Origin of the sequence: Halorubrum salsamenti (genome assembly GCF_007671685.1) — an archaeon.
GTDB lineage: Archaea > Halobacteriota > Halobacteria > Halobacteriales > Haloferacaceae > Halorubrum > Halorubrum salsamenti.
Window position 1 is genome coordinate 56,520 of the sequence record NZ_VCNL01000004.1, and the last position, 54,476, is coordinate 110,995.

Annotated in this window: 59 protein-coding genes and 2 pseudogenes (1 of these 61 only partly in view); 42 read left to right on the forward strand and 19 right to left on the reverse strand. The window is 60.5% G+C overall.

Annotated elements, in window-relative coordinates; all coding sequences use genetic code 11:
* The first annotated feature begins 297 nt into the window (after positions 1-297).
* From FGL94_RS11570 to FGL94_RS11580, 3 genes are read left to right on the forward strand one after another with little or no spacing between them, the layout of a single operon-like run.
* Positions 298-1,239, forward strand: a complete 942-nt coding sequence (locus FGL94_RS11570) for a hypothetical protein (protein WP_144925182.1) — start codon at positions 298-300, stop codon at positions 1,237-1,239.
* Complete coding sequence (locus FGL94_RS11575) at positions 1,236-1,892, forward strand: 3'-5' exonuclease family protein (protein WP_144925185.1); 657 nt, start codon at positions 1,236-1,238, stop codon at positions 1,890-1,892. The genes FGL94_RS11570 and FGL94_RS11575 overlap by 4 nt, the downstream gene beginning before the upstream one ends.
* Before the next feature lie 37 nt (positions 1,893-1,929).
* Complete coding sequence (locus FGL94_RS11580; RefSeq protein ID WP_144925188.1) at positions 1,930-2,649, forward strand: hypothetical protein; 720 nt, start codon at positions 1,930-1,932, stop codon at positions 2,647-2,649.
* 616 nt (positions 2,650-3,265) lie between these two features.
* Here FGL94_RS11580 and FGL94_RS11590 read toward each other — a convergent pair.
* Complete coding sequence (locus FGL94_RS11590; RefSeq protein WP_144925193.1) at positions 3,266-3,610, reverse strand: hypothetical protein; 345 nt, start codon at positions 3,608-3,610, stop codon at positions 3,266-3,268.
* 531 nt (positions 3,611-4,141) lie between these two features.
* Between FGL94_RS11590 and FGL94_RS11595 the strand changes: the two genes are divergently transcribed.
* Together FGL94_RS11595 and FGL94_RS11600 are read left to right on the forward strand one after the other, a co-directional pair.
* Positions 4,142-5,449, forward strand: coding sequence for a hypothetical protein (locus tag FGL94_RS11595; protein ID WP_144925196.1), 1,308 nt, complete (start codon positions 4,142-4,144; stop codon positions 5,447-5,449).
* 295 nt (positions 5,450-5,744) lie between these two features.
* Complete coding sequence (locus FGL94_RS11600; protein WP_144925199.1) at positions 5,745-6,218, forward strand: hypothetical protein; 474 nt, start codon at positions 5,745-5,747, stop codon at positions 6,216-6,218.
* Positions 6,219-6,294: 76 nt separating this feature from the next.
* On the opposite strand, the gene FGL94_RS11605 is transcribed toward FGL94_RS11600, so the two are convergent.
* Entirely contained in the window at positions 6,295-6,657 is a 363-nt protein-coding gene (locus FGL94_RS11605) for a hypothetical protein (RefSeq protein WP_241659166.1), read from the reverse strand.
* A 447-nt stretch (positions 6,658-7,104) separates the two neighbouring features.
* On the opposite strand from FGL94_RS11605, the gene FGL94_RS11610 reads away from it, so the two are divergent.
* Positions 7,105-8,238, forward strand: coding sequence for a serine hydrolase domain-containing protein (locus FGL94_RS11610; protein WP_144925202.1), 1,134 nt, complete (start codon positions 7,105-7,107; stop codon positions 8,236-8,238).
* Positions 8,239-8,604: 366 nt separating this feature from the next.
* Positions 8,605-9,078, forward strand: a complete 474-nt coding sequence (locus tag FGL94_RS11615) for a hypothetical protein (RefSeq protein ID WP_144925205.1) — start codon at positions 8,605-8,607, stop codon at positions 9,076-9,078.
* 660 nt (positions 9,079-9,738) lie between these two features.
* Here FGL94_RS11615 and FGL94_RS18350 read toward each other — a convergent pair.
* From FGL94_RS18350 to FGL94_RS11630, 3 genes are all read right to left on the reverse strand, one after another.
* Complete coding sequence (locus FGL94_RS18350) at positions 9,739-10,011, reverse strand: hypothetical protein (protein WP_186313400.1); 273 nt, start codon at positions 10,009-10,011, stop codon at positions 9,739-9,741.
* Positions 10,012-10,231: 220 nt separating this feature from the next.
* Complete coding sequence (locus tag FGL94_RS11625; protein ID WP_206664921.1) at positions 10,232-10,885, reverse strand: CPBP family intramembrane glutamic endopeptidase; 654 nt, start codon at positions 10,883-10,885, stop codon at positions 10,232-10,234.
* A 194-nt stretch (positions 10,886-11,079) separates the two neighbouring features.
* Positions 11,080-12,498, reverse strand: coding sequence for an MATE family efflux transporter (locus FGL94_RS11630; RefSeq protein ID WP_144925211.1), 1,419 nt, complete (start codon positions 12,496-12,498; stop codon positions 11,080-11,082).
* An 886-nt stretch (positions 12,499-13,384) separates the two neighbouring features.
* Here FGL94_RS11630 and FGL94_RS11635 point away from each other — a divergent pair.
* The 6 genes from FGL94_RS11635 to FGL94_RS11660 all read left to right on the forward strand — a co-directional run bounded on the left by FGL94_RS11635 (position 13,385) and on the right by FGL94_RS11660 (position 18,467).
* Positions 13,385-14,275 carry a DUF7351 domain-containing protein gene (locus FGL94_RS11635; protein ID WP_144925214.1) on the forward strand — a complete coding sequence of 297 codons (891 nt, stop codon included), beginning with the start codon at positions 13,385-13,387 and terminating at the stop codon, positions 14,273-14,275.
* A gap of 153 nt (positions 14,276-14,428) precedes the next feature.
* Complete coding sequence (locus FGL94_RS11640; protein WP_144925217.1) at positions 14,429-15,274, forward strand: DsbA family oxidoreductase; 846 nt, start codon at positions 14,429-14,431, stop codon at positions 15,272-15,274.
* Positions 15,274-16,251 (forward strand): glutathione S-transferase family protein, encoded by a 978-nt coding sequence (locus FGL94_RS11645; RefSeq protein ID WP_144925220.1) that lies wholly within the window; start codon positions 15,274-15,276, stop codon positions 16,249-16,251. Before FGL94_RS11640 ends, FGL94_RS11645 begins: the two co-directional genes overlap by 1 nt.
* Entirely contained in the window at positions 16,248-17,378 is a 1,131-nt protein-coding gene (locus FGL94_RS11650; RefSeq protein ID WP_144925223.1) for a citrate synthase/methylcitrate synthase, read from the forward strand. Before FGL94_RS11645 ends, FGL94_RS11650 begins: the two co-directional genes overlap by 4 nt.
* A 17-nt stretch (positions 17,379-17,395) precedes the next feature.
* Positions 17,396-18,157 (forward strand): AzlC family ABC transporter permease, encoded by a 762-nt coding sequence (locus FGL94_RS11655; protein ID WP_144925226.1) that lies wholly within the window; start codon positions 17,396-17,398, stop codon positions 18,155-18,157.
* Complete coding sequence (locus FGL94_RS11660; RefSeq protein ID WP_144925229.1) at positions 18,147-18,467, forward strand: AzlD family protein; 321 nt, start codon at positions 18,147-18,149, stop codon at positions 18,465-18,467. The genes FGL94_RS11655 and FGL94_RS11660 overlap by 11 nt, the downstream gene beginning before the upstream one ends.
* Before the next feature lie 6 nt (positions 18,468-18,473).
* On the opposite strand, the gene ribH is transcribed toward FGL94_RS11660, so the two are convergent.
* Positions 18,474-18,881 (reverse strand): 6,7-dimethyl-8-ribityllumazine synthase, encoded by a 408-nt coding sequence (gene ribH / locus FGL94_RS11665; protein ID WP_144925232.1) that lies wholly within the window; start codon positions 18,879-18,881, stop codon positions 18,474-18,476.
* 383 nt (positions 18,882-19,264) lie between these two features.
* On the opposite strand from ribH, the gene FGL94_RS11670 reads away from it, so the two are divergent.
* Positions 19,265-19,681, forward strand: coding sequence for a DoxX family protein (locus FGL94_RS11670; protein ID WP_144925235.1), 417 nt, complete (start codon positions 19,265-19,267; stop codon positions 19,679-19,681).
* 20 nt (positions 19,682-19,701) lie between these two features.
* The gene (locus FGL94_RS11675; protein ID WP_144925239.1) at positions 19,702-20,538 is read left to right on the forward strand and encodes an MFS transporter; all 837 of its coding nucleotides are present in this window, start codon (positions 19,702-19,704) and stop codon (positions 20,536-20,538) included.
* 11 nt (positions 20,539-20,549) lie between these two features.
* On the opposite strand, the gene FGL94_RS11680 is transcribed toward FGL94_RS11675, so the two are convergent.
* Positions 20,550-21,380: an IS5 family transposase gene (locus FGL94_RS11680; RefSeq protein WP_144925242.1), complete on the reverse strand. Its 831-nt coding sequence runs from the start codon at positions 21,378-21,380 to the stop codon at positions 20,550-20,552.
* A 58-nt stretch (positions 21,381-21,438) separates the two neighbouring features.
* On the opposite strand from FGL94_RS11680, the gene FGL94_RS11685 reads away from it, so the two are divergent.
* The 12 genes from FGL94_RS11685 (at position 21,439) to FGL94_RS11740 (ending at position 30,409) form a co-directional block, all read left to right on the forward strand.
* Positions 21,439-21,837: an MFS transporter gene (locus FGL94_RS11685; protein ID WP_144925245.1), complete on the forward strand. Its 399-nt coding sequence runs from the start codon at positions 21,439-21,441 to the stop codon at positions 21,835-21,837.
* A 42-nt stretch (positions 21,838-21,879) separates the two neighbouring features.
* Entirely contained in the window at positions 21,880-22,806 is a 927-nt protein-coding gene (locus FGL94_RS11690) for a winged helix-turn-helix domain-containing protein (protein ID WP_144925248.1), read from the forward strand.
* A 75-nt stretch (positions 22,807-22,881) separates the two neighbouring features.
* Positions 22,882-23,832, forward strand: coding sequence for an ATP-grasp domain-containing protein (locus tag FGL94_RS11695; protein WP_144925251.1), 951 nt, complete (start codon positions 22,882-22,884; stop codon positions 23,830-23,832).
* 39 nt (positions 23,833-23,871) lie between these two features.
* Positions 23,872-24,672, forward strand: a complete 801-nt coding sequence (locus tag FGL94_RS11700) for an aldo/keto reductase (RefSeq protein ID WP_144925254.1) — start codon at positions 23,872-23,874, stop codon at positions 24,670-24,672.
* 153 nt (positions 24,673-24,825) lie between these two features.
* Positions 24,826-25,410 (forward strand): NAD(P)H-dependent oxidoreductase, encoded by a 585-nt coding sequence (locus FGL94_RS11705; RefSeq protein WP_144925258.1) that lies wholly within the window; start codon positions 24,826-24,828, stop codon positions 25,408-25,410.
* A gap of 2 nt (positions 25,411-25,412) precedes the next feature.
* Entirely contained in the window at positions 25,413-25,796 is a 384-nt protein-coding gene (locus tag FGL94_RS11710; protein ID WP_144925261.1) for a winged helix-turn-helix transcriptional regulator, read from the forward strand.
* A 206-nt stretch (positions 25,797-26,002) separates the two neighbouring features.
* Positions 26,003-26,698, forward strand: a complete 696-nt coding sequence (locus FGL94_RS11715) for a cupin domain-containing protein (protein ID WP_144925263.1) — start codon at positions 26,003-26,005, stop codon at positions 26,696-26,698.
* A gap of 88 nt (positions 26,699-26,786) precedes the next feature.
* Entirely contained in the window at positions 26,787-27,953 is a 1,167-nt protein-coding gene (locus FGL94_RS11720; protein WP_144925266.1) for an acyl-CoA dehydrogenase family protein, read from the forward strand.
* Positions 27,937-29,112 carry a trans-sulfuration enzyme family protein gene (locus FGL94_RS11725; RefSeq protein WP_144925269.1) on the forward strand — a complete coding sequence of 392 codons (1,176 nt, stop codon included), beginning with the start codon at positions 27,937-27,939 and terminating at the stop codon, positions 29,110-29,112. Before FGL94_RS11720 ends, FGL94_RS11725 begins: the two co-directional genes overlap by 17 nt.
* A 69-nt stretch (positions 29,113-29,181) precedes the next feature.
* Positions 29,182-29,439, forward strand: a complete 258-nt coding sequence (locus FGL94_RS11730; RefSeq protein WP_144925271.1) for an AbrB/MazE/SpoVT family DNA-binding domain-containing protein — start codon at positions 29,182-29,184, stop codon at positions 29,437-29,439.
* Entirely contained in the window at positions 29,436-29,837 is a 402-nt protein-coding gene (locus FGL94_RS11735) for a PIN domain-containing protein (protein ID WP_144925274.1), read from the forward strand. Before FGL94_RS11730 ends, FGL94_RS11735 begins: the two co-directional genes overlap by 4 nt.
* Before the next feature lie 242 nt (positions 29,838-30,079).
* Positions 30,080-30,409, forward strand: coding sequence for a hypothetical protein (locus FGL94_RS11740; RefSeq protein ID WP_144925277.1), 330 nt, complete (start codon positions 30,080-30,082; stop codon positions 30,407-30,409).
* A gap of 67 nt (positions 30,410-30,476) precedes the next feature.
* Here the strand turns inward: FGL94_RS11740 and FGL94_RS11745 are convergent, their stop codons facing one another.
* Positions 30,477-31,334 carry a CBS domain-containing protein gene (locus FGL94_RS11745; RefSeq protein ID WP_144925279.1) on the reverse strand — a complete coding sequence of 286 codons (858 nt, stop codon included), beginning with the start codon at positions 31,332-31,334 and terminating at the stop codon, positions 30,477-30,479.
* Positions 31,335-31,453: 119 nt separating this feature from the next.
* Here FGL94_RS11745 and FGL94_RS11750 point away from each other — a divergent pair, with 119 nt between their 5' ends.
* The 6 genes and pseudogenes from FGL94_RS11750 to FGL94_RS19030 form a co-directional block, all read left to right on the forward strand.
* Positions 31,454-31,798: a hypothetical protein gene (locus FGL94_RS11750; protein ID WP_144925282.1), complete on the forward strand. Its 345-nt coding sequence runs from the start codon at positions 31,454-31,456 to the stop codon at positions 31,796-31,798.
* Positions 31,799-31,809: 11 nt separating this feature from the next.
* Positions 31,810-32,079: a hypothetical protein gene (locus tag FGL94_RS11755; RefSeq protein ID WP_144925285.1), complete on the forward strand. Its 270-nt coding sequence runs from the start codon at positions 31,810-31,812 to the stop codon at positions 32,077-32,079.
* 42 nt (positions 32,080-32,121) lie between these two features.
* Positions 32,122-33,030 (forward strand): ADP-ribosylglycohydrolase family protein, encoded by a 909-nt coding sequence (locus FGL94_RS11760; protein WP_144925288.1) that lies wholly within the window; start codon positions 32,122-32,124, stop codon positions 33,028-33,030.
* Between the two features lie 72 nt (positions 33,031-33,102).
* Positions 33,103-33,951, forward strand: a complete 849-nt coding sequence (locus tag FGL94_RS11765; RefSeq protein ID WP_144925291.1) for a hypothetical protein — start codon at positions 33,103-33,105, stop codon at positions 33,949-33,951.
* Positions 33,952-34,378: 427 nt separating this feature from the next.
* Positions 34,379-35,212 (forward strand): annotated as a pseudogene (locus FGL94_RS18915) (type IV toxin-antitoxin system AbiEi family antitoxin domain-containing protein).
* A pseudogene (locus FGL94_RS19030) lies at positions 35,209-35,331 on the forward strand (nucleotidyl transferase AbiEii/AbiGii toxin family protein); the annotation flags it as partial. The pseudogenes FGL94_RS18915 and FGL94_RS19030, both read left to right, overlap by 4 nt.
* Here the strand turns inward: FGL94_RS19030 and FGL94_RS18355 are convergent.
* Positions 35,312-35,569, reverse strand: a complete 258-nt coding sequence (locus FGL94_RS18355) for a hypothetical protein (protein WP_186313402.1) — start codon at positions 35,567-35,569, stop codon at positions 35,312-35,314. The pseudogene FGL94_RS19030 and the gene FGL94_RS18355 sit on opposite strands and share 20 nt — an antisense overlap.
* An 831-nt stretch (positions 35,570-36,400) precedes the next feature.
* Between FGL94_RS18355 and FGL94_RS11775 the strand changes: the two genes are divergently transcribed.
* The 3 genes from FGL94_RS11775 to FGL94_RS11785 all read left to right on the forward strand — a co-directional run bounded on the left by FGL94_RS11775 (position 36,401) and on the right by FGL94_RS11785 (position 38,812).
* Entirely contained in the window at positions 36,401-37,921 is a 1,521-nt protein-coding gene (locus FGL94_RS11775; protein WP_241659169.1) for a tyrosine-type recombinase/integrase, read from the forward strand.
* 61 nt (positions 37,922-37,982) lie between these two features.
* Positions 37,983-38,309 (forward strand): UPF0175 family protein, encoded by a 327-nt coding sequence (locus FGL94_RS11780; RefSeq protein WP_144926144.1) that lies wholly within the window; start codon positions 37,983-37,985, stop codon positions 38,307-38,309.
* Positions 38,306-38,812 carry a twitching motility protein PilT gene (locus FGL94_RS11785; protein ID WP_144925294.1) on the forward strand — a complete coding sequence of 169 codons (507 nt, stop codon included), beginning with the start codon at positions 38,306-38,308 and terminating at the stop codon, positions 38,810-38,812. Before FGL94_RS11780 ends, FGL94_RS11785 begins: the two co-directional genes overlap by 4 nt.
* Before the next feature lie 252 nt (positions 38,813-39,064).
* Here the strand turns inward: FGL94_RS11785 and FGL94_RS11790 are convergent, their stop codons facing one another.
* The 7 genes from FGL94_RS11790 to FGL94_RS11820 all read right to left on the reverse strand — a co-directional run bounded on the left by FGL94_RS11790 (position 39,065) and on the right by FGL94_RS11820 (position 44,132).
* Positions 39,065-39,697, reverse strand: a complete 633-nt coding sequence (locus tag FGL94_RS11790; RefSeq protein WP_144925297.1) for an HhH-GPD family protein — start codon at positions 39,695-39,697, stop codon at positions 39,065-39,067.
* A gap of 63 nt (positions 39,698-39,760) precedes the next feature.
* Positions 39,761-40,756 carry a tyrosine-type recombinase/integrase gene (locus tag FGL94_RS11795; protein ID WP_144925300.1) on the reverse strand — a complete coding sequence of 332 codons (996 nt, stop codon included), beginning with the start codon at positions 40,754-40,756 and terminating at the stop codon, positions 39,761-39,763.
* A 242-nt stretch (positions 40,757-40,998) separates the two neighbouring features.
* On the reverse strand, positions 40,999-41,847 hold the full coding sequence (locus FGL94_RS11800; RefSeq protein ID WP_144925303.1) for an SDR family oxidoreductase: 849 nt from the start codon (positions 41,845-41,847) through the stop codon (positions 40,999-41,001).
* 177 nt (positions 41,848-42,024) lie between these two features.
* Positions 42,025-42,303, reverse strand: a complete 279-nt coding sequence (locus tag FGL94_RS11805) for a DUF7123 family protein (RefSeq protein WP_144925306.1) — start codon at positions 42,301-42,303, stop codon at positions 42,025-42,027.
* Positions 42,300-42,572, reverse strand: a complete 273-nt coding sequence (locus FGL94_RS11810) for a hypothetical protein (RefSeq protein ID WP_144925309.1) — start codon at positions 42,570-42,572, stop codon at positions 42,300-42,302. Before FGL94_RS11810 ends, FGL94_RS11805 begins: the two co-directional genes overlap by 4 nt.
* Positions 42,573-42,859: 287 nt before the next feature.
* On the reverse strand, positions 42,860-43,375 hold the full coding sequence (locus tag FGL94_RS11815; RefSeq protein ID WP_144925312.1) for a macro domain-containing protein: 516 nt from the start codon (positions 43,373-43,375) through the stop codon (positions 42,860-42,862).
* 64 nt (positions 43,376-43,439) lie between these two features.
* Positions 43,440-44,132, reverse strand: a complete 693-nt coding sequence (locus tag FGL94_RS11820; RefSeq protein ID WP_144925315.1) for a hypothetical protein — start codon at positions 44,130-44,132, stop codon at positions 43,440-43,442.
* Between the two features lie 207 nt (positions 44,133-44,339).
* Here FGL94_RS11820 and FGL94_RS11825 point away from each other — a divergent pair, with 207 nt between their 5' ends.
* The 3 genes from FGL94_RS11825 (at position 44,340) to FGL94_RS11835 (ending at position 47,855) form a co-directional block, all read left to right on the forward strand.
* Positions 44,340-45,467, forward strand: a complete 1,128-nt coding sequence (locus tag FGL94_RS11825; RefSeq protein WP_144925318.1) for a tRNA (guanine(26)-N(2))-dimethyltransferase — start codon at positions 44,340-44,342, stop codon at positions 45,465-45,467.
* Positions 45,468-45,548: 81 nt separating this feature from the next.
* Positions 45,549-46,832, forward strand: coding sequence for a YihY/virulence factor BrkB family protein (locus FGL94_RS11830; protein ID WP_144925321.1), 1,284 nt, complete (start codon positions 45,549-45,551; stop codon positions 46,830-46,832).
* Positions 46,833-46,847: 15 nt separating this feature from the next.
* Entirely contained in the window at positions 46,848-47,855 is a 1,008-nt protein-coding gene (locus FGL94_RS11835; protein ID WP_144925324.1) for a phosphatase PAP2 family protein, read from the forward strand.
* Positions 47,856-48,258: 403 nt separating this feature from the next.
* Here FGL94_RS11835 and FGL94_RS11840 read toward each other — a convergent pair whose 3' ends face one another.
* Entirely contained in the window at positions 48,259-50,124 is a 1,866-nt protein-coding gene (locus FGL94_RS11840; protein WP_144925328.1) for an acetyl-CoA carboxylase biotin carboxylase subunit, read from the reverse strand.
* A 140-nt stretch (positions 50,125-50,264) separates the two neighbouring features.
* Here FGL94_RS11840 and FGL94_RS11845 point away from each other — a divergent pair, with 140 nt between their 5' ends.
* Positions 50,265-50,507, forward strand: coding sequence for a hypothetical protein (locus tag FGL94_RS11845; RefSeq protein ID WP_144925331.1), 243 nt, complete (start codon positions 50,265-50,267; stop codon positions 50,505-50,507).
* 159 nt (positions 50,508-50,666) lie between these two features.
* On the opposite strand, the gene FGL94_RS11850 is transcribed toward FGL94_RS11845, so the two are convergent.
* On the reverse strand, positions 50,667-51,005 hold the full coding sequence (locus FGL94_RS11850) for a hypothetical protein (protein WP_144925334.1): 339 nt from the start codon (positions 51,003-51,005) through the stop codon (positions 50,667-50,669).
* Positions 51,005-52,549 (reverse strand): acyl-CoA carboxylase subunit beta, encoded by a 1,545-nt coding sequence (locus FGL94_RS11855; protein WP_144925337.1) that lies wholly within the window; start codon positions 52,547-52,549, stop codon positions 51,005-51,007. The genes FGL94_RS11850 and FGL94_RS11855 overlap by 1 nt, the downstream gene beginning before the upstream one ends.
* Positions 52,550-52,826: 277 nt before the next feature.
* On the opposite strand from FGL94_RS11855, the gene FGL94_RS11860 reads away from it, so the two are divergent.
* Both FGL94_RS11860 and FGL94_RS11865 read left to right on the forward strand, forming a co-directional pair.
* Positions 52,827-53,465 carry a 50S ribosomal protein L1 gene (locus FGL94_RS11860; protein ID WP_144925340.1) on the forward strand — a complete coding sequence of 213 codons (639 nt, stop codon included), beginning with the start codon at positions 52,827-52,829 and terminating at the stop codon, positions 53,463-53,465.
* Positions 53,462-54,476, forward strand: partial view of a 50S ribosomal protein L10 gene (locus FGL94_RS11865; RefSeq protein WP_144925343.1) — the 5' portion only. 23 nt of this gene lie beyond the right edge of the window; 1,015 of the gene's 1,038 nt are visible here — the first part of the coding sequence; it begins with the start codon at positions 53,462-53,464; its stop codon lies beyond the right edge, outside the window. The genes FGL94_RS11860 and FGL94_RS11865 overlap by 4 nt, the downstream gene beginning before the upstream one ends.

A 54,476-nucleotide genomic window follows, 5' to 3' on the forward strand; every position in this document is an offset into this window, starting at 1 on the left:
GCTTGGTGCCGGGTTGTTCGTGGTGGGACGACGCGGGACCGGTTCGCGCCTCGGAAATCGGTGGTGCGGGTCGCAGCTGGGAGTGCCGTTTCGACCCTGCCACCGAGACGTGGGAACACTGGAGGCGAGGTGTGCGGATCGCGTGACGGGTCGGCGAAGAACACTGGAAACAGGGTGTGTGGATCACGGGGAGAGTACGTCGTGGAGAACACTGGAAACGGGGTGTGCGGTACGGGGTGCTGATAGTGTGGCGTGTGAACGTGTGATGGCCACCAGTGGAAGCGCGGGGGTGGGAGCGTGACGCGCATCCAGCAGGTGTTGTTCGAGTTGGAAGCGCCGTACACGGGGCACCCGTACTTCGTAAGCGGTAACGCGTTGTTCAACGCGGTCGCGCCGCACGTCGATGACGAGACGCGGCGGGAGTTGCGAGTGAGTCACGGGGTGTTCGTGCCGGAAGAGTACGGTGAGTACCCAGCCGCGCATTCGATGCCCGGGTACGCGGGGAAGCTCGGCGGGTCGCTCCCCGACGTGGACGCGTACGAGGATCTGTTCCTGTACCGTGACGCGGCGCAGCGATGGTTGCTGGACTCCAGGCCACGAGACGCGCATAACACGCACGACGTCCAGACGCACGGTGGGCGCGTCGCGTACGCTGACACGTCCTGGTTCGGGCGGCCCGAGACGATGCGGAACACCCGGCGGGCCGTGTCGTGGTACCTCCACTGCTACGTGTCCGTGGACGGCGTCGACGACACGATCCCGCTATCAGAGGACGTCCTCGACGGGATCCAAGTCGGTGCCGCGCGGAACTACGGGTTCGGTGAAGTGTCGGTCGCTGATACGCGAGTCGTGGAGGTAGCGGAACTCGATTACTCTCGCCTCGAAGCAGCCAAGCAGGACGGGGAGCCATGCCAGGTTGAGTTACTGACGCCGTTCGTCACGGCTTCGGAGTACCCGGGCGCGGATGACCAGGACGTTCCGTGGTGGTGGGGCGTTACAGATGCCGAGGTGCGGCGGCGAGAAACCCGTGTCGTGGACGACGGTCACGTGTACGTGGTGAACACGATCGACCACGGGCAGGTCGTCCCGTACACCAGCTCGGACCCGGTGCGAACGGCGATGAACGGTGTGCTCAGGGTTGGGACGCATTCGAAGTACGGGTTCGGTGAGTTCCGCGTCAGACCGGCTGGTGAGGGGCGCGTCCCGGGGCGGGCAGAAACGCGGGGTGGTGAGGCGTGACGTTGCGGCAAGTAGCGTTCGACATCGAGACGACCGGGTTCAACGCGGATGACGTCGTCACAGTAGTCGGGTTCGCGGTGCCGCTCGGAGTCCGCGTGTTCGTGAACACAGGCGGCCGCGCTGCTCCTGACATCGGTGAAGTCGGCGGGGACGTGGTCGTGAAGGTGACGACGCACTCCTCGGAACCCGGGTTGCTGACGGCCGTCGCCGGGTTCGTTGAGGAGCGGTTCCGGGACGCGGACGTGTTGCTCGTGGCGTACAACGGGGAGCGGTGGCGCGGCGGGTTCGACCTTCCGTTCCTCCGCACGCGGTTCGCGCGCCTCGACATCGCGTGGCCGTTCACCGACGTGCCGTACGCGGACGTCATGCCGCTCGTCACGAAGCGGTTCAACACGACCGTTGACGGTGACGAGCACGGCGACCTCGACACCGCGTACGACGTGCTGTGCGACGGGACGTACGGTGAGCTCGACCCGTTCACGGAGAGTGCGGAAGCAGTGACAGCGTTCGAGAACGAGGAGTTCGCGGCGCTCGCCGCGCACAACGTCGCGGACGTGCTGCGAACACGTGAGCTCGGGCGGCTCGCGGAACAGTACTGCTCGAAATCAGAGTTCAACGTGAAATCGCTAACACCGACACGGAGCACCCAATGACACGACAATCGACGCGACGCTCGGCAGGTGATGGACAGTGAGTACTGACGACTTCCCCGATGACGTTGATGGGTTCCGAACGGCGGGGAAAGAGTCGTGGGAGCACTTGTGGCCGAAATTAGAGTTGGAGCGGCGTCGCCGCACACAAACCGAGCCGTTCTTCCACGGTGAGTATCGGTTCGAGAGGAAGGTCGCTGACCGCGTCCCGGACTGTGCGGTCATCGGAGGTGACGTGAACCGGTGGATTGAGTTTGTCGCCGGGTCCGACCAACCGTACCGGAAGAAGACACGGGAAGCGCTGCGCTTGGGGTTCGTCATCCACTGGGTGTTTCACACTGACCACGCCGAGCAGAAAGGGACGGCGCGTGACGCGTTAACCCCGGAGCTCCACGGCCCGTTCTCATTCGGAGAGTACAACCCGGACACAGGCACGTTGGATGTCGGTGACCCGGTGACGTTCAAGAATTTCAGGTTCCCGGTTGAATCAATGGAAGAGTTCGAACCGCGGGAACTCCTCGGGTATCGACGCGGCATGGCCCGGATCGACCGGGTTGACTACGGGTACGATCTCGGCATGTTCGCCGTTGCCGGCGTCCAGCGTCGCATATTGGCGAACGCGTACGGGACGGAGTTCTGCGCAGTGGCACCAGGTCAATCAATTGCCGATGCGACGTGGGGGTTTCCGACGCGAGACGGGCTTGAACGACTCATCGAAACGAACAACCTCACACGACTCGGACCGGTACGGCGAGACTGAGCAGGCAATCGGGGAGCCGGTTCGACAACAAGGGTTTGAGAGCCTATCGAGAGTCCAGGAAATCACAGCAAAAGCTCGAAGTCCCAGTCAGCGATTACTGCCTGACCCGATAGTCCGGCTCTGTTGAAATCCGTAGTCGGTGAGATGTTCTTGCTGTCATGCTGAATACGAGGCGCGAGTTGGTCAGTTCGAATTCGCGCTCAGCAGCAGCGCGACTCCTGTAACTGATACTGACACTCCGAGGAGGATGAGACCGAGGTACCCCACAGCTATCGACCCGATATCCTGAATTGCTGAATGGTACTTGTTAGTCGTGTGTAGCAGCAGCAGCAGGGTGCCTACGATGCTGATGAGGAGTCCTACCGCGTTTGCCCACAGTCCTAACTTCGCCATGTAATCACCTCATGTAGGTGAATTTAAAATACGTGTGTGCTAGATGTATTAGTTATCTTTTGTTCTACAACGTATCAGCCCCTGGTCTAGGCGACAGAGATTGTGGGGGAATCCGCTCTGCTGTAGGTACGCTCTGAGTCGGCCACAACGTTTCTGTCGGATCCAGCGGAGCTCTCGATGATATTGCTAGATACAGAGCCCGGTTCTCGGACGGAGGTCCATCTCAGTATCCGTTATAATCCGATCCGAGATCAAATCGGCTAATATCAACAGTGGTCGGTGGGTCAGTAGGAGGGTCGGTTTCTATCGGGCGGACATACCTGACACGGAGATCATCAGTGGCCTCTACCCAAAACTTCTCAACAGACACGTGTCCGGCAAGCGGGAGTTCATTGAAAACAGCTCTCCGGGCCTGGGCGTGTAAGTGGTCGTCAGCATCGTTCACCGGCCCCATTTTGATTTTGTAATTTACTCCCCCAAACTCATTCATCAACGTGTCATGTAAGTCGGCCGATATTGCGACCGAAGCGCCGTCAACGGTTCCATCAACGTACTCTGGATCAAACATCCCGAAGACCTCGTCTCGGTCGCGGTCAAATTGTACCCGGAGGAGATCGGCTAAGACGGATGAATCTGGCCGGGTGAGTTTGACCTGTACTTTCTTTTGCCATACTAACCCGTCTGTAGACTGAGTGTTCCCTGACGTCGGCGTACTCTCTGTATCGTTCGGCCAAACCGGACTTGAACAGCCAGTGAATGAGGCAATACTGCCTGTCCCACAGAGCGACAGGAACCGTCGGCGTGAGAGAGGAGGGCACATACCGACACGGAATGTTTTGTATCGTGTATAGTTTGCCATACACAATGCTTATAGAGGCAATTGTTCGCTACGTCAGTGCCGGTTTCGAACTGTTTCCCGCCAGTAATCGACAGTACAATAGAGGACATAGAGGAGGGCGTTAAGAAAATCCACTATTGCCAGTAGTTCACCGAGTCGCGTAGAATGATCGCTCAGTACACAGCGTGTATTGGCCGTGTCAAAGATTAATCAACACTCAGTTATAAGGCACAGCAATCAGGGATTTAGGAGGATAAACCAGTGAACAGGCCAACGAACAGGGTTATTCTCGTAACATTGGTCGTGGTTTTTGCGACGGTGTTGGCCGGCTGTGGCGCGCTTGGCGGAGGTTCCGCGCCGGCCGCAGAGCCGGAAACGACATCGTCACCGTCACCAGGAACATCTACGGGCGTTCATACCCCCGAGAGTCGTGTACCAGTCTACGGGAACCTGTCGGTGAATGCGACGCAGGTTTGGGAGCGCGTTGAGTCGCTGCTCGGCGGAAAGTACGACGCACCCGAAGTAACCGTATTGAATCGGACTGGGGGAACGTCCCAGACCGGTCAGTTCGCGGTTCGTCTCGGTCTCGACGAGGGGGCGGCGACGTTTCAGGACGGTGGCGTCGACGGGAGTTATTCCCATCGAACTGGACGCGTACAGATCAGCCCGCGGAACGGGTCGCCCGCGCAGGTAGCCCGGCTCCTCGCTCACGAGTACGTTCACGCCGTCCAGTTCCGGGCGGATAACGGGAATCAGACAAGGTTCATCGACCGGCTCTCGGCACGTGAAGGGATCTGGGTCCAGCGCGCGATAATTGAGGGCAGCGCCGTCTACGTAGAGGACGTCTACACGAAGCGATTCCTCGGCTTTTCCGCCCTTGACCAGCGGTGTGCCGAGTACGTCGAAGGGACACCGTACGAGCGCTACCAAGCCCAGCCGTACTGTTTCGGCGGCCGGTACTTTGCGGCGCAGGTGGACTCGCCAAGCGATCTCTTCTCACCGACTACCGCGCTCCCGAACACGACCGAGCAAGTGCTCCATCCTGGGACGGCTGAGCCACCGGCGAATCTCACTGTCATCGACGAAACGAGTACGGACTGGTCCACGCCAGCGTCATTCCGGCGTCAAGGCGAATTGTACGTCCGGACCGTCCTCGGCGTCGAACTCTCCGAAGAGCAAGCCATCGAAGCGGCGGCTGGTTGGGGCAACGACAAACTGGTTCACGTCACTAACACCACTGGTGATACGAAGGGTTTCGTCTGGGTCTTGCGTTGGGACACCGAGAGCGATGCGGGAGAGTTCGAGTCCGCGTTCGAGCAGTACCTCGATGCCAGAGGTACACGGACCCCTGACGACTGGCACGTCGGTGACGACCGGTTCCGGGTTTCAATGGTCGATAATCGAACGGTTGCAGTCATCACTGGGAATGAGACGTTCGTGAATGCCGTCACGGTCACTGTACAGAATCGCAATGTAACTGTGTTGACTGATGAAAATCAATCGGCAAGTGTACAATTCCGGGATGAATTTGGCTCAGTGCTATATTCGCAGACACATTCTATCGGGTGATTCAGAACCGGTTTGGAGAAGATAATATACTCTCCGTGCTGACTACAACCGCTGTATCGGACACGCTCTCACCGGTAGGAATTGAATAGTTGGGCAAGACGCTGCCGTATACAGGGCGTTCACTCAGTACCGGACCACAGCTAGACTGAAGGTGAACCATCGGTTGGGCAGGGTCAACTGGCAGAAAACATTTACTTCAGTATAGACGACAGCTTACGCGTTGTGGATGTACACGCGAAAGGTGTGTAGTGTAGAAGTATGATACGTTCACAGAGAGGCAGGAGGGGTGTGCCTCGTGACAGGTGACGAGAGTACGATACTGAGTCGTCGAGGCATTGGTGTTGGAGTAGTCGCAGTGGCATCGACTGGGTGTCTCGGTTCTCTCCGGAGTGAACAGGAGTCGGAGTTCGAAGTAGTCTCAGTTTCCGACGAAGGACCGGTTGCTTCTGCGAGTGTCTACGTTGATCCAGGCATCCTTCCGGGATTAGGGTCACTGGTGTTTGCGATACAACTCAGGCAACACGAGTCCGAATGGCAGGGGTCTAGAATTACGCTAACGCCGCCAGAAGGAAATGATAACTCCAAGACAGGAAGTGGTGAGTCTAAAGAGTACACACCGGATATGAGGGAGGTATCACTAGAAAACGAATTACAAGTACCGGGGAGGTATACGGTCGGCATTGTAACACCGAATCCGATAGAGGGTGGAACTGTATATACACAGTCAGAAATCGTTGTGAACCGAAAGACAAGTGACGCGGACGCATGAACTGAATTTGTAGTCGATCTCGTGCTGAACACACCCTCTGTGTTCAGTAAGGCGATTTCATCAAGTCCTGAGTACCTCACTGAGTCCTGGTTCCTGCGGTGTTACTGTACCGCGGGTGGATCCACACCAGCCCGCTGCCATGCGCCTCAACCCATGCTGTTGGGTCGTCGAGCCCGCGTTGTAGTAGTTCTCGCTCGCCGGCGTACACGCCGTGTTTGTCGAATTGAACAGCGACGAGCGACCGGGACGCGGTTTCGTAGTAGATTGCTCGCTGAGCCTCGTCATCAATACCGACGAGGTCCCGGCCCTCTTCGTATCTGAATAGGTTCTCTGCCATTTTCGCACTGTGAACTCCTGAGCGTTGGATTTGTAGCTCCTCAGCTAAATTCACAAATACGTCGTGGCGTCGAATCTGCTCTTCGGAATCTGTCGTCGCCATACCGAATCGAATAGTGACTAGGGTAAAGGGAGTGAGCCAAGAGGACAGGGTGAAACTGGAAGTATACCAGTTGATGAAGGTTCTGCTGAAATCCCCCCGTCGCTGATAGCTTGGAAATGTTATGTTGAATTAGGATGCGTATTCCTTACACGTTCGATTAGTCCGTTAGTTCATCCGATCTATTGGGTCTCACCAGCTGATTTATGATAGGAATAGATGCCGCTGACTACTGGGCAACCGCTCGTCCAGGCAGTGAATCCGTCGTTTATCCGGGATTGGGTTATCAGCCTCGGTGAGTACGTCAAAGAATCTGAGTTAAGTAACGCATTTCACACAGAGATGCCGTCGACGAACGGGAACAGCGAGTCCTCAGTCATCACGCTTGACGGGAGTGATCAGTGCTATGTATTACCGAATTTTTATTGACAGTAGTTTGTGAGTAGTGGTATGGTAGCACTCACCGATAGTGATCGACAGCAGCTTCGAGCTGAGTTTGACCGGCACCTCGATGTTGGTCTACATCATGGCGCGCAACTCGCGGTCTACGTTGACGGGGATCTCGTCGTGGATTTCGCCGGCGGGACGACTGGCCCGGATGGCGATGAAACCACCGTAGAAACGCGTCATCTCGTCTTTTCATGTACGAAACCGTATGCGGGCGTCGGCCTCCATCAACTCATTGAGCAGGGCGAAGCCGCGTACGACGACCCGGTGGTCGATCATTGGCCCGGGTTCGCCGACAACGGGACACAGAAAGCCGAGATCACCATTCGACAGGTGCTGAGCCACACTGCCGGGATTCCGTACGGTGACTTCGACGACCAACCCGAAAAATGGGGAGACTGGGACGCAGTCGTCCAAGCGATGGAAGACATCGATCCGGTATTCGACCCGGGCGAGCAACCCGCGTATCACACGTTCAACTACGGCTGGGTCGTCGGTGAACTCATTCACCGGTTGTCCGGGCAGCACGTCGATGAGTACGTCGCCGAACACGTGTTTGACCCGTTAGGAATGGATCGGTCGTCAATCGGGCTTGACTCGGATGACGACGACGACGTTGCTACGTTATCCGGCTTCGAGATGTACGACCGCTGCCGCGACCCCGGAGAAGGGTTAGGGATCCCGGCGTCCGAATCCGCGGACGCGTTTAACAACGAAGCTGTTCGGCGTGCTGTTATCCCGGCGGCAAACGGGATTAGCACTGCGCGAGACATGGCCCAGTTTTACGCGTGTATGGCCAATGGCGGCGAACTTGATGGCACGCGCCTGCTCGACGAGGAGACCGTTGCCGAGGCAACCCAGACCCACGCTGAAACAGACGCTGACGGAACGCTCTCCCGACCGGCCCGGTACGCGCTCGGGTTTTGGACTGGCGGATTAGCAAATGACATGTTCGGATCGTTCAGCCGCGAGCGGATGTTCGGTCATGCCGGACTCGGGAGCATTTTCGGCTGGGGGGACCCGGAACTGAACGTCGGCTTCGCATACGTCACCAACGGCATCCGCGAGGAATCGTGGGAGCATGCCGCTCGCATCAGTGGAATGTCCGATGCCGTCCGATTAGCACTCCACGAGTAAGGGGTTCAACGAGGCCGTGCTCCTGAGTCGGAGGCGGTTCGCCGCGAACGATGCTGTGACGGAGTCGTGCCGGGCGGCCGAACAGTAGCGTTGTAACGGCGTGGAAGACGAACTCGGTATGCGTTCGCTTGACCGCAGGTGTGACGGGGAGTTCGTTGCGAGTGTGTTCGACGTGTTTGCTGGGAAAAAGATTATAATCACACATCGGGTTGGTGTAATTGTAAATCACTACCGGACAGCCCAGGAACAACGTGGATGCGTAATCTGTGCATCCGTAGTACTTTGAGGGAGAGTCCGGCTTCCTCGTCAGCCGACGGCGCGGTAAACGACGCAACCGGCAACGCAGTCACAACTACGGATACACCAATGCCAGACAAACCCATCCGCGAGCAGTTCCAGACCGACTCGCAACGATACGGTAACGAGAAAACAATCGAAGAGACGTTCAGTAATCCGTACCATCCGCTGGACAACGAACTGAAAGCTGCGCTTGAGGACACGGCGCTGCTGAGTGGACCGGAAGCCTTCGCGTTCGTGTGGGGGCCACTCGGGACGTCTCCAGTCATGACGGAAGAGGAGATGGCCGAGCAGTTCGTTCAACGACACGGGTTCGAGAGCCTGTCTGAGTTCAAGGAAGTCGCAGCCAGGGCTCGGGAAAAGGTCGCTGACGCGATCTGGATTTACGAGTTGATTGACGCGTACCGATTCCCGGACTTCCCGGAAGAGTGCGCCGAATGCGGTCGGTCACTCGGCGGGATGTGGGTTGAACCAGACGATGGGCCAAGCCCGCTGTGTAGGAACTGTGCCGACATCGATACGGAGAGGCACTTCCCGTCGTAGGACACTGACGACTCTCGGTAGTAACGCACGGCGAACGCGTTTTTATTCGAGGTGACGGGTGGATGGCTGTTCACCAGTTATTGGAATGCGGTCGGCAGTCGCTGTTCGCTACTGGCTATTACGATACTCTGGAATATGATTATTCAGAGTATTTTGTCTCGTGCGCGCTGAGTGAGTGGTATGACTGCGTTCGTGAACCGTTCGGATGAGTTGGATCGGCTTCACAGCCTATTCGAGTCGGGGAACGCGCAGGTCGCTGTCGTGTACGGACGGCGAGGTTCGGAAAACGAGCCTCGTGAAGAAGACGCTTGAAGATCGGGAGAACGCACCGATCTTCGATATCGGGCAGTAGTGGTATCAGGACCACGAGATTGACGTCGTCGGACTTCCCGACAGCGAGACGCTCGTCGTCGGCGAGTGTGAGTATTAGGACGCACCGCTCGACTACGGCGCGCTAGCTGTACTTGAACAGCACGTAGAGAAACTCCGGTGACAACCGTCGAGCGGTGGGACGCGAACCGTCGAATACGCGTTGTCCTCCCGGGGCAGGTTCACGGACAGCGTTCAGGAAGCCGCCGCCGAGCGGAACGATGTATGTCTCTTCACGATCGACGACGTCGTCGGCGCGCTCACCCAGTGGGCGCGTCGGGGACGTGTGGTTCACTCACCGCCGTCAGTTGGTTCAACGTCGTCCGGGTACGGTTGCTTCCCCGCATCCGGATCAGGTTCGCCGATGATATCCATGTCATCCTCGTCAGGGTGTCCCTGTGTCGTCTCTTCGATAGCATCCGGGTACGGTTCCTTCCCCGCGTCCGGGTCAGGCTTGCCAATAATATCCATGTCCTCATCGTCAGGATGGCCTTGTGTCGTCTCTTCGATATTATCCTGGTCCGGTCGCTCTCCCGCGTTCGGATCTTCGTCGTTGCTTGGCATGTCTGGTAGGTGGGAGCGGTCAGGTAAGTGTGTGGCCCCAGCCGACGGTTCTGTTGAAATACGCTTGTTCAGATATCAAGTCGACCGAAACGGTCGGTAGATAGGGGTTGTATACTGACTACTGCCGGAGCTATCAGTTTTCAGATGCTCCCCGCTGCGGGCGGACAGTCAAGTGCTTACCATAGGCGAGGAGACGAGAATGAAGCTGAAGTGCCGGATATCATCCGAGACCGAATGCGACGACGATGATGTACCCCCAGATATTGTTGAGTTGATGTACGAGCCATGCGCCACTCAGGTTATCGAAGCGCAGTCGGACTACCGTCGGAACAATTGCCCACGTACACATCGTGATTACCCCTGCGACGCCGAGTAACGCGACGTGAATAAGCCCGAACGTGAGAATGGTCAGTCCACCGGCTACTACCGGGTGAACGCCCCGCCCAAGCAACGCCCCGAGCACCACACCACGGAACAAAACCTCTTCAACGAATGGTGAAACCAATACCGCGCCGAAGATGACTGCTCCGACAACAACTGGATCAGAAAGGGAGTATACGTAGCCACTCATCGTGAGTCCCGCAGCTTGGGTCGCCGCGGTTGAACCGAGATACAACGCTGTTCCAATTGGAAAACCGAGCAGCGCCCACGCCAGTTCATCCGTGCTCGGGCGGTCAAACCGGAACGCAGCCGCTCGCGCTGCCGGGCTAAATAGGAAGTATACACCGGTAACCGTCAACAGGGACGCGAGGCCATAGCTGACATTTTTTCCAACAACACCATACTCTGCTCCGGGGACGACAACCTGGTAGACCAGCCCGATACCGATAGCTAACGGTACAGGGAGTGCCGCAGCGATGATCCCAACGGGCAAACGGTCACTAAGTGCTGCCGAGTTACGTTGGAGCCGCCCGTTCAAGATTGCTCTGGGTACCATGATTCACTCTATCTCAATCTGTTTTGAGTCGTTTGCTGATGGTGGAGATTCGGTCTATTTTGGCGCGGATTAGAGTCGGTCATCATTTGAAAGTTGTTTGGTTGGTGCGGTAGTATCAACGAGTTTGCTGGTTAATCAGCCGAGGCATTAGCTACGTTGTCAGCTGCGTCGCGGAACAGCGTATCGCGTTGTATGTGGTAGTACCCTGCGAGGATCACCGTGGTTAAGACGTTTGACCCCGCGATGGCGCCGAATACTGGGATAACTCCGGTCTTCAGGAGCACTGCTGCGATTCCTGCTAATGGAATCTGGATTGCCCAGTACTGGAGTACTGACGAGCGGAAGCTCACCTCCCCTCGACTAGCACCATTGAATCCGCCTTGTAGAACGTACATCGCGCCGTAGGCCGGATAGCTGAGGGCCAAGAGTCGTAGGAAATCGACCGCAAGGGAGAACGCTGCGCCGCTAAGTTCCGGTGCGAGTACGTTCGTAATACTACTGGCCATCTCCCACTGGACGATGGCGAGGAGGCCGAGAACTCCGCCGAGGATCACTACGCCAGCCCGAGTGGTATCAGCGGCACGTTCCGGTTTCCCGGCACCAAGATTCTGGCCGACGACGCTCTGGGTCGCCGACTGGAACGCTTGCGCGGGGATGGATGCTGCGGAGAAGACGCGTGTGCCGACCGCGTACGCAGCTAATGCGACGGGACCGCCTGTGAAAAACACAATAACAACCATCACGAGTTCTGCGACGCGGCGGTTCGCCTGTTGAGCGGCCGGTGCGAATCCGCGGTCATAGAGCGCTCGAAATTCGTCGAGACCGATGCGAGTCGCCGTCCGGGACAACACTCCTCCGCTACGCCCCTGTAGAACGAACGCGACGGCGAGTACGAGTCCTGTAGCGAATCCGAGTACAGAGGCGAGCGCTGCCCCGCTGATCCCCATCTCAGGGACCGGCCCGAGACCAAATATCAAGACGGGATCAGCGATGAGGATAGTGGCGACGGTAGCAATACTGATGTACAGGGCAGCTCGTGAGTCACCCCTAGCCACGAAAGCGGCTTCAATTGCGTCGCTGGTCGCGGCGAACACGAGGCCAAGCGCGAGAATTCGGATGTAAGTCACTGTGAGATCGACGACGTCTGCCGGGGTTGGACCGGGACGAATCATAGTTAGGAGTTCGACGAGCGTCGGTGTGGCGAGGACGGCACCGCCGCCGATGACGACACTCAGAACTGCTCCGAGGACGACACCGTTGAACGTCGCCCGTTGGGCTGCGCCTTCTTTGTCGGCTCCTACGCGCTGCGAAACGAGTATCATCGTCCCGATGTAGGGGACGCCAATGACGAGGATGAGCAGGAGACTGAATAGCGGCGCGGCGAGACCGACAGCGGCCACTGCGTCACCACCAAGTCGCCCGATCCAGAACAGATCGATTACTAGTGATGCCACTTCCACGACGTTCTGAGCCAACAACGGAATCGACATCAACGCCAGAACGCGGTGTATAGGTTTGGAAGTAACCTCGTCACTTGACAGTTCGAACATAGGGGTAAAACAAGCGATAGAACCACTAATAAGGCCGCTAAAACTCACTTCCGTAATTAAAATGATACCAAGTGTAGCGGGGTGGGTCCGTGTAAACGGTTAGTACTCACGCGTCGATGTGTACTTCGTATCGAGGTTAAGCGCCGCTGTGAGGTTATCTCACATGCCTCCTGGCGCTTATCCGAGGTGGAACAATGAAAGGCATCGTATCCAACTCGAATTCTCGGGATGAGGGACGCGAATACCCGCTGTGTATGTTCCCGGGCCCACAGTAGCGGTCGCGTTGCTGAACTCTACTACCTCTCCGAACGTCCACTTCTGGGTTCCACTGGGCGGGAGAGTGAGTCGCCCATTACCGGACGATCGTGCCTCAATTGGCTTCCATCCGGCGGTGGATTTCTTCTTGATTTTCCATTGATATGGGTTGAATTCCAGTTCGGTGGATGAGTTATTGTGAAGCGTCAGATCGACTTCGTTTGGTGATTCCGCACCTGTAGGATTTGATGGGATTAGATAGACACTTGCAGCTTCCGGATCAACCGTATGTGAGCAGACAGCTGTTTCGGCTTCACTACCGTGCGGTGGGCACTCGTACTCGGAGGGCTGAATTGATGAGGTGGTCTGCGTTCCTTGATCCGGAGCACTGCCTGAGCAGCCTGCGAATCCGACCATCGAGACACCTGTAAGAGCGAGCAAATCTCTTCGTTTCATGGTCTACAGAGACCACATTCGGCGGCGGATAAGGGGATTTGTGAGACTGAAACAGTTGTTTAAACGACGAGCGCAGCAGAGTCATCGATATTTTTGAGCTTATCGAGATCCTTTACTGACTGTTCTACAGAACTCTCCCGAAAAGATAACTCCTGACCCGTCAACCGTACGGTATATGCTCGTATCCGACGGGGGGACAGCCGAAACCAGCCTTACGTCACAGGAGGCATTTGCCATACTTGGAAACGAGTACCGTGCGGAGATCATCCGGACACTAGGTGACGAACAGGGCACAGAAGGCCCGAGACCGGTTTTATCGTTCTCAGACTTGTATTCGAAGGCCGACGTTGACATCTCCACGAGTCAATTCAATTATCACCTCCAAAAGTTGGTCGGCCCGTTCGTCAACAACACTACGGACGGCTATCGACTACGGCATAGGGCGGTGACACTGTACCGGACGATTCTCGCTGGCACCTACACTAGGGAAGCCTACATTGAGGATTTCAAAGTGGGCGTTGACTGTTATTACTGTGATGCGCCTATTGAGGCACGATACGCCGACCGGCGGTTTACTATCCTGTGCTCGGAGTGTGGCCGGGAGTACTCCGATACGACGGCTCCACCGAGTATCGACGAGGGTGACCATGAGGCCTTACTGAACCGGATGAACCAGTACATCAGACACCGAATTCTAGCGTTCTCGAAGGGTGTCTGCTCGATATGCGCCAACGAACTCCGCACCCAATTCTTGGCCGGGGACGATTTAGCCGTGCCCGGATCCGAACAATTAGACGTGTTCGTTCACCGGTCATGCGACCATTGCGGTGCCCAGCAGTACATGTCGGTCGGGCTCTCGCTGTTGTACAATTCCTCGCTTATTGCCTTTTTCCAAGAGCGCGGTCTCGATGTTACGACGACGCCCATCTGGGAATTAGAGTTTGCGATGACTGACCGCTTCGTGGATATTCGTTCGTCAGACCCGTGGAAAATAGCACTCTGCGTTGAGCAGGGTGGTGATGGGCTGGAACTCGTTGTGGACGACGATCTTACTGTTCTCGATTGAGGCCCGTTTCGTCGAGCGATTGTTCGGAAGTGTCCCGTCGTGAGACTGTACTGATGCTCAGCTTGAGTCTAGAAGTAACCCGGTTTCCCGTACTAAACCTGATTTATTGTACTCTGCCTGAAATATATTCCCCGGCGGATTGTAGCCGTTCATATGTCTTCGACAGACACGGAGCGACCAACGATAACCCAGTTTACCGACCCGATGTGTACGTGGTGCTGGGGTTCAGAACCCATCATTCGGCGTCTCCGAACCGTACTCGCAGACCAGGTAGAGTTCAGATACGTCATGGGCGGGTTAGTGGAAGATTTCGACGAGTTCCACGACGCGGCCAACGACATCGCAGAACCTAGTGATGTTGCGCCACACTGGGAGGAAGCGTCTCGAATTCACGGAATGCCGGTCGATACGCAGATCTTCGAGACTGATCCAGCACAGTCGACGTACCCCGCAAGCAAGGCATTCACCGCTGCACGCCAACAGGACACCGAACTGGCGAATCGGTATCTGCGCCGCCTTCGTGAGGTGTACGCGACTCAGGTCCGTAACGTCAACCACCGAGAAGAGCAGGTGAAAATCGCGGAGTCGGTCGGCCTTGATGTCGATGAGTTCACGACAGCACTGGATAACGGAATTGCTCAAGCAGCATTCGAGCAGGATCTTTCTCGAACCCGCCAAGCGGGAGTTCGGGCGTTCCCGACGTATCACATCGAGGGACCAGCCGGTGAAAAGCAGGTATCAGGGTTCCAGATGTTCGAGGAACTGATGACCGCACTGAAGACAGTCGACCCTACCTTGGAACAGTTATCCACCCCGTCGGTGCCGAAATTCATCGCCGAATACGAACCCGTTGCGACGCGGGAAGTCGCTGAAGTGTATGAACTCGACGATGGGAAAGCGCGACAGGTGCTGGAATCGTTCGTCGATGACGGATCTGTTCGCCGTGAAGCCCGTGGAAATGGCTTCTTCTGGTATTCGAATAACGGAGGGGATCGCTGATGGGACTGCTCCACAACGGTGAGTGGGAACCCGATGCCACGCGGGACCAGTACGTTCACGACACCTTTGACGAGCATGTCGGGAATTCCGGAGACGCCGAATTTCCCGCGGAAGCAGGCCGATACCACCTCTACATTTCCCGGGCCTGCCCGTGGGCGCATAGAACGGCGCTCGCCCGGCGTCTACTCGGTCTCGAAGACGTGATCTCAGTAGACGTCGTCGATCCTGTCCGCCACGAACAGGGCTGGGAGTTCTCGCCGAAGAAGCCGAATTGTACTCCGGACTCGGTACGCGGCCACGACACTCTCTATGAGGTCTACCAAGAGGCTGCCACCGACTACACCGGCCGAGTGACCGTTCCCATCCTCTACGACCGGGAAACCGACGCTATCGTCCACGAGGAGTCAGCAGCGATTGCCCGGATGCTCGCCACGGAATTCGGTGATTACGCGTCGAAACCGAGGGATCTCTACCCTGAGTCCCTCCGAGAGGAGATCGACGAGGCTATCGAAGACATCCACTCCTCGATCAACAGCGGCGTCTACCGAGCCGGATTCGCCGACTCGCAGGCCGCCTATGAAGAGGCCGTACAGGAGCTCTTTGATGCGATGTCTCGATGGGACGAGACCCTCTCCACCCGCCGATACGTCGTTGGTGACCAGCTCACCCTTGCAGACGTGTTCCTCTTCCCGACGCTGTATCGGTTCGACGCTGTCTACCACACTCACTTCAAGTGTAACGTCTGTCAGCTAATCGACTTCGACCACCTCTGGGCCTACGCCCGAGACATCTACCAAACGGATGGGGTCCCCGAGACCTGTAACATGAACCACGTCAAGGAACACTACTATCGCAGTCACGACGACATCAATCCAACCGGATTCGTCCCGGTAGGACCCGAACTGAATTGGGAAACCCCGCATGAACGAGGCGAGTTATCCGACGAGTCTACTGCGATTAACGAGGCAAACACATGACTGATTCGCTCAACCCCGGCCTGGAAGGTGTCGCTGTTGCGGAAACGCGCCTGAGTCAGATCAACGGTGGACAGGGGAACCTGGCTATTCGAGGGTTCCCAATAGACGAACTCGCCGGTAACGCGCGCTACGAGGAGACGGTCTTCCTCCTGCTGAACGGCCGGCTACCGACTTCGACGGAATATGCCGACTTCAGGGATGAACTGTCGTCACACCGACAGATTAGTGAGGAGGTTCAGGCTGTTCTCCGGCGTGCGGCCCGAGAGGAGAAGCCGGCAATGGATGCCCTCCGGATGGGCGTCGCCGCAGCGAACCTCGGCGTTACAGAGCAAGATCAAGGTGAAGACGTCCGACGAGTGATCGCGGTTTTTCCCACTATTGTAGCGACGTACTGGCGATACCGTCAGGGAAAGGAACCGGTCACTCCCCGCGACGACCTGGGACACACGGCAAATTACCTCTATATGCTCACGGGCGAAGAACCGTCCGAAGCCCAAGTTGCCGGGCTCGAAACCTATCTTAATACTGTCGCCGACCACGGATTGAACGCGTCCACATTCAGCGCACGCGTGGTCGTCTCTACAGGATCGGATCTCGTCTCTGCGGTGACGGCTGCGGTCGGGACGCTCAAGGGCCCTCTCCACGGGGGTGCACCTGGTCCAGTTTTGGAAATGCTTCGGGAAGTGTATGAAACAGGCGATGCAGAAAGGTATGTCCGCGAAACGTTGGACGCTGGAGAGCGCCTGATGGGATTCGGTCACCGCGTGTATCGCGCACGTGACCCGAGGGCAGCTGTACTCGAATCAGCTGCGAAGCGCTTCTACATCGACGGCGGCGACGCCGACTTCTTCGATGCTGCTCAAGAGTTCGAGGATATCGCTACTGACCTGTTATCGGAACACATGCCTGATCGGCAGTTAGAGACAAATGTAGAGTTCTACACCGCCATTCTACTCGACGGCGTCGGTATTCCGAAAGACCTCTTCACGGCCACGTTCGCTATCTCCCGAGTCGGTGGCTGGACGGCTCACGCACTGGAACAGATGGATGACAACCGGCTGATCCGGCCTTCGTCTCACTACGTCGGTGACACACAACGGTCGTGGACACCGGTTGCTGAACGGTAACGTGGTGACTATCGAATATGGCTCAAACGAACACGGAATCAGGTGAAGATTCGTCGGCCGGCGATGAGGACATGTCAGCGGAGACTGAGAGCGAACAGGTAGGGTTTTCTCGGAACGGTGTCCGGGCTGGCTTCGTCACGTGCGTTCCCGTCGCGCTCGGAGTCGGTGCCTATGGCCTCGTGTTTGGCGTACTCGCGCGTGAGGCCGGTCTGAGTCTCCTCACTGCCGTGGTAATGAGTGCGACCGTGTTGGCAGGGGCAGCACAACTCATCGCAGTCGGTCTGTGGGACTGGCCGATTCCCGTCGTCGCCGTCGTCGGAACAACGCTGGTGGTGAACCTCCGTTACCTCCTGATGGGGGCGTCGTTGCGCCCGTGGTTTACGCGGCTCTCGTCTCGACAGGCGTATATGAGCCTCTTCTTCATGGCGGACGAGAACTGGGCACTCACGATTCAGGACCTCCGTGACGGTAACGGACGCGGAGCGTTTCTACTGGGAAGCGGGTTGGCAATCTGGGTTTTCTGGGTTGTCTGCACCGCTATTGGCTCGGTCGCTGGCAGCCGCATCGGGAACCCGGAAACCTACGGTCTGAGTTTCATCCTGACGGCGATTTTCCTTGCGTTACTGGTCAGCTTCTGGGAGGGGCGAGATTCCCTCATCCCGTGGGTTGTAGCTGCCGTCGTTGCTGTCAGCGTTGATGTAGTTCTGCCCGGCCGCTGGTATATCTTGGCGGGGGGACTTGCCGCGAGTTTGACCGAGGTGACGCGTAATGTTCGGTGAAGTGTCGCTGACAGCGCTCGCAGTCGTGTCCGGGATGAGTATCGTCACGTACGTGACCAAGGCTGGCGGATTCTGGGCACTGGACCGAGTTGAGCCGTCTGAGTCAGTGCGAGATGGGCTCGACGCTCTGCCTGGCGGAATTCTCGTTGCAATACTGGTTGTTCGATTGTTGGAGGGCGGCCTAAGTGAGTGGATGGCCGGAATCGTTGTGGTCGTTGTCGCCCATAGGACGGAGAGCGTCTTGCTCGCAATGGTTGTCGGTGTTGGCACGCTCCTCATTGTCCGCGGAAGTGGTGCTAGCTTCGTCTAGTGGAGTCTACCCTGGAAGCTCTCTAACAGTATCGACGGCGGCATCAACAGCATTCACCGCGTATTCGATCCGTTCGTGTGCTTCGGCGGAGCTCATATCCGGTCCGATTACGCCGAACGTCACGGGTGTATCTCGGTCGAGGCTGACGTCGCCGAGTTTGTCAGCCGCAGTGTGGGTAACAACCTGATCGTGGTCTGTGTCACCCGTAACGACCGCCCCCAACACTGTTACAGCGTCAATTTCGTCGCACCGTGCGAGACGGTCAGCCGCAAGTGGAGTATCGTAGACCCCCGGGACGTAGACTGTTGTAGTGATTTCAGCGTCCCGTTCTAATATTCGCTCTTGGGCTCGGTCTTCCATCTCTTCGGCCATTGTTTCGTAGAACTGTGCAATCACTAGTCCAACTGAGGCCATCATAATCGCGGACTTCTCGTACTAACAAATGTGTTATGGTTCCCAGATCTGGGGAGATACGGGCTCTTACCAAATGTCCCGCACGGGAACCAGAGATACTCGGGCGGCGTATTCGGCTGTTTAGCCGTCATCACGGCCGAAGGTACCTGATGCCTATTACGAAAAATACTCTTCAAGTTGCCTCTGAGCTGGTCCATTATTTCGCCACGTTGCCGTGGTTTAGCGCTCGAAACCTGGTATAGTGTAACTTGCCTGAAATATATTCGTCAAGCAGTCGTATCACCTCATGCGACGATGTCAGCAAACGACAGTCGAACCGCGACGGTTGGAATCGCACGGACGAACAGTAACCCACGAGTCTCCAGTACGGAAGGTGATGCCTGATGGTGTTCTCTTCCGCGATGGCTGGGACGGCGTTCCTCGTAGGTCGAGTGCTGTTCGCACTCGTCATTGGCTACCTCGCGCTGGGTAACTTGCTTGACCTCGAATCCTCGGTCGGCTACGCCAAAAGCAAGGGAGCTCCGCTGGCAACGATCAGCGTCCCGATAGGAAGCTTCGGCCTGATCGCCGGCGCGCTCGCAATCCTCACCGGGATCTTTCCCGCTGTCGGCGCACTAGCAGTGATCGCCTTCCTCGTCCCGATCACGGTCATCATGCACGACTTCTGGACCATGGAAGGACAGGACCGGCAGAACGAACAGATTCACTTCTTGAAAAACATCGGGCTGATCGGGAGCGCGTTAGTCTTCCTCACGCTCTCTCCGATTGCCTGGCCTCTCGCAGTTGGCGTTGGACTCTAAAATAGAGGGGAATAACCGAGATGTCACCGAGTACTGAGCGATCAGTAGGAGTCCCATGGCGTTCGCCGGTTTTGATCGCCATCCTCGCGGCCACACTAATGACACCGATGGACGTGCCGCTAATCAGCTCGGCGCTCCCCGAAATTCGATCCGTATTCGGCGTCTCCGAGTCTCGCGCTGGCCTGTTCGTCACACTGTACGCTCTCCCCGGGATACTGCTTGCTCCGGTCATCGGCGCGCTCGCCGACCGCATCGGTCGGCGGTACGTCCTCTCAGGGGCCCTTGCCATCTTCGGGCTCGCCGGCACCGCCATCGCGTTCACGAGCGATTTCACGGTCGCACTGGCCCTGCGTGTCTTTCAGGGGTTCGCCGCCGGGAGTATCCTCGCAGCCCTTGCGATGACCGCGGTCGGCGACCGATACTCTGGCCGGCAACATGACTCCGTCATGGGAATCACGTCGGCTACGCTCTCTCTCGGGACCGCAGCCTATCCCGTGGTTGGGGGATATCTCGCAGCTCGCGCCTGGAACGCGCCGTTCCTCATGTACGCGTTCACGCTTCCGGTTGCGGGATTGGTTCTATTCGCGTTCGACGATGGCGAAACGACACCTAGTAGTAATGATCGCGGCTACATCCGTGAGGCCGTCAGTCTCGTTCCGACTCGTCGAGCCTTCACGCTGTACGGCATCATGTTCGTCTCCTTCACTTTTCTCTTCGGTGGGTTATACACCGCTCTGCCTTTTTATCTCGCTGATGCGTTCGGCTTCACCTCCACAACGATAGGACTCGTTACCAGCACAGTCCTACTGGTTACAGCAATCGTCTCAACGCAGAACGGCTGTGTTGAATCGCTGTAAGGCGGAGAGATTCACTGTGTGACGAAGCGTTTGATGTTATAGACGACACACATCAGCGCGATTTCGCGGAACTCGCGGAACCACGACCGCGCTCGCACGGCGAAGCCGAGCGAGCGCTTCACAGCCGAGTTCACGGTTTCAGTCATAGAGCGCTGATTGTAGCGTTTATCGTCGATTCTGGCGTTGTGCGCGTGGTCGTACGGTGCGAAGATGCGGTGCTTGATCAGCGGTCTGATCCCGAGCTCACGCAGACCTTCGCGGAGAGATTGCTTGTCGTAGCCCTTATCGGCCGCAAGAGACCGCAGATCGCCCGCGTTCCGGCGGGCGATCTGCTCAGCGAGGTCTGCGTCGCTTCCTTCTCGATTCGTTGAGCAGTGAACGTCAATGACGGCCTGCGACGCTGTATCGACGAGTTTCGTGACTTTGAGCTTCTGAACGCGGTAGCTGATCCGCTGGCAGTAGTGGCGGCTCGCTGGTGAACGGTCGTAGAACGTGGCGTCAATCGCGGCGTGTTCGGAAAGATTGTGCAGCTGCGCCGACTGGCGCAGCAGCACTCGACAGACGCTCATGCTGATCCGGTCGAACGCCTTACATAACGTGGACGGCGCGGGGAGATCGGCCGCGTTGAGGCCGATCTCCCCCGTTATTTGTGGCATCTCTTTGAGCAGGTCGATCGTCATACGGTACGATGAATCGAGGTAAATCCGCAGACAGTGAAGGGAAACGAGTGCATAGTCGGCGAATCCGCCGCCACCTTCCGGGGCGGCGGATTCGTCTCCATCGCCAGTAACTCTTTGAGCAACCGGCACAACTTCCCCGATGAAGCGGGAGATCTGCGTCATGAACAACCGCATTCTCCCGCTTCAACTCCTTTGATTTAGCGGCCTACCTCGCTGGTGTATGGCGATTCAACACAGCCCGCAGAACGGAAAGCTGGCGGGTAGAGCTTCGACGACGACTCTGCTTACCGCCGGCTTTTCCCTGTACGCACTCGGCTTTCTCGCCGTCGCCCTCGCAGGTACTTCCCGGCTGCTAATCGGCGGACTACTCGTATTCGGTGCCGGGAGTGGTCTCGTCACTCCCACGCTCTTCACCAGGATCAGTGTCCTAGCTCCAGAGGAAGTTCGTGCCGGTGTAATGAGTCTCCAGACAACGACCATCGGGATTAGCCAAGCTGTTGGCCCCGCATTGTTCGCACTTCTCGGAGGAACAATCGGCTACCAGGGCACGCTCCTTTCAGGGAGCGCCGGAGCAGCCGTTGGAGCTGCTGTTCTGAGCATCTTTGTATACGATTACTGATAAGAATAAATATTTATACTGGACTATGAGGATTCGGGACGTATGGCCAGTGAACAGTCTGACAGAACTCAGGTTGCAACTGACGCTGAATCGGCGTTTATGACCCTGAGCAACAATCTCCGGTTAGAGATTCTGCTCGCGCTGTGGGACGCCCCAGGTTTTTCGTTATCATTTTCCGAGCTCCGTAAAAAAGTGGGTGAGCGTGACTCGGGCAGCTTCACCTACCATCTCTCAGAGCTACAGGATCAATTCGTCGCTAAGACCGACGACGGCTACGAACTACAGTACCCCGGCCACCGCGTTCTCGACGCAATTCAGAGCGGAGTCTTTCACGATCAGGTAACGGTCGGGCCGGTCGAGTTAGACGAGGACTGCCGGGAGTGCGGAGAGCAACTGACCTTCGAATACGACACCGATTACATCGCCCGGATTCGTTGTCCAGATTGTGGGAACCGGGCGTTAGAGTGGCCGTTCGACCCCGGTGGCATCGCTGACCGCGACAACGACGCCATCGTTGCGGCCTTCGACCGACGAACGGAACTCATCTGGTCATGCGCCCTTGACGGGATCTGTCCGTTCTGCGCGGGCCCAGTCGACCGCGAGTTAACCAGTCGCGTCCACGAGCAGGGAGCATGTATCGGTGTTATCGAGCAACTCGAACGGTACGACGAGTACTTCGCCCGCGACCATCCTGCGGTCGTCGCCGTTGACTGCGAGCGATGTAGTTTCTACAGCTTCATTCCGGTCGGTGTCGTCCTGCTGACGCGTCCGGCAGTCACTGGCCAGCTTCACGAAGCCGATATCGACGTCCAAGAGACGCCGCTGTGGGATCTTGGGTTCGTGGTTGACTCTGATGCCGTCACGGTCCAGCAAAGAGACCCGATGTGCGTCGAAGTGTCGATTCCGGATGCGACGGAATCGGTGGCGTTCACTGTCAAAGAGTCGCTCACTGTCACCACCAAGGATTGACGATAGGGTGTAAGAAGAATTACTGGAACGGGCTCCACCGAGAAGTTTAGTGATTTTATCGTGTCTCATGAGTCGATGACATATCGGTCCTCGCCCAGAATTGGTCTCGTCACCGGTGAGACAGCTCCAAACTTGACCGAGGATGGTCAAGCATTACAAACGGAGTTAGGTAATCGCGGCTTCTCCGCGGAGTCAGTTCTCTGGACGGATTCGACAGTAGAGTGGGATAGCTTCGACGTAGTACTCGTCCGTTCCTGCTGGGAGTACCACTCCCAACTGGATGCCTTCCAGAACTGGCTAGATCGTATCGAGAACGTGGATGTCGTACTGCTCAACTCGGCCGACACAATCCGATGGAATCACCACAAGTTCTATCTCCGCGATCTCGAACAGAGAGGTGTCTCGATTCTCCCGACGACTTGGGTTGAACGGTCCACCGAAATCGATCTCAGAACTGTTCTAGAATACGACGACTGGCGAGAGGTCGTAGTAAAACCCGCTGTCGGCACCAGCTCGTCCGGAGTCTGGAGGACCTCTCACGACGAAGCCCGAAAGCACCAGCAGCGATTCGAGGACATTATTTCGAGCAACGACGTTCTCATTCAGCAGTTCGCCCCCGAAATCGAGGACGGCGAACGGTCTCTCGTCTTCTTCGAAGGTAGTTTCAGCCATGCCACCAGACAGCTCCCAGCTGCGGACGATTTCCGCGCTCACCCGAATTACGGCGGGAGCTCAGAACCGTACGAGCCGCCACGTGAAATCGTGGAACAGGCCGCGGCGGTCCTTGAGGCGGCGGGAAAGGAACTAGGAACCAGCCCGATCGATTTCACGTACGCCCGCGTAGATGGTATCGAACGTGGAGACGAGTTCTTGTTGATGGAGCTCGAACTCATCGAGCCATACCTGAATCTCGATGCCGGTGAAGACGCCGTCGCTGTATTTACAGATGCCATTGAAGCAGGTGTGGCCCGGCACGCGACCGCCCCAGCTGAAAATCACCGTAGCTCTCCACGAACGGACGACTGATCACTCGGTCTCAAGACTGTACGCCATTCTACTGAGATAATGACAGGAGACGATATTCCTGATATCGGTATCGGAACGTACGATACTACTTCGGATGTCTGTACCACGAGCGTGGAAGCGGCCCTAAATATCGGCTACGGGCACGTCGATACCGCCGAAATGTACGAGAACGAGTGTGCGGTCGGTGAGGCCTTAACCTCAGCAAGCGTCGGGCGTGACGACGTGTTCGTGGCGACGAAGGTTCATTCTCGTAATCTCGGGTACAACGACGTATTGGAACATGCCCGGGTGAGTTGCGACCGGCTTGGTGTTGACGCTCTTGACTTGCTGTACGTCCATTGGCCGATTCGTGCGTACGACCCTGAAGAGACTCTTTCGGCATTCGACGAGCTCTACGACTGTGGCGTGATTCGCCACATTGGGCTCTCGAATTTCACCCCTGAATTACTTGATGAGGCGCGCACATACCTTGACGCTCCGATTTTCGCTCACGAGGTCGAATGTCATCCCTTGCTACAACAGGAGGAACTGCGGGAGTACGCTCAAAAGCACGACCACTATCTCGTCGCATACTCTCCACTGGCAAAAGGGAAAGTGACTGAAGTCCCCGAATTGATCGATATCGCAGACAAATACGGGGCGACGGCAGCGCAGGTCAGCCTCGCATGGTTACTATCGAAGGAGAACGTCGTCGCCATTCCGAAGTCCACTTCGGAAACGCATATTCGAGAAAACTACGAGGCCCAGCACCTGACGCTCGACGAAGACGACGTCGCACGGATCGACGCGATTGACAGGACAGCACGCCAAGTCGATTTCGACGGAGCTCCGTGGAACTGAAGGTCCACGGTTCGCTTCTCTGAACTCCACCACAGGAACCTACGGCAGTTTCCCGTTCGCTGACACTGCTAGGAGCGAATATTATAATATATTTTACTGGAATGGATTCCACCGAGCGCTTAATTGGGTTTAGAGTGTGTAATTCGGTAGGGAATGGACATTCACGATCCCAGACATATAGTCGCAGTATGTGGAAGTCAGCGCGACGGGAGTCGTACCCGTCACGCGCTCGAAGAAGCCCTGTTGGCAGCTGAGTCAAAAGGTGCCACAACCGAACTCGTGGACCTCAGCACATTAGACCTGCCAGTCTTCGACCCAGATCAGAGCGATGCGGGGGATGCGAGAGAACTCCGCCAAGTCGTGAGAAGTGCTGACGCCGTGTTGCTGGGCTCTCCAGTATACCACGGGTCGTACTCGTCAGTACTGAAAACCGCGCTCGATTACTGTGGGTTCGACGAGTTTGAGGAAACGACAGTGGGTCTACTGGTCGTCGCCGGCGGAGGCTTCCCGACGCCCGCGCTAGAGCACCTTCGGTCGGTTGCCCGCACGCTCAACGCCTGGGTACTTCCTCACCAGGTCGCCATCCCAAATGCGCACAGTACCTTCGAAGCCGGAGAGTTAACCGATGAAGCGCTAGTTGACCGAGTTGAGGCCCTTGGAGTTGACCTCGTTGATTACGCAGGCGTCGAATCGTACCCCGAGAACACAACTGCCTGTACTGCCCCCACGGCCGATTAACAATGTCTGCTGAAACTGAATCCCGACAGAACGAAATCGAGAAACAGAACGCATCGGCATGCCCAGTCATCCAAGCCATCGACCAGATCGGGACTCCCTGGCGAATGAACATCATCTACGCCCTCAGAGAGGGTGAGAAACGGTTCAACGAACTCAAGCGATCGACCGGAGCACGCTCGAAGACCCTCTCCGATGCGCTCGACGAACTGGTGGACAACGACATCGTCACCCGACGAATGGAGGAAGACGCCCCGGTCGCGGTCTACTACGGTCTCACTACAAAGGGAGAGGACCTCCTTGACGTGTTAGCGGAGCTGGATGAATGGGCCAAAGATTGGGGCGAAGTAGCCCCTGAAGGGCCGAAAAACCGTCTCCACGAGACCTGAAATAGATTTATCACGATGACACAAAACCAACTATTGGGGGTTCAACACTACCTCAGCAGGAGCGATCCGGACGTTTCGCTATCGGGTAGCGGAATGTTCCAATCGATTCGACTGATAGCACGACTCCACTCTATCGGAACCGCTGTCAGAGATCGTATTCCGCAACAGAACAGCCCCGAATCCTTGGTGGAGCGCTGTTACTCTCGATGACGATCACAACTGGCCGACCGCTTGGCAAGGACGGTGAACCGGCTGACGCCCCCGCATTAGAATTGGATGCTGACGGTCCCGCGACACGATTACTTCGAGAGTCCCCGTATCCATTAGCGTCCAGCCCTGCTGCAGAGCTTTGGTCCGTAATTACGCAATATCCCGAGCGAGATGGATCCTCAGATCCCGCGATGGTCGTCTGGGCCAGTCCCGACAGTATGGAACTGCCGCCGCATGTTCACCCCTATGATTCTGAGTACTTCCGCACACTACGTGGAGAAGTGACGCTAGTCGTAGACGATGAGCGCCACCATCTCAGTCCGGGCGAGGACATCACTATAGATCCTGGTCAATCACACTTCTTCCGAAACAACACGGACGACTACGTCGCCTTTTACACAGAAACACCTTCGATTCGTCCAATTGAGGTACAGTTCACTTTCTTCGGAATGGATCACGATGGCGTTTTTTCACGTGATGATTCGTATTCTGAGCCAGATCTCTTCCAAGGACTTCTGATGTCCGAATATCTCCACGAGAGAACACGAATTACTTCGATTCCGTTCCCAGTTCAGCGAATTCTTTGGGCCACCTTCGGTCGGTTCGCCAAAAGTACTGGGCGAGAAGCAGTCGATACGGCGTATCTGAACAACGAATTTTGGGAAGAGACCGTTGAACAACCAGAGTTCTAAAACTCATAAAATGACTTCCCGAAGCACCACCCATGTCAAATATGTGGAACTATCGTGGTATTACGATTGAGATAGGTGATTCATTCCAGTGAAATTCCAACTTACCGAAGATCAACAGCGACTCCGCGATGAAGTCCGTCAGTACGCACAGGACGAAATCAGACCGCAGGCAACCGAACTGGACCAAGCTGAGGAACATCCGACAGAGATCCTCAATGAGCTCGGCGAGCGTGGATACACGGGGATCACCATCCCAGAAACATACGGTGGAATGGGTGAAGGGATGGTAGAACTCGCGCTTATGACCGAGGAACTCGCTGCGGCACTCATGCCTGTTGCAGGTGCAGTGGCATTACATCTCGGCGTGGCGGAGGTCATCCAGCGGTTTGGAACCGACGAACAGCGTGATACGTACTTGCCGTCGATGGCCTCCTACGACACCGTCGGTGTCCTCGGAATGAGTGAGCAGAACGCCGGGAGTAACAAATTGGAAATGGAGACGACCGCCAAGCGGAAAGGCGACGAGTGGGTTCTGAACGGACACAAGCAGTGGCTCACCAACTTTCAGGATGGCGATTACGTCCTCACGTACGCGAAAACCGGCCCAGAGGGTGAACGTCCCCACAATATCTCCGCGTTCCTTGTCTCAACCGATAGGTTCGACGTGGAGAAGGTCTGGGATACGCTTGGCTCTCAAACGGTGAAATCACCGAGAGGTGCCCTCAAAGATGTTCATGTTCCGGATCGACAGAGGATCGGAGAGGTGGGAGAGGCATACGTCCAGCGCGGGCAGCTCCAGACGGGAGTGAACGTGCCCGCTCGCGGCGTCGGAATCGCGCGCGCCGCACTCGATGACACGGTCGCGTACACCAGTCAACGAAAGCAGTTCGACCACTCCATCGGTGACTTTCAGGGTGTTAAGTGGAAGGTTGGCGAGATGGCACAGCGGGTAGATACCGCACGACTGCTGACGCTGCGTGCAGCGGATTGTGCTGACCGGGGTCACGACACGACCCGAGAGTTCAGCATGGCAAAGGTGTTTGCGACACAGGCAGCCGTAGACAACGCAAACGAAGCAATGCAACTTCACGGCGGCATCGGCTACACGACGGAAACACACGTGGAGCGGTATCTCCGAGACGCGCGACTGCTGACGATTGCTGGCGGACCCAACGAAGGACACAAGGACACTGTCGCTGCGGCTGTGTACGACGATCATCCAACGTGGGACTCGAACCATGACCGAGACATTTGAGTTCGCAACTGAAGCGGTTCATCGCGGTGAAACGGGTGGTGAACAGCAGTATCTCTCGGGGGACGTCGTTTCACCGATTCACTTGGCTACACACCACGAAATGGAGGCTCCTGGGGAGCCGAAAAACGGATACAAGTATGCCCGGTTCGGAAATCCGACCCGGGACGCATTGGAATCGCGGCTCGCTCACCTCACGGGTGGATCAGAAGCTATTGCGTTCAATTCCGGGACGGCAGCGATAACGACGACCGCCCTCGCGCTCTGTGACCCGGGCGATCACCTCATAGCGTTCGACGGTGTGTATGGTGGCACGAGGTTGCTTCTTGATGACTTATTCGGGGACGTGTTGGGCGTCGAAGTGGAGTACGTGGACGCAAGAAGCCCTGAAACCGTCAAGGAGCACATCAAATCAGATACGGCCCTCTTCTGGATGGAGTCTCCTACGAATCCGCTGCTGAAGATATGTGATATCGCTGAACTGGCCGACGTCGCTGATGCGCACGAAATCCCGCTATGCGTGGATAACACGTTTGCGACGCCGTATTTACAACAACCACTGGAATTGGGTGCCGACGTGGTCGTTCATAGTACGACAAAATACCTAAACGGTCACAGTGACTCGACAGGCGGTGCCGTCGCCACGGATGATCCGGAGATAGCAGACAGGGTTTCGACGCTACAAGAATACGTCTTCGGGAACACATTATCGCCATTCGACGCTTACCTCGTGCTACGAGGGGCGAAGACGCTCCCACTGAGGATGGAGCAACACGAAGCGAACGCTCAGACGATCGCGGAGTTCCTCGCTGACCATCCCAAGATACGGGAAGTTCACTATCCGGGACTCGAATCGCATCCTCAACACAACCTCGCTAGACAACAAATGGACGGATTCGGGGGAATTGTTTCGTTCGAATTGGAAGCTTCGGAAGCCGAAACTAGGGCCTTCATCGAGGGATTAGACGTATTCACCGTAGCTGTGAGCCTTGGCGGAGTCGAATCCCTCGTTGACCATCCATGGACGATGTCTGCATCATTTATTTCTCCAGAAGAACGTCGTGCTGCGGGAGTCTCCGACTCGTTAGTCAGAATGCCAGTAGGTATTGAGGATAGTACTGATTTAATTCAGGATATTAAACAATCAATCTCTCTGTTGTAATGGAATCCTACTGGATGGAAATAGCGATATTGGAAAAATTTGATTGTTTTCCCACGCGTTGTGTGAGGTATGACGACTGAGACTGATGATCGAGGGAGGATTTACCTCTCGAAGGATCTCCGGGATCGTCACGGCGAGCGGTTCCGCGTGGTTGATCTGCCGAGTCGGAGCGTGCTCGTTCCCGTTGATGACGACCCGCTTCAGGCGGTCCGTGAGAGCGTGGGCCCAGCGTTCGAGGGGAAGGATATTGATGAGTTTCGTGAAGACGCGCGGGCGGCGAACGCGGAGGAGGCCCGCCGAGAAACCGTGGAGAAGTCTGACATGTGACGGCGACGTACGTTGAAACCGATTTTCTCTTCGCCGTGGCGAAACCCGACGACTGGCTGAGCGAGGAAGTTGAGGCGGTCCTCGCCGAGGAACCCGTCGAAACGTCGCTGCTCGCGTATGCGGAGTTTCTCGTCGCCACGTACACGGAATACGACGAGTCCGAGTTTGAGGTGACACCGCTCGTTGCGAACATGCTTGATTTGGTTCCGCTGCCGTCACCGGAAGAAGAGGAACTGCTGCTCGCGGCGGCAACGTATCTCGATGACCACGATCTCACGCCGTTCGACGCGCTTCACGCGGCACACGCCGCGACGCGCCACGGCGGCGCGCTCATCGGCTCCGACCGTGCGTACGACCGACTGTCTGATCTTGACTGTCGGCCGCTCACTCCCGACTAACATGCTTTCGACGGCGCGGATCGCGGCGTGCTTGTACCAGTTGGTGTTGTACGACTGGAGGTGTCCGAGCGGGAGCGGGACGTGGGTGATGCCGCGGCTGTCAGCGTCGGCGACGAAGTAGTGGACGACTTGCCTTGTGGTGAAGACTGGTAGCGGGGTGTTGTGTATCGGGTGCGAACAATCTCTCAGATATGCTACGTATTGCACAAGCTATACCCGGGTTTGCTACGCAGCGGTATTACATGACGACACTTCGGAGCCGATTGTCGCAGCTCACCGAGCCTGACGCCGAAGCGGCTGAACAGACGCGTGACGCGCTGCTTTCTGAACTCGATGTTCCGACGGACTGGACAGTGGCTGAAACGGACGTCGAAATCGCGCAGGACGGAACGGGAGACTGGTTTCTCGTGGCGTTCGAGCACCGGTCGGATCGGGAGAAGCGAGCGTCCGTCTTTCTGCTTGCGGACTCGCACGGGTTACAGGTCTACGTCGAATCTGCTGATACCGATCACTGGAGCGACCCGACGCGAGACGCCATGGAGATCTCGGAGACACTTCGCGGCCACGCGTGATCGACGTCGGTCTCACGGGTGAACGCGCTTTCCGGTGCGGTCATTCCTTAGATCACTTCTGATCCCGTTACGGGTCGTTGCTAACGGGTTGAGCCGGTTCGTCTCGCGTGGTCCGCGCGCCTGGGTCGTACCCGGCGTCTTGGAGGTTCGAGAGGACGTCGTTGATGGTTTCGAGGGTGGTGTACAGGTTTTCCGTGGTGCGGCCGCTGGTGAGGAAGTCGGTGCTGTCCGTGTTTTCGACGAGGAGGTTGGCGTGCGCGACGTCGTTGCGGAGGTCGGTGATTTCGTGGAGGCGTGAGTCTGCGCTGCCTTTCGTGGTGAATCCGCAGGCCTCCCAGCAGGCTTCGACGTTGGTGACGATGGTTTCGAGCGTGGAGAACTGCGCGTAGTGGAGTTCGTCGAGCGCGACGTTGGCGGCTTGCGCGTCTTCGTGCCGGGCTTCGATGTCGTCGATTTCGTCTGGGGTGACTGGCGTGGTTTTCCAGTCCGGCTTCGTGTCGAGGACGAGTTCGCGGAGGTGTTCTTCGAGGTAGGTGATGCGGTCGAACAGGTACATGCGGGCGGGGGCGGTGTTCAGGTCGGCGCGGGTGAGGATTCCGGTGACGTGGTCGGGGCCGCCGAGGAAGTAGACGGGGGTTTCGATGAGTGCGGACAACACGGCCGTGAACGGCGTGTCGCCGCTGACCATGTAATCGATGGTAAGTGAGGTGAGGTGGTCGGCGAGCGTGGTGCCGTCGTCGTCGGTCGTGACGTCGTTTTTGTGGATGAATCCGACGGGACCGTCGTCGGCGTACACGGGGGCTGCGTCGTACCCGTTGTCGGCGAGCCACGCGGCGGCGGTGCTCGGTGGCGTGTCGTGATCGAGGTGTGCGACGGAGTGCGTGGCGAGCTCGGCCGCGGTACAGTTGTACAGGTCACGGGGCATGCGAGTGAGTGTGCCAGCCGTGGTTGTGAAATTACGGGAACAGTCGCGTGAGGGTGACTGATCGAGACACCCACTCACCGCAAGCTTGATGTTCAAAAAGCATATATTATTACTTGATTATGCTCAAAGGGCATTTCTCGTCGGCGGGGGCGAGTATCGAGTACGGGGATGCGAAGTGTCTGTTCCCGGTCGGCGAGCTGGATGCGACGGTGCTCCAGTATCGAGATGCCCAACTCGCGCTTGACGGTGCCGACGGAGCGAGCGTCATCGTCATCGCGCCGACGAGCCTCGCAACGAGTTACCACCTCACCCAACACACGCTGACCGCGATTCACGTCGAGAGCCTCCCCCGCGCAGTCCGCAGAGAGATCGACGCCGCGATCGATGCGTTCGAACTCATCCAGGTCGGGAAATGGAACAGTGACAGCCGGAACCACTCGCTCGCTGAATTCGCCGACGCCTGACCTGTAATTCAATGACCGAGTCATTCGCTGACGAGTACCCGGAAGCGGCCCCGTATATTCAGAAGGCCGTCGACGAGCACGGCGAAGACTGGGTGTTGGAGCACTACTACGAGCAACTCTACCCGCTCGGGCAAGTGATGGCGATGCCGGAAAAAGAGGAACTCCCGTTCTACGATGCGGACGAACACGAGACGATGACGGAGGAGGAACGCGTGGAGATGTATCAGGCGTGGGCGGAGTACCGAGAGAATCTCCGCACGGGAACGAAGCCCGGCGAGTGACTGCGGCCCCACATTTTTCGCAGCGGTAGTCGTTGATGACGTATGGACTCAGATCGAGTGCGGGGTGTGCTGCTCGGGTTGGCGTGCGGGGATGCGCTTGGCCGGCCGGTCGAATTCCAGTCTGCGTCCGCGATTCAACGAGAACACGGGCGACTCGACGAGATGGTCGGGCACGGCACGTGGAACCAGCCGGCGGGGACGATCACGGACGACACCGAACAGGCGCTGTGTATCGCGCGGAGTCTCGCCGACCACGAGGAGTTCGACCCGGCGGACGTCGCTGAGCGGTTCGTCGCGTGGTACGAGACCGGTCCGTTCGACATCGGCAGGATGACGAGACGATCGCTCGACCGGCTCAAACGCGGTGAAGCGTGGGACGCGGCAGGCCAGCGCGTGTGGGAGCAAAGCCGGGAAGGGCAGAACGCAGGGAACGGGAGCGTGATGCGGTGTGCGCCGCTCGCCATTCCATACGCGAGTGACTGGGATCGACTTGTGGAAGTGAGTCGGCAATCCTCGCAGATCACGCACGCTGATCCGCGGTGTACGTACGGGTGTGCGATTCTGAATCTCACACTAGCTGGCCTGCTCGAAGATGCGGACACGCCGTTGCAGGATGCCCTCAACTACGTCGGTTCGGACGCGCCTGATGAGCTTGTGACAGCGCTCGAACCACTCGTTCGTGGCGACTCGCCCAGCACGCTGGAGACGTCGGGATACGTCGTGCATTCGCTGCAGACGGCACTCCACGATGGCTTCGTCGCGGATAGTGCCGAGGACGCCATTGTGACGGCAGTGAATCGCGGCGGTGATACGGACACGATTGGCGCGATTGCGGGCGCAGTCGCTGGGGCGCGGTTCGGGGCCTCACAGCTTCCGGATCGATGGCTGGGTGCTATCGACGAGGTCAACGAACTCGAAGGACTGGCAACCCAGCTTACCGACGTAGGGTAAATCAGGGGATGTGTGTTGGCCAAGCTTTGGATGTAGTGTGTTTTAATTCGGTCTGTCGCCTACGCTGATGGGATGACTGCCTGTGTCTATTACCATCATCCCGAGGATTCTCAGTATTCTCTCGCGTACGTTACTCAGGACAGGGATGAGATAACGACGTCCGGGCGAGATGCAATTATTGAGCAGTACGATCTGGATGAGGAATTCTTCGTACTGTATACGAATCGCGGGGCGAGCGGTACGGTCGAGGACCTTGATGACGAATTTGAAGATGTACTCGATGAGATGTCGCCACAGAACCGGACGATTACGGTGCGGTTGCTTCAGATCTTCGAGGAGATCATCGAGGAAAAGGAACTGGAGGAGGAAGCGATGCTCGATATTTACAAGCAGATCGAATTAGAGCGGATTCCTGACGCTCTTGCACGCGTTGATTGGACCGGTACCGCCATCGATGTCGCAGGGCAGCTTATGTCTACACTCATTCTGAAACACGCGCTGCCCAACGCGAATCACCGGACATCGATCAGTATGGCTCAATGGTATCTGGAGAGCATCGAAACCGGGTTTTCTTTCCCTGACTTTGCGACCGAAGAGTACGACTGGAAGACGTGGGTCAACGAGTACATTACCGAGTCGAAGCGGCTTCTCACGGTTCGGCGGAATACGACGGCATTCTCGTTACTCTCTGAGTGGGGGTGTGGCACCGTTATGCGGAAGAATGGCATCGAGATCGTTCTTGCAGAGTATGACCTCGATTTTACTCGTTCAGAGGCCTACGCGTACTATGGTGACGTACATACAGAGCTCTGTACGGACTTCCTTATTGAATCTGTTACCCGTGCTGGGCACGAGGAACTTATCACTACCGAGGGTATTGGAAAAGCGGAATTCGTCTCGTTCCTCGATGAGGCAGAATAACCGCGTTAGTCCTGAAGGTCCGCGACGGTGCGTCCGAGTTCCCGGGCGTGTTCGCTCTGGCTTACGTCGTACCGCTCTTCTATTGAGCGGAGTCGTTCTTGGAACGTCATTGTTGGACCTCCAGTTGGGTCTACTGTAAATAAAGCAGTTCCCGGATAAGAACCTTTCCCAGCCGTTCAAGCGAGAACAAGGTGTCGATCGGTTGTGTCGGGAAAGAGCGTCAAGAGTCCCCTTCCCCGCTCGACGAAGTGATGGAGTTTGTAACCAGATTTAGATTCTGTGTACGTCCAGCGGCCTTTGACATCCTCCCCTCCCTGAAGGACGAGGTTTTAGCCTTACACCTTCCATAACCCGCCTTTTCTCAAACTATGCCACAATACTGTCTTTATCACTGATCCGGTTTAGAGTCTATGTACGTTGAGCGGCTATGGGGTCAACAAACGGCGTAGAGATTCAACGAAAGAGCTTGTCGACGCGCGAGGCGCAGGCGCTGTCACGGCTCGCAAGCGAGAATCGGCAGGTCATCAGTATTAGTGACATCGCGGACGCGCTCGACATTCCGCGGAAGTCGGCCAAGGACATGGCGTATGCGCTCAAGGAGAAAGGATGGCTTGAGCGGATCGCGCAGGGGAAATACCTGATTCTACCGCTCGCTGCAGGTAAAAACGCCGTGTATACCGCACACGAGTTCGTGATCGCGTCAGCACTCGTGGAGCCGATGTACATCGGGTACTGAAGCGCGTTGAATCACCACGGATTGACAGAGCAGATGTCCCGCACGGTGTACATCGTGACGACAGAGCGCGCTAAGGAGCGTGAAATCCACGGGGTCACGTACCGTCCGGTGACGATCACGGAGCAGAAGTTCTTCGGGTATCAACCGACTGCGGTCGGGTCGAATCAAGTGAACATATCGAGTATCGAAAAGACGCTGGTCGATTGCGCCGACCATCCGGAGTTCTGCGGGGGTATCAGCGAGCTTGCGAAGGCGATGCAGAACGCTGTCGATACGTGCTGTTCGTGGGACCGCGTCGTCGAGTACCTGCGACAGATTGGGAACGGTGCCGCGACGAAACGACTCGTGTATCTCGCCGATCAGTTGGACATCGATCTTCCGGAGTACCGGGACCTCGTCGAGGACTTCACGACCGGGTACCCGCTGCTCGACCCGACGAGGGAAGCGACGGGAACCCGGGACAGCACGTACCAACTCCGTCTGAACGTTGACCCCGAATCGGTTCTGCTTGGTGACTTCTCGTGATCTCCGAAGCGCAACTCCGACGGCTGGCCAGAGAGCTTGATGTCCGACTCGGCTACGCGGAGAAGAACTACGTCAATTCGTGGATTCTGTGGGCGATCTTCACGGGTCCCTACGGTGACAAATCATAGCACGCAACAGCACAGCAAGCGCTGCCTGTCGTGCGACGAGCGTTTCCGCCGGCACAGTGTCCAACTCATCGAATCCACGCTCGGCAACCCACTCCGCTGTACGACCGCACAGCGCCGCAGACGCCTTCACCGACAACGGCTCAGCGATCGACTCCGCAACATCAACAATCACCGCCTCAAGCTCCTCAACATCAGCATGCCGCTCTAGCGGCCGTACTACCTCGTCCACATCGCGCCCTACACTGTCCGGCGGATCCGGCATTTTAATCGGCGCGTGCGCAGGAATCTCACTCAAAGTTGAATCGACCCGATCCGGCGTTAGGCACGGGTACAGAGTCGATGAGTCGGTTCTCGCAAGCGGCAAGGTAGTGATCGCGTCAGGCATTTGCCTAATTATATAGGGTGAACGTCGTGCTTTTGAACACTTGCCCTGGCGTTCTTGCCGTGATCTCTGGAAAAGCCCGGTATGACGGGGGGTCCACCGTGAACACGCTCGTACGACGGGACAGCAACGCAGCCCGGCCGAGCCGGAGTACTCCGCCAAGAATCGTCGCCACCGGGTTAAGTCTCGGTAGATTCCGAGATACCTCGCACGTCTCGCACGGAGTATCGGAGACCCGGCACCGGATTCTGTAGAAATCATTGTCTAGCACTCGGGACCCACGAGCACACACCGCTCATCGGGTCCACGGCACCGAGTTCTGTAATTTTCATAGACGCGCACCCCTCCGCCGCAAAAAGCAACGGTCACCCGCGACCCAGCACGGGATTATGGAGAAATCATAGTACAAAATTCCCGGCCGTGGCCAGCAACGCTGGGCACCACCTGACTGTAACCGAACTGCCGACCCCCGCTCGGAACCGATCCCGGCCAGATCACCGCGCACCATCCGATTACACTCATCACTCGCAGGTACACGCCACAGACAGTCTGTAACTTCGCTCAAAGGCTACTGCCGTTCATACGACGGGACAATCGGTGGAACCACTCGCGTAGCACTCGGACTGCTCTGTGGCAGAGTTTTAAATACAACTGGAAAAAATGCGGTTTGCTTCAGCAATGTCAAGTGAAGAGTTAGAGCCGATGGAGCCTCGGGAAGCGAGGGACGACTACTTACAAGAACGGCAGGAAGACGCGAGCTTCGAGACCCTCCGAACGATTCGCAAGGGACTCAATCTCTTCGTGGAGTGGTGCGAGGAGAAAGGGATCCGGAACATGAACGAGATCAGCGGCAGGCAGCTCAACAAGTACAAAAACTGGTGTAAGGACACGAGCGACAACAACACCGTGAGCCTCAACGGTCTCCTCGGAATTCTCCGGCGGTTCCTCGTCTACTGTGTGCGGGTGGAGGCCGTGGCGTCAGGAACGCCGGACAAGACCCCGATACCGAACGTGCCGGATGACGAGGACGTGAACTACGAGAAGCCGACGGAGCAGGAGGTCGAGGCGACGCTGGAGTACCTGGAGACGTACGAGCCGGCGTCTCGCCGCCACGTTGAGTACAAGCTCATCGAAGAGATCGGATGCCGTGTCGGCGCGATCCGAGCGATCGATATCGGTGATATCGACCTCGAAGAGGGTGTGATCCGATTCCGTCACCGTCCGGAGAAGGATCACCCGGAAGAGAAAGGTACGCCGCTGAAAAACGAGAGCGACGGCGAACGTCACGTCAACCTCCCAACCGATCTGACGGAACTGATCGGCGACTACCTGGACAATCCCGAACGATACGACGTCACCGACCGGTTCGGTCGGAAACCGCTGTTCACGACGAAGCACGGCCGTCCATCGACGGACACGATCCGTCGAGACCTGTATAAGCTAACTCGGCCGTGCGTCTACGCGGACAACTGCCCGCACGATCGGGACACGGACGCGTGTGACGCGTTCAAAAACGCGAACGCGAGCGAGTGCCCGTCGAGTCACAGCCCGCATCCGCTTCGCCGGTACTCGATAGAGTCACAGATCGACGGTGGAGTCCCGAAGGACAAGCTGACCGACCGAGTGGACGTCTCGATTCCCGTGTTGAACAAGCACTATGACACCCGCAGCAAGGAGCGGAAACGGAAACACCGCCTCAAAATATTCGAGAAACTGTTCGACGGTTACGGAGATCCGGAAAAAACGCTGGACTTGGACCACATGCCGGACGACCTAGTCAACGAGAACGAGATGATCGACCCGCAGGTGCTGTTACAGCTCCAGTCGGACGGGACGGACTCGGAGACCGACCCGATGCCTGATAGCACGACGGACAGCGGAAGCGTCGGAGCTACGAACGCCGGAGAGGAACCGAACGAGGAACCCGAAGAGACGGACGAGGAACAACTGAGTATAGACGACTTCGGACGGAGTCCGAAAGCGGTCTTCGGCCCGGGAACGGCGGCGGTCGCGGGCACCGCAGCGCTCGGGTCGAAGACCATCGATCGGTTTCACTCGGAACTCGAAGCGCTGACGCCCGGCGAGACCGGCGTCACGCCGCCGGGGCCGGAACGCGCCGCCAAGGGAGTCGCCGGGTACGCGCTGTTCGTGGCGATGATCGCGGTGAACTTCGCGTTGCTCGGGATCGTTCCCGCCTGACCGGCTTAGAGGTCCCGGCACAATTCATATAATGTATGAAGACTACGTGTTGGGTGAGGGCATGTCCCGAACCACTGCCACCATCCCAGACGATCTCACCGACCTCATGGAGGGGGCGGTTAAAGCGGGCATCTTCGAAAACAAGAGCGACGCCATCCGCCACGTCCTCCGAGAATACTTCGACGAGAATCAGAACGCCCGGTTCGCCGCCGCAGTATCACTGTATGAAGAGGGAAACATCACCCTTGGAACTGCTGCCCGCCTCGCTGGCGTCAACCGATTCGAGATGCGAGACATACTGCGGGAAGAGGGTGTTGAGCTGCGGTTCGGTCCTGAAGACATGGCGGCCGCGAGAGACGAGATCGACGCCGCTCGAAATCTTGAATGACAGGCCCACCCAGCGACGCAACGGTACTCAACACCACTGTCCTTTCGAACTTCGCGCAGGTCGATCACGTCGAACTGCTACTTGACCTTCCCCGACTCGTGACGGTCAATGCCGTCCAGCGCGAACTCGAAGACGGAGCTGAAACCCACCTGTACATCGAACACGCATTAGCCGTGCTTGACGACGGGATTCCGGTAATCTCCCCGTCTTCGTCAGCAGAGCAATTGGAAGAGGAACTACTGGAGAAACTCGACCCGGGGGAAGCACAGGCGTTGGCGGTCGCGGAGGCCGCTGACGGAACGGTTGTTACGGATGATGGCGATGCGCGTGTAACCGCCAACCAGCGTGGGGTCGGGTTGACCGGATCGATCGGGCTCTTGGTGCGATTCGTCGAAGACGACTACATTACGGCAGCGACAGCAGATGAGTACCTCAAACGCTGGATCGACGAAGCCGGGTTTCGTTCACCTGCCCGTGACTTCGACGCGTTCCTTGAGGAGTAACCCGGTTTAAACAGACCCTGACTGTAGTTGCGGATGCTAAGATTACAGTGCGGAATTCAATCCGGACGGTCTCTACTGATTCGGATATCCTGGGTCCCTAGCCACCCTGCGCTTCATTACTTGACACTGGCACCCTATTCAGGACGGCCTCAACGAACTGTCAGCGACAGGGAATTTCAACAGATCCGTGAGTCTTCCTCTAGCGGATAGAACCCGAGTGATGGGTGGGTTTGATCGTCGCTTCGGCGTGAGTTATTCTTCGGCGCTCGCACACGGTCCGCGGAGCGGACAGGAGGGACACGCGGGGGAGCCGACGGTACAGACTTCGGCCGCGAAGTCAAGCATCGCGTGTTGGAAGTCAGCGCTTCGGGTCGAAGGAGCCAGCGCGTCGGCGAGGACGGCGATCCGGTCCCGGTCCGGCGTCACGTCGAAGAACCGGGACAGCAGCCGTCGGACGTTCGTGTCGACGGCCGCGATTCCGAGCCCTGTGACGTGTATCAGGACCGACCGGGCCGTGTACTCGCCGACCCCGTGAAGACCCACCAGCTCCGGGTACTCCCGCGGCACGTCGCCCGAGGGCCGCGCGAGGATCTGCTGTGCGCACCGTCGAAGGTACGCGGCGCGTTTCACGAGCCCGAGCGGTGCGACGAGCGCCTCGATTTCCTCGGTCGAGGCGGCCGCGACCGTTTCCGGCGTGGGATACCGAGCCGCGAACGGCCGGTACGCGCCCGCAACTGCCTCGGCGGTCGTCCGTTGTAGCAGGATCTCCGCGAGCAGTATCTCGAACGGTGTCCGGTCGGGCTCTCGCCACGGGAGGTCGTGACGGCCGTGCCGCTCGTGCCAGGCAAGCAGCGGATCCACGAAGCCGTGCTGCGGGTCGAACACGCGGCAGTCTCGCCGCGGCTTCGGTGAAAAATGCGAGCGGCGGTGGTTACGACGGTCCTGTCGTCAGATGTCGTCCAGGTACCCGCGCCGCTGCTCCATTTTCACCTCCTCGGACCGCTTGTCGTAATGCTCGTCGAGGACCTTTCGGCTCACGTTCATCCGGTCGCTGACGACGTCGACGGGCACGTCGCTGGTGAGGAAGTGCGTGATACTCCCCCGACGGATGGCGTGCGGGCTGACCGCCTCCGGGCACTTCGACTCGCCGCCTTCGCAGTCCGGACAACTGACATCCCGGTAGCACGGCGCGGTCACGCGGTACGTGAGCCGTCGGATCGTGTTGCCGTGCATCCTGCCGTGCGCCGTGGTGAACAGCGGTTCCCGCCCGTGCTCGTCGGTCACGTCCCTCCGATGGGTCCGGATGTACTCCGCGAGCACTTCGGCGACGTCGGGCGTGAGCGCGACGGGGCGCTGACCGCTCTTCCCGTTCTTCAGCGTCGTCCCCTCGTCGGGCCGGTGGATCAGTTGAACGTAGTTCTCGTCGAGGAAGACGTCGTCCACGTCGAGCGAGTGCGCGGACCCGACGCGAATCCCCGTCTGCCAGAGCAGCGCCATCACCGCGTGCTCCTTCGACGCGTACTCGTACTTCGACAGGTACTCCAGGATCTCCTGAGCGTCGTCTGCGTCGAGCGTCTCGTCGCGCTGCCGCTCTTCCGGGCGGACCCGCGGGACCATCACCTTGTCGTACAGGTTCTGCGGCACCGCTTCGATCGACCCGGCCCACTTCAGGAGCACGCGGAGCGTGGACATCTGCATCCGGAGCGAGAGCTTGTTCAGGTCGCCGTCTTCCTTCCGCCAGAGCCGGTACCGCTGTAGGTCCCGGCCCGTGAGTTCGTTGAGATTGTCGATCTCCTCCTCGCCGCACCACCGAACGAACGGGTTCAACCGGTATCGGTGGTTTTGAACGGTCGAATCGGTACAGTCGGTCGCCTTGTGATCCAGGAACAGCTCCTGCGCGGTCCCGGGTTCGATCGGTTCGAGATCGTCTTTGTCCGTGGTCATAGTTGTCACGGACCCCCGTCAGGAGACGCCTCGACGCCGAAACCGGGAGGGAAGGAACCCCGCGCGGTCCGCGGATTATCCGCCCCAACCCATCCGGTCGCCTCATGATTGTGAAGGAACCCAACCACGCGCAGCCGTAGGTTTCACCCTGCTTCTACTTATCGGTAGTCGTCGCATCCGCTCCAGCAGCCGGCAGATCGGCGCAAGAGGTGGTTCGGTGGCACCGAGTGGGAACGCAGTCCTCACGCCTCGCGTTCGAACGAAGGATCGAACAGCCGCGCCGACATCGGCGCCGGGTCGCCGTCGGTGAGGTTGTACGCCGAGAAGTCGGTGACGCCGGCCTCACGGAGCAGGTCCTCGTCGTAGAAGCTGTTGCCCGTACACTCGGACGGATCGCGCGCCAAGATCTGGAGCACCGCGTCGGAGACGATCTCCGGGGTGCGCCAGTCGTCCTCGGACCCGAGCCCGAAGTAGCGGGTCGCGCGGGTATCGATAGTCGTCACCGGCCAGAACGTGTTACAGCCGACGCCGTCGCCGGCCAGTTCCTCGGCGAGCGACAGCGTGATGAACGACATCCCGAGCTTCGACCACGCGTACGGCGCCTTCCCCGGCGAGCGGTCGGTCACGACCGGCGGCGAGTTCGACAGCAGCCACGCCTCGTCGAGCCCCGCGAGGTGGTCGGCGAACGCGTGGGCGACGAGGTGGATCCCGCGGACGTTCACGTCGGTCAGGAGGTCGAATCGGTCGGCCGGAAGGTCGGCGATATCGGCGAGCTGGATGGCGCTCGCGTTGTTGATGACGACGTCCACCTCGCCGAAGCGATCGATCGCCTCCTCAACGACCGCCTCGACGCGGGTCTCATCGCGGAGGTCGAGTTCGAGCGCGAGCGCCTCGGGCCCGCGGTCGCGCACCTCGCGGGCCGTCTGCTCGATCGAGCCGTCGAGGTCGGAGTCGTCGTCGGTCGTTTTGCCCGTCGAGACGACGTTACAGCCGCGGTCGGCGAGAGCGAGCGCGAGCCGTTTGCCGATGCCGCGAGTCGTTCCGGTGATGAACGCCGTCGAGCCCGAGAGGTCGGGATCCGCGAGTGCCATACCCCGCGTTCGGCCGACCGAGGGATAATGCTCGGTGTTCGCGGAGTTCGACGGAGACGTTTCTCGGCGGTTCTGAAAGAGCGAGAACGGTCCGTCCGTGGACGCTGCCCACGTCGGCGCGCCACGTCGGGTCGATGGTCCGTCGAGTCGCTGTTCGCGGACGGTCCGTCGCGGGATCTACGTCGTCGAGACGCGCCACGTCGTCGCGCCGGTGTACGACCACTTCTCGATCTCGAGGTCCTGTACGGAGTCCTGCAACTGCACGATCAGCGCGCCGATCTCCTTCGGCGAGAGCCCCACGTCGTCGGCGATGAACTTCGCCTTGAAGTACGTCTCGCCGTCGGCCGCTTCCTCGCGCAGGAACGCGGCGAGGCGGTCCGCCTTCGAGGCGGTCGTTTCGGTGGCTTGGTCAGCGGACTGCTCGGTCGTCTGCGCGGGAGATTGGGTGGTACTCATGCGTGGGAAGGAGTGTTGTCGGGGGAGGCGTTGTGTTCGTGGCCGATCACGACGCAGACCATGTGGACGGCGATGAGCCCGAGCGCGCTCCACGTCTCGAAGCCCATCGCGCCGTACGCCGCGGGGACGTACGCGAGGGGAAGGACGACCGCCGCCCAGAACGCCGCGGCGCGGACGCCCGCGATCGCTTTGTTCCGGCAGGCGGTCGATAGGCTGGACCCGATCCGAATCGGGGACCGGGTCGATGAGGGGGACGTTTGGCTTGACATGGGGAACACCGTCTTCGCTCGACGCATGGAGCGCCGGTAGCATATAAGGGCCAGAGCGTTGTCCCGTCTTCAGCCGGATTAACGATCGGCGCGGTGATTTTCGGACCGTTCACCGTTTTCACGCATCGTTTAAAACTCTCTCAGACATTCTTATAATGTTTATAGTACTTTCTAAAGTCGTTATCATCGACCTCGAAGAGAAGCAGCCAAAACGCGCATGATCGCCGCCGCCCGCGGTTACGGATCCGATTCATCGCGGGCGACCCGTCGCACGCGATCAGAGTCGGTCACTCGTTCGTCGCGCGGACGCGGTCCGCGATCGCCGCGGCGGTCCGATACTCTGCGTCCGAGTACGCGATGACCCGCACGTCCGAGAGCGTCGCGGGATCGTACGCGTCGATCGTCTCGCAGACGCACCGGGCGCCCGCCTCGAAGTCGAGGCCGGCGGCGCCGGTACCGAGGACCGGCACGACGACCGATTCGCAGCCGAGGTCGTCGGCCTTCGCCAACGCGTTTCGAGTCGCCTCGCGGACGGACTCGACCGTCGCGCGGCCGTCCCCGTAGTGCGGCATCGCGGCGGCGTGGATCACGTAGTCGGCGTCGAAGTCGTACGCGTCGGTGACCGCGACGGCGCCGAGGTCGATCGGCCCCTTCGAGACGGCCTCGTCGTTTATCGGCCCGCCGGCGTTTCGGCGGAGCGCGCCGGCGACGCCGCTTCCCATCTGCAGGCTGGTTCCGGCGGCGTTCACGAGCGCGTCCGCGCGCTGTGCGGCGATGTCCCCCTGAACGACGTCGAACTCCATGGCTCGATATCGGGCGGCCGGAAAAATAACGTTCACTCCGCGCTGCGCTTGTCCGCGAAGGGTCCTACGAGCCGTCGGACTTCTTCTCGTCGACGGTTTTCTCGACGGTTTCTTCCACCGTCTCTTCGACCTTTTTGTCGACGGTTTCCTCGACCGTCTCCTCGACCGTTTCGCCGACCGTCTCTTCGACAGTCTCCTCGACCGTCTCCTCCACCTTCTCGCCGACCGTCTCCTCTACCTTCTCGCCCACGGTCTCCTCGACGGTCTTCTCGACCGTCTCCTCTACCTTCTCGCCCACGGTCTCCTCGACTTTCTCACCGACGGTCTCTTCGACGGTCTCACCGACCGTCTTCTCGACTTCCTTGCTGACGGTCTCGCCCACGCTCTTCTCGACTTCCTTGCTGACGGTTTCACCCACGCTCTTCTCCACCTCTTTGCTGACCGTGTCGCCGACCGTCTTCTCGACTTCCTTGTTGACGGTTTCGCCCACGCTCTTCTCAACCTCTTTGTTGACGGTTTCGCCCACGCTCTTCTCGACCTCCTTGCCGACCTGATCGGCGACCTCGCGGGTCATCCAGTCGGGGTCGAACCGGGCCATCTTCCAGACGACGTGGACGACGTAGGAGGCGAACACACCGATCCCGAACGCCACCCCGATGTCGTTCACGTTGAGCGTCGCGATGAGCACGATCGCCAACGCGATCAGCGCGCCGTAGGCGATGTCGGTGATCGCGTCGACGCGGGCGGGGCTCACCATGTCCCATCCGCCTCCGAGACCGCGACGCGTCCGCGGGTCGCTCCGCCGCCGATGTCCGCTCGTCGGCTCGACGTAGTAATCATTCGTGTACGTCCCTTTCCGCGCTGACGGGCTAAAACTCCCGCTTCGCGACGGCGCCGGTCGCACTACCGAGCCGCGCGGCGCGCGGAGCGGGGTCCTTTTGTGGCGGATGGCCGAACGCGGGGTATGGACATCGAGGAGGGCGGTCTCACCGTCGCCGTTCCGGAGGCCCGAGACGGGGCCAGCGAGGGCACCGGCGGCGGGGTCTTCTTCAACCCCACGCAGGAGCTGAACCGCGACGTGACCGTCGCGGTGCTGCGCGCGTACCGCGACCGCGAGCCGCGCGCGGCGTCGTACCTCGACGCGATGGCGGCCTCGGGAGTCCGGGGCGTCCGCGCCGCCGCCGAGGGGTACGACGTCACCTGCGCCGACGTGGACCCCGACGCGGTCGACCTCGCGGGCGAGAACCTCGCCGCCAATGACCTCGACGGCGAGACCGTTCACCGCGACGTCAACGCCCTGCTGTACGAGAACGTCTTCGACGTCGTCGATCTGGACCCGTACGGGACGCCGATCCCCTTCGCGGACGCCGCGCTGGCGAACGCGCGCAACCTCGTCTGCGTCACCGCGACCGACACCGCGCCCCTCTGTGGCGCCCACCTCAACAGCGGGATCCGCAAGTACGGCGCGGTCCCGCGCAACACCGACTACCATCCCGAGATGGGGCTCCGGACGCTGATCTCCGCGCTGGTCCGGACCGCCGCGCGCTACGACAAGGCGGCCCGCCCGATCGTCTCGCACGTCTCGCGCCACTACGCGCGGACCTACCTCGAACTGGAGTCGGGCGCGCAGGCGGCCGACGACTGCATCGACGAACTCGGATACGTCGATCACTGCGAGGACTGCCTCTGGCGCGAACCGACCCGCGGGCTGATCGCGGACCCCGTCGACGCCTGCCCCGTCTGCGGGAGCGACCGCGTGCTCACCGCCGGGCCGATCTGGCTCGGTCCCGTCGCGGACGCCGACTTCGCCCGCGCGGTCCGCGAGCGCGTCACCGACGACATGGGCGAGGCGAAGCGCGCCCGGAAGCTGCTCGGAACCGTCGCGCGCGAACTCGACACCCCCACGCACTACGACCAGCACCGCCTGTACAAGGAGTGGGGCGAGCCCGCCATCGGGATGGACGAGTTCGTCGATCGCCTGCGGGGCGCCGGCCACGAGGCGAGCCGCGCGCACTACCGCGGCACGGCGGTCAAGAGCACGGCGTCGATCCCCGAGATGCGGGCAGCGATCCTCGGCGACGACGCGGCCTGACGCCTCGGTTCTCCCCCCGTTGCTGTCCCCCATTCACCCGTACCCGTCCCGTTTTTGTCTCCGTCGCCCGAACCCGCCATCGTGTCTCGCCACTCGATCGCCGCCTTCGGTACGGCCCGGCGCGTCGTCGACGTCGCGCTCGACCGGCAGGTGACGTTCCTCGCCGCCGCGATCGCCTACTACGCGTTCGTCTCGTTGATTCCCGCGCTCCTGCTGCTCATCGTCGTCGCGACCGCCGCCTTCGGCGAGGCGATCGCCGTCGAACTGGTTGCGGGGGCCGGGGACTTCCTCACGCCCACCGGCGAGGAGGCCGTGGCCGACGCGATCTCCTCTGCCGGCGGCCGGACGGGCGCGAGCGTGCTCGGCGTCGGGGTGTTGCTCTGGTCGACGCTGAAGGTGTTCCGCGCGCTCGACACGGCGTTCGCCGAGCTGTACGGCGTCAAGGAGCCCCCGGGCTTCGTCAAACAGCTCACCGACGCCGGCGCGGTCGTTCTCGCCGTCGGCGTCGGGATCGGCGTGATGGTCGCCGTCGGCGCGTTCGTCGCGGCCGCCGACGCGGTCCCGCTCGTGGAACTCGCGAGCGTCCTCGCGTTACCCGCCTTCCTCGCCGTCGTCTTCCTCCCGATGTACTACCTCCTCCCCGAACCCGCGATCGGGGTCCGAGAGGCGTTTCCCGGGGCAGTCTTCGCCGCCGTGGGCTGGACGCTGCTCCAGGCCGGCTTTCAGGTGTACGCCGCGGGCGCCGGGCAGTACCAGGTGTACGGCGTGATCGGCGGAATACTACTACTCGTCACGTGGCTGTACCTCGCCGCCGTCGTCGTCGTGGTCGGCGGCGTCGTCAACGTCGTTCTGTCGGGACGGGAGAACGCGATCACCGTCCCCGACGACGACGCGGACCGGCAGTTACAACACGGCCCCGGCCGACCCACGGGTATGAACGGTGAGTCGGACGGCGCGGGCGACGCCGGCGACGAGGAACGCCCGGCGGGGGCGCCGGACGTGGCGGCGCTACAGGAGGAGGTGAGCCGGCTGCGGGCGGAGTTCGACGCGTTCGAAGGCGACGTCGAGCGACGCACCGTCGACAAGCCGGCCGTCGAGTCGGAGCTGAAGCGGTACGTCCGCTCTCGGATGCGTCGCGGTCACGCGCGCGGCTGGGGTCCGTACCTCGTGCTCCTGTACGGCACGGTGCTGATACTCGGCGCGTTCTCGTTCCTCGACGGGCTCTACGCCATCGCCGCGATGCTCATCCTCGGGCTGTCGACGCTGGGGCTGTACACGCTCTTCATCATCGTCGGTATCGGCCTCAACCTGCTCGAAACCCCCGGCAAAGCGCTCGATTACGCCCGCGATCGGGGCGACGACTAACCGAGTGATCGACGCGTGACCGGACTCGTCGCCGCGGAGCGCGGGATCGGCGAGATCGCTCTCGTCGACGCGGTCCCGGAGTTCGTCGTCGTCGTCTTCGCGGCCGTCACCCACCTCGCGGACCCGTGGTTCCTGTTCGGGCTGTTGGCGGTCGGTTACTGGTTCGCGAGCGACCGCTTCGCGGCCGCGCCGCGCCGCGCCGGCGCGACGGCGATCGCGGCCGTCACCTGCGCGTACGCCGCCACGGCGCTCGGAAAGGCGTGGTTCGCGGTCCCCCGCCCGCCCGGGGCGGTCGGCCCCGCGGACGTGCCGACGTGGCTCCCCGGCCTGCTGTCGGCGTGGTACGAGGCGCAGGTGCTCTCCGACGGCTTCGGCTTCCCGAGCGGTCACGCCACCGGCGGCGCGGCGGCGTACCTCGCATTGGCGCTCGTGTACGACCGGGCGTGGACCGCGCGGAAGCGCCTCCTCGCCGCCGTCGCCGTCGCCGTCGCCGTCGCGGCCTCGCGGGTCGTCATCGAGGTCCACTACCTCGTCGACGTGCTCGCGGGGCTGGCCGTCGGGGGCGGCGTCGTACTCGGCGCGCTGTGGCTCGCGGGCGACCCGCGGATCCGGTGGGGTAGGGGCGGTTCGACGGACGGGGAGGCCGGGTCCGAGCCGCGCACCGCCACCGCCGCGCTCGATCCCACGCTACCGTTCCTGCTGGCGGCGATCGTCTCGGCCGGCGCGCTGGCCGTCGCCGTCGCGGGCGGGCACACCGGCGAGGTCGTCGAGGCGGGGATCGGGATCGCCACCGGCGCGGGCGGCGCGATCGGCTGGCGGTTCGTCGACGGCGACGAACCCGCAGTTCCGGTACGGATCGCGGTCCCCGCGCTCGCCGTCACCGGCGGGCTCTGGGTGGGCGCGTACGCGCTCGCGGGGACGATCGCGGTGACGCTGGCCGCGACGATCGCCGCCGTGGTCGCCGTCGTCGCGCTACCCGCGCTGCCGGGGCGGATCGAGCGGCTGTCGAGCGCCCGGAACTAAGCGGATTTGCTGGCGCGTCGCGGTCCCGCCTCTGTCGGTGACGGGAGTGGGTATTGCAGATCACCGGTCGCGGTTCAGTATTTAAATAGGCGTGAGCGACGGCGACGATCGCTTATCAAGAACGAGTGCGGTGGCGCGCGCCACCGAGTGGCCGCCACCGGCGGCCACGAGGAGCGCACCGAGCGTACTGCGGCCTCACGCCTGGGGCTTTGGAGACCCTCACCGCAAAGCCGTCGATCGCTTATAAACAACCGACAGCAACACCACAATCAGACTTATAAACGACCTCCCAAACGACGTGCTATACCCACTCCCGCTATCCGTCAACGAGACGTTTTAAAACGCTCCGTGTATCGTCCGGATCTGCCGTCTAGAGAACGCGGCACCGAGGAATGGCGTCGCGCTACTCCAGAACGATCAGCACGTCACCCATGTCGACGCTGTCGCCCTCGCCGACGTGGACGCTCGCGACGGCGCCGCCGCGCTCGGCGACCACGTCGTTCTCCATCTTCATCGCTTCGAGGACGCAGACCACGTCGCCGGCCGCGACCTCGTCGCCTTCGTCGACGTCGACCGAGAGGATCGTCCCCTGCATCTCCGCCTCGATCGCCTCGCCGCCCTCGCCGACGTCGACCGCGTCGTCGCCGCCGTCGTCGGACTTCGCCTGTGGGGGCCGCTGCTGGCCGCCGCTGCCGCCGGCGCCGCCCTCCGGCACCTGGATCGCGGGCGCGCCGCGCTCCTCCAGTTCGACCTCGAAGCGCTTGCCGTTCACCTCGACGGTGAACTCGCGTTCGGACACCTCATCGTCGCCGTCGCTCGCCGACGCCGACTCGGTGCCCCACTTCTCCTGCGCCTCCGCGACCAGCGCCTCGTCGAGCTCCTCGTCGAGGTACTTCGTGGTGTGAGTGCCGTCGACGAACCGGTCGTCGTCGAGCATGAGCCGGTGGAACGGGACGACGGTGACGACGCCCTCGAGGTCGTACTCCGCGAGCGCGCGCTTCGACCGCGCGAGACACTCCTCGCGGTCCGCGCCCCACACGATCAGCTTCGCGATCATCGAGTCGTAGTCGGTCACCAGCTCGTCGCCCTGCCGGAGCGCGTCGTCGACGCGGACGCCGATCCCGCCCGGCGGGTCGTACGTGTCGAGCCGGCCCTCGTTGGCGGGCTGGAAGTCGTTCGCGGCGTTCTCGGCGTTGATCCGGAACTCGATCGCGTGGCCGTCCAGCTCCACGTCGTCCTGCGAGACGGAGAGCCCCTCGCCGCTGGCGACCCGGAGCTGCTCTTTGACGATGTCGATCCCCGTCAGCTCCTCCGTGACGGTGTGTTCGACCTGAATCCGCGTGTTGACTTCGAGGAAGTAGAAGGGCGTGTCCGGCCCGAGCGGCTCCGACGGGTCGCGGTCCACGTCCTCCTCGACGAGGAACTCGACGGTGCCGGCGTTGGTGTAGTCGGCGGCGGCGACGCCGCGGCGGGCGGCCTCGCCGATCTTCTCGCGCAGCTCGTCGGAAAGCGCGGGGGACGGCCCCTCCTCGATCACCTTCTGGTGGCGGCGCTGGAGCGAGCAGTCGCGCTCGCCGAGGTGGACGACCTCGGTCTCCCCGTCCTCCCCGTCACCCGCGTCCGCGACGATCTGTACCTCGACGTGGCGGGGCGTCTGCAGGTAGCGCTCGAGGTAGACGGAGTCGTTCGAGAAGTACGCCTCGCCCTCGCGTTTGGCGGATGCGAGCGCCTCTTCGGCCTCGTCGGCGCTCTCGACGACCTTCATCCCGCGGCCGCCGCCGCCGCCCTCGGCCTTGATCGCGACGGGGTAGCCGTGCTCGTCGCCGAACTCGGTCACCGCCTCGACCTCGGTGACGGGCTCCGTCGTTCCGGGGACGATGGGCACGTCGGCGTCGTCCATCACGCGGCGCGCGTGGGTCTTCTCCCCGAGTCGCTCCATCGCGTCGCTGGCGGGGCCGACCCACGTGACCCCGTCGGCGGCCTCGACGCGGGCCGCGAAGTCGGCGTTCTCCGCGAGGAAGCCGTAGCCGGGATGGATCGCGTCGGCGTCGGCCGCCCTCGCGGCCTCGACGACCGCCTCGCCGTCGAGGTACGAGTCGGCGGCGCGGGCCGGCCCCACGTTGTACGCCTCGTCGGCGTACCGGACGTGGCCCGCGTGTTTGTCCGCGTCGCTGTAGACGGCGACGGTGTCGACACCCAGCTCCGCACAGGCGCGCATCACCCGAACCGCGATCTCTCCGCGGTTCGCGACCAGAACCTTGTCGAACATTCCTGCACGTTGCTTCCACCATAACCCACCTCATTCTATCGGTCCGCAACGACTGTCGATCACGACGATCGTCGTACTCCGCCGGCGCTCGCCGCGACTCCCCGGGACGGTTAAGAGCCTGCCGACCGCCATATCCGGACATGCTCTCGGCCGGAAACCCCTACGTGTTGCCGTCGGTGCTGGTCGCGGCTGGCGCGTACCTCGCCGCGACGCTGTTGACCGACGCCTCGCTGCTCGTTCGGATCGGCATCCTCGCTCTCCTCGCGGGGGTCGTCCCGATCGTTCTCAACCGACTCCTCGGCGGCGGATCGGCGGACGGGTGGAGCGGCGAACCGATCGAAGACCCGGGAGACGGCGACGTCGACGAGTCGCGCGAGGCGTGACCCGTCGGCTATAGGCCCGGCTACAGATATTGGCCATAGATATATACTCGATCGGGCGTATTCTCCGACGCGCCCTACGAGGGGGTGCATGGCGGCCGAACCGCTGAGAATCACCCGGACGTACGGGGTTCGCCGCCGGGGGAATGCGCGCGATCCGACTCAGTACCGGTCGGCGCGACCGGCCGCGGTCCACGGATCGGTCGGCGCGTCGACGGGCACGCGGACGGACCGATTCTGCAGCCGATCGACTCGACCGGCGAACGACCAGCGCTCGCCCTCCCATCCCGACCCGTCGTCCGCCGCGGCCGCCGCGGCCGCCGCGGCGCGCTCGCCGTCTCGGAGGTGGGCCGCGACCGCGGCGGCGATGGCCGCGGCCTCCGCGTCGCCGGCGTCGTCCGGGATCGACAGGCGGTCGAGGTCGACGGCGGCGTCGCCGTCGGCGGGCGGGGCGTCGCCGTCGACCGCCGAGCCGTCCGAGTCGGGTGCGTCGGCCGCCATCAGATCGGGATGTTGCCGTGTTTCTTCTCGGGCGCCTCCGAGCGCTTCCCCTTCAGCATCGTCAGGTCGTCGATCAGCCGCGCGCGGGTCTCCGCGGGCTCGATCACGTCGTCGACGAAGCCGCGGTCGGCGGCGGTGTACGGGTTCGCGAACTCCTCGCGGTACTCGTCGATGAGCTCCTGTCGGCGCGCGTCGGGGTCGTCCGCCTCGGCCAGCTCCTCGCGGTAGAGGACGTTGACCGCCCCCTTCGGGCCCATCACCGCGATCTCGGCGGTCGGCCACGCGTAGTTCACGTCGCCGCCGATGTGTTTCGACGACATCACGCAGTAGGCCCCGCCGTACGCCTTCCGGGTGATAACCGTCAGCAGCGGAACCGTCGCCTCCGAGAAGGCGTACAGCAGCTTCGCGCCGTGGCGGATGATCCCGTTGTGCTCCTGATCGGTGCCGGGCATGAACCCGGGCACGTCCTCGAAGGTGAGGATGGGGATGTTGAAGGCGTCACAGAAGCGGACGAACCGCGCGCCCTTCTGGCTCGACTCGATGTCGAGCGTGCCGGCGTTCACCCGGGGGTTGTTGGCGACGATCCCGATCGAGTGGCCGTCGAGCCGGCCGAAGCCGACGACGACGTTCTTCGCGAAGTTCTCCTGCACCTCGAAGAAGGAGCCCTCGTCGACGACGCTGCCGATGACCTCCTTCATGTCGTACGGCTTCCGGGGCGCGTTCGGAACGATGTCGGCCAGCTCCTCGTCGGCGCGCTCGGGGTCGTCCCACGGCTCGACGCGGGGCGGGTCCTCGACGTTGTTAGCCGGGAGGTACGAGAGCAGCCGCGCGATGTCGTCCAACGCCTCCTCCTCGCTCTCCTCGGCGAAGTGCGCGACGCCGGAGGTGGAGGTGTGGGTGACCGCGCCGCCGAGCTCCTCGAAGCTCACCTCCTCGCCCGTGACGGTCTCGATGACGTCCGGGCCGGTGATGAACATGTGCGAGGTGTCCTTGACCATGAACGTGAAGTCCGTGATGGCGGGAGAGTAGACTGCGCCCCCCGCACACGGGCCCATGATCGCCGAGATCTGTGGGATCACGCCGGACGCCTCCGTGTTGCGCCGGAAGATCTCCGCGAAGCCGCCGAGCGCCCCGACGCCCTCCTGAATGCGGGCACCGGCGGAGTCGTTGAGCCCGACCACGGGTGCGCCCACGTCCATCGCCTTATCCATCACCTTGCAGATCTTCTCGGCGAACACCTCGCCGAGCGAGCCGCCGAAGACGGTGAAGTCGTGCGCGAAGACGAACGTCTTCCGACCGTTCACCTCGCCGTACCCCGTGACGACGCCGTCGCCCGGGATCTGTTGTTCCTCCATGCCGAACTTGTGGTTCCGGTGGGTGCGGAACCGGTCGAACTCGTGGAACGTCCCGTCGTCGAGGAAGTAGTCGATACGCTCGCGCGCGGTCATCTTTCCCCTCTCGTGTTGGGACTCGATCCGGTCCTCGCCGCCGCCGAGCGCCGCCCGCTCGCGACGCTCGCGGAGATCCTCGATACGGTCGTCCATCGTCACGCCGGACCACCCTGAGTCATTACCTCGTGGGTTGACGAGCGGCGTCAAAAGGGTTCCCCTATGCGACGTTCTCGACTTCGACGGGCGTCGAAACGCCGCTCAGCGTCGAAAGAGCGTGACGTTGGGAACCGCCCGCACGGACCCTGTCTCGGGTTCTCACCCGGACAGGCGGTTCGACGCTTTTAAACCTCCGATGGACCACTCTCCGATGAGACAGGCTTCGCCTGTTTCACTGACCCGTAGGAGCGACCTGCGTACTACGGAGGTGAAAATGGCAGACACAATACAAGAGGCCGTAACCCTCGCACTCGACGATGCGCCCGAGCGGAACTTCCGCGAGACCGTGGACATCGCGATCAACCTGCGAGATCTCGACCTCAACGATCCGTCGAACCGAATCGACGAGTCCGTCGTGCTGCCGGCTGGAACGGGGCAGGAGACACAGATCGTCGTCTTCGCGGAGGGCGAAACCGCCGTCCGCGCAGAGGAAGTCGCTGATCAAGTGCTTGACAGCGACGACCTCGAAGACTTAGGAGACGACGACGACCGCGCAAAGGATCTGGCCGGCGAGACCGACTTCTTCGTCGCAGAGGCCAACCTGATGCAGGACATCGGTCGGTACCTCGGTACCGTCCTCGGTCCGCGCGGGAAGATGCCTACCCCACTGCAGCCGGACGACGACATCGTCGACACAGTCAACCGGATGAAAAACACCGTGCAGCTCCGGTCGCGTGACCGGCGCACGTTCCACACCCGCGTCGGTGCCGAGGACATGGGCCCCGACGCGATTTCGGACAACATCGACGTCATCATCCGGCGGCTCGAAGCGAGCCTCGAGAAGGGGCCGCTCAACATCGACGGGATCTACGTGAAGACCACGATGGGTCCCGCCAAGGAGGTGCCCGTATGAGCTCGGTCCGCAAGACCGAGACGATCCCGCAGTGGAAACAGGAGGAGGTCGACGAGCTCGTCGACTTCATCCGGTCGTTCAACTCCGTCGGGATCGTCGGCGTCGCCGGCATCCCGAGCCGCCAGCTCCAGGCCATGCGCCGCGAGCTGCACGGCTCCGCGGACGTTCGGATGAGCCGCAACACGCTCACCGTCCGCGCGCTCGAAGAGGTGAACGACGGCGTCGAAGAGCTGACCCAGTACGTCTCGGGTCAGGTCGCGCTCATCGGCACGAACGACAACCCGTTCGGCCTCTTCAAGCAGCTGGAAGCCTCGAAGACCCCCGCCCCGATCAACGCGGGCGAGGTCGCCCCTAACGACGTCGTCATCCCCGAGGGTGACACGGGCGTCGACCCGGGGCCGTTCGTCGGCGAGCTCCAGACGATCGGCGCAGCCGCGCGTATCCAGGACGGCTCGATCATGGTCACCGAGGACTCGAAGGTCCTCGACGAGGGCGAGGTCGTCGACGACGACCTCGCGAACGTCCTGACCGAGCTCGGCATCGAGCCGAAGGAAGTCGGGCTCGACCTCAAGGGCGTCTACTCCGACGGCGTCCTGTTCGAGCCGGACGAGCTCGAGATCGACGTCGACGAGTACGAGGCGGACATCCGCTCGGCGGCCGCCGCCGCGCGGAACCTCTCGGTCAACGCGGCGTACCCGACGGCCGCCACCGCCGGCACCCTTCTCGCGAAGGCGTCCGGCGAGGCGAAGTCCGTCGGGCTGTTCGCGGAGATCGAGAGCCCGGACGTCGTGCCCGACCTCATCGGGAAGGCCGACGCCCAGCTCCGCTCGCTCGCGGCCCAGATCGACGACGAGGAGGCGCTTCCCGAGGAGCTGCAGGGCGTCGAAGCCGCCCCGGCTCCCGAGACGGACGACGCCGACGAGGAGGAACAGGCGGAGGAAGAAGACGACACGGACGACGCTGAGGCGACCGACGACGACGCCGACGACGACGGCGACGACGGCGGCGAAG

Excerpts from the sequence above, each read along its gene's own strand:
- FGL94_RS11590 (WP_144925193.1), bottom strand. The coding sequence starts at position 3,610 with ATGTTTGATCCAGAGTACGTTGATGGAACCGTTGACGGCGCTTCGGTC.
- FGL94_RS11605 (WP_241659166.1), bottom strand. The coding sequence starts at position 6,657 with ATGGCGACGACAGATTCCGAAGAGCAGATTCGACGCCACGACGTATTT.
- FGL94_RS11610 (WP_144925202.1), top strand. The coding sequence starts at position 7,105 with ATGGTAGCACTCACCGATAGTGATCGACAGCAGCTTCGAGCTGAGTTT.
- FGL94_RS11615 (WP_144925205.1), top strand. The coding sequence starts at position 8,605 with ATGCCAGACAAACCCATCCGCGAGCAGTTCCAGACCGACTCGCAACGA.
- FGL94_RS18350 (WP_186313400.1), bottom strand. The coding sequence starts at position 10,011 with ATGCCAAGCAACGACGAAGATCCGAACGCGGGAGAGCGACCGGACCAG.
- FGL94_RS11630 (WP_144925211.1), bottom strand. The coding sequence starts at position 12,498 with ATGTTCGAACTGTCAAGTGACGAGGTTACTTCCAAACCTATACACCGC.
- FGL94_RS11635 (WP_144925214.1), top strand. The coding sequence starts at position 13,385 with ATGCTCGTATCCGACGGGGGGACAGCCGAAACCAGCCTTACGTCACAG.
- FGL94_RS11640 (WP_144925217.1), top strand. The coding sequence starts at position 14,429 with ATGTCTTCGACAGACACGGAGCGACCAACGATAACCCAGTTTACCGAC.
- FGL94_RS11645 (WP_144925220.1), top strand. The coding sequence starts at position 15,274 with ATGGGACTGCTCCACAACGGTGAGTGGGAACCCGATGCCACGCGGGAC.
- FGL94_RS11650 (WP_144925223.1), top strand. The coding sequence starts at position 16,248 with ATGACTGATTCGCTCAACCCCGGCCTGGAAGGTGTCGCTGTTGCGGAA.
- FGL94_RS11655 (WP_144925226.1), top strand. The coding sequence starts at position 17,396 with ATGGCTCAAACGAACACGGAATCAGGTGAAGATTCGTCGGCCGGCGAT.
- FGL94_RS11660 (WP_144925229.1), top strand. The coding sequence starts at position 18,147 with ATGTTCGGTGAAGTGTCGCTGACAGCGCTCGCAGTCGTGTCCGGGATG.
- ribH (WP_144925232.1), bottom strand. The coding sequence starts at position 18,881 with ATGGCCTCAGTTGGACTAGTGATTGCACAGTTCTACGAAACAATGGCC.
- FGL94_RS11670 (WP_144925235.1), top strand. The coding sequence starts at position 19,265 with ATGGTGTTCTCTTCCGCGATGGCTGGGACGGCGTTCCTCGTAGGTCGA.
- FGL94_RS11675 (WP_144925239.1), top strand. The coding sequence starts at position 19,702 with ATGTCACCGAGTACTGAGCGATCAGTAGGAGTCCCATGGCGTTCGCCG.
- FGL94_RS11680 (WP_144925242.1), bottom strand. The coding sequence starts at position 21,380 with ATGACGCAGATCTCCCGCTTCATCGGGGAAGTTGTGCCGGTTGCTCAA.
- FGL94_RS11685 (WP_144925245.1), top strand. The coding sequence starts at position 21,439 with ATGGCGATTCAACACAGCCCGCAGAACGGAAAGCTGGCGGGTAGAGCT.
- FGL94_RS11690 (WP_144925248.1), top strand. The coding sequence starts at position 21,880 with ATGGCCAGTGAACAGTCTGACAGAACTCAGGTTGCAACTGACGCTGAA.
- FGL94_RS11695 (WP_144925251.1), top strand. The coding sequence starts at position 22,882 with ATGACATATCGGTCCTCGCCCAGAATTGGTCTCGTCACCGGTGAGACA.
- FGL94_RS11700 (WP_144925254.1), top strand. The coding sequence starts at position 23,872 with ATGACAGGAGACGATATTCCTGATATCGGTATCGGAACGTACGATACT.
- FGL94_RS11705 (WP_144925258.1), top strand. The coding sequence starts at position 24,826 with ATGGACATTCACGATCCCAGACATATAGTCGCAGTATGTGGAAGTCAG.
- FGL94_RS11710 (WP_144925261.1), top strand. The coding sequence starts at position 25,413 with ATGTCTGCTGAAACTGAATCCCGACAGAACGAAATCGAGAAACAGAAC.
- FGL94_RS11715 (WP_144925263.1), top strand. The coding sequence starts at position 26,003 with ATGACGATCACAACTGGCCGACCGCTTGGCAAGGACGGTGAACCGGCT.
- FGL94_RS11725 (WP_144925269.1), top strand. The coding sequence starts at position 27,937 with ATGACCGAGACATTTGAGTTCGCAACTGAAGCGGTTCATCGCGGTGAA.
- FGL94_RS11730 (WP_144925271.1), top strand. The coding sequence starts at position 29,182 with ATGACGACTGAGACTGATGATCGAGGGAGGATTTACCTCTCGAAGGAT.
- FGL94_RS11740 (WP_144925277.1), top strand. The coding sequence starts at position 30,080 with ATGACGACACTTCGGAGCCGATTGTCGCAGCTCACCGAGCCTGACGCC.
- FGL94_RS11745 (WP_144925279.1), bottom strand. The coding sequence starts at position 31,334 with ATGCCCCGTGACCTGTACAACTGTACCGCGGCCGAGCTCGCCACGCAC.
- FGL94_RS11750 (WP_144925282.1), top strand. The coding sequence starts at position 31,454 with ATGCTCAAAGGGCATTTCTCGTCGGCGGGGGCGAGTATCGAGTACGGG.
- FGL94_RS11755 (WP_144925285.1), top strand. The coding sequence starts at position 31,810 with ATGACCGAGTCATTCGCTGACGAGTACCCGGAAGCGGCCCCGTATATT.
- FGL94_RS11760 (WP_144925288.1), top strand. The coding sequence starts at position 32,122 with ATGGACTCAGATCGAGTGCGGGGTGTGCTGCTCGGGTTGGCGTGCGGG.
- FGL94_RS11765 (WP_144925291.1), top strand. The coding sequence starts at position 33,103 with ATGACTGCCTGTGTCTATTACCATCATCCCGAGGATTCTCAGTATTCT.
- FGL94_RS11775 (WP_241659169.1), top strand. The coding sequence starts at position 36,401 with ATGTCAAGTGAAGAGTTAGAGCCGATGGAGCCTCGGGAAGCGAGGGAC.
- FGL94_RS11780 (WP_144926144.1), top strand. The coding sequence starts at position 37,983 with ATGTCCCGAACCACTGCCACCATCCCAGACGATCTCACCGACCTCATG.
- FGL94_RS11785 (WP_144925294.1), top strand. The coding sequence starts at position 38,306 with ATGACAGGCCCACCCAGCGACGCAACGGTACTCAACACCACTGTCCTT.
- FGL94_RS11795 (WP_144925300.1), bottom strand. The coding sequence starts at position 40,756 with ATGACCACGGACAAAGACGATCTCGAACCGATCGAACCCGGGACCGCG.
- FGL94_RS11800 (WP_144925303.1), bottom strand. The coding sequence starts at position 41,847 with ATGGCACTCGCGGATCCCGACCTCTCGGGCTCGACGGCGTTCATCACC.
- FGL94_RS11805 (WP_144925306.1), bottom strand. The coding sequence starts at position 42,303 with ATGAGTACCACCCAATCTCCCGCGCAGACGACCGAGCAGTCCGCTGAC.
- FGL94_RS11810 (WP_144925309.1), bottom strand. The coding sequence starts at position 42,572 with ATGTCAAGCCAAACGTCCCCCTCATCGACCCGGTCCCCGATTCGGATC.
- FGL94_RS11815 (WP_144925312.1), bottom strand. The coding sequence starts at position 43,375 with ATGGAGTTCGACGTCGTTCAGGGGGACATCGCCGCACAGCGCGCGGAC.
- FGL94_RS11820 (WP_144925315.1), bottom strand. The coding sequence starts at position 44,132 with ATGGTGAGCCCCGCCCGCGTCGACGCGATCACCGACATCGCCTACGGC.
- FGL94_RS11825 (WP_144925318.1), top strand. The coding sequence starts at position 44,340 with ATGGACATCGAGGAGGGCGGTCTCACCGTCGCCGTTCCGGAGGCCCGA.
- FGL94_RS11840 (WP_144925328.1), bottom strand. The coding sequence starts at position 50,124 with ATGTTCGACAAGGTTCTGGTCGCGAACCGCGGAGAGATCGCGGTTCGG.
- FGL94_RS11845 (WP_144925331.1), top strand. The coding sequence starts at position 50,265 with ATGCTCTCGGCCGGAAACCCCTACGTGTTGCCGTCGGTGCTGGTCGCG.
- FGL94_RS11850 (WP_144925334.1), bottom strand. The coding sequence starts at position 51,005 with ATGGCGGCCGACGCACCCGACTCGGACGGCTCGGCGGTCGACGGCGAC.
- FGL94_RS11855 (WP_144925337.1), bottom strand. The coding sequence starts at position 52,549 with ATGGACGACCGTATCGAGGATCTCCGCGAGCGTCGCGAGCGGGCGGCG.
- FGL94_RS11860 (WP_144925340.1), top strand. The coding sequence starts at position 52,827 with ATGGCAGACACAATACAAGAGGCCGTAACCCTCGCACTCGACGATGCG.